The sequence below is a fragment of the Halomonas sp. NCCP-2165 genome (assembly GCF_023708045.1).
Classification (GTDB): Bacteria; Pseudomonadota; Gammaproteobacteria; order Pseudomonadales; family Halomonadaceae; genus Bisbaumannia; species Bisbaumannia pacifica.
In genome coordinates this window covers 1-57,232 of the sequence record NZ_BRCY01000020.1, presented here as the reverse complement: position 1 = coordinate 57,232, position 57,232 = coordinate 1, and the positions used below count along the sequence as shown (strand labels likewise).

51 protein-coding genes (1 of these 51 cut by a window edge) are annotated in these 57,232 nt (G+C 67.0%); 36 read left to right on the top strand and 15 right to left on the bottom strand.

Going from position 1 to position 57,232, the window contains the following annotated elements; all coding sequences use genetic code 11:
• From erpA to NFU04_RS11370, 25 genes are all read left to right on the top strand, one after another.
• Positions 1–291: the 3' portion of an iron-sulfur cluster insertion protein ErpA gene (gene erpA / locus NFU04_RS11490; RefSeq protein ID WP_285835148.1), read on the top strand. Its footprint begins 78 nt before the window's first position; the window shows 291 of its 369 coding nt (coding positions 79–369); its start codon lies off the left edge, out of view; it ends in the stop codon at positions 289–291.
• Between the two features lie 140 nt (positions 292–431).
• Positions 432–1,202, top strand: coding sequence for a transporter substrate-binding domain-containing protein (locus tag NFU04_RS11485; RefSeq protein ID WP_251309567.1), 771 nt, complete (start codon positions 432–434; stop codon positions 1,200–1,202).
• Between the two features lie 106 nt (positions 1,203–1,308).
• Positions 1,309–1,980: an amino acid ABC transporter permease gene (locus NFU04_RS11480; protein WP_251309566.1), complete on the top strand. Its 672-nt coding sequence runs from the start codon at positions 1,309–1,311 to the stop codon at positions 1,978–1,980.
• Positions 1,981–1,992: 12 nt separating this feature from the next.
• Positions 1,993–2,760: an amino acid ABC transporter ATP-binding protein gene (locus NFU04_RS11475; protein WP_285835147.1), complete on the top strand. Its 768-nt coding sequence runs from the start codon at positions 1,993–1,995 to the stop codon at positions 2,758–2,760.
• 542 nt (positions 2,761–3,302) lie between these two features.
• Positions 3,303–5,207, top strand: coding sequence for a tRNA uridine-5-carboxymethylaminomethyl(34) synthesis enzyme MnmG (gene mnmG / locus NFU04_RS11470; RefSeq protein ID WP_251309565.1), 1,905 nt, complete (start codon positions 3,303–3,305; stop codon positions 5,205–5,207).
• Positions 5,204–5,851 (top strand): 16S rRNA (guanine(527)-N(7))-methyltransferase RsmG, encoded by a 648-nt coding sequence (gene rsmG, locus NFU04_RS11465; protein WP_251309564.1) that lies wholly within the window; start codon positions 5,204–5,206, stop codon positions 5,849–5,851. Before mnmG ends, rsmG begins: the two co-directional genes overlap by 4 nt.
• Positions 5,852–5,892: 41 nt before the next feature.
• On the top strand, positions 5,893–6,663 hold the full coding sequence (locus tag NFU04_RS11460) for a ParA family protein (RefSeq protein ID WP_251309563.1): 771 nt from the start codon (positions 5,893–5,895) through the stop codon (positions 6,661–6,663).
• 10 nt (positions 6,664–6,673) lie between these two features.
• Complete coding sequence (locus NFU04_RS11455) at positions 6,674–7,585, top strand: ParB/RepB/Spo0J family partition protein (protein ID WP_251309562.1); 912 nt, start codon at positions 6,674–6,676, stop codon at positions 7,583–7,585.
• Positions 7,586–7,821: 236 nt separating this feature from the next.
• Entirely contained in the window at positions 7,822–8,181 is a 360-nt protein-coding gene (locus NFU04_RS11450) for an ATP synthase subunit I (protein ID WP_251309561.1), read from the top strand.
• 18 nt (positions 8,182–8,199) lie between these two features.
• The gene (gene atpB / locus NFU04_RS11445) at positions 8,200–9,027 is read left to right on the top strand and encodes a F0F1 ATP synthase subunit A (protein ID WP_146802444.1); all 828 of its coding nucleotides are present in this window, start codon (positions 8,200–8,202) and stop codon (positions 9,025–9,027) included.
• Positions 9,028–9,090: 63 nt separating this feature from the next.
• Entirely contained in the window at positions 9,091–9,318 is a 228-nt protein-coding gene (gene atpE, locus NFU04_RS11440) for a F0F1 ATP synthase subunit C (RefSeq protein WP_110284402.1), read from the top strand.
• A gap of 75 nt (positions 9,319–9,393) precedes the next feature.
• Positions 9,394–9,864 (top strand): F0F1 ATP synthase subunit B, encoded by a 471-nt coding sequence (locus NFU04_RS11435; RefSeq protein WP_198057896.1) that lies wholly within the window; start codon positions 9,394–9,396, stop codon positions 9,862–9,864.
• An 11-nt stretch (positions 9,865–9,875) separates the two neighbouring features.
• Positions 9,876–10,412, top strand: coding sequence for a F0F1 ATP synthase subunit delta (locus NFU04_RS11430; protein WP_251309560.1), 537 nt, complete (start codon positions 9,876–9,878; stop codon positions 10,410–10,412).
• 16 nt (positions 10,413–10,428) lie between these two features.
• The gene (gene atpA, locus NFU04_RS11425) at positions 10,429–11,973 is read left to right on the top strand and encodes a F0F1 ATP synthase subunit alpha (RefSeq protein WP_146802447.1); all 1,545 of its coding nucleotides are present in this window, start codon (positions 10,429–10,431) and stop codon (positions 11,971–11,973) included.
• Between the two features lie 74 nt (positions 11,974–12,047).
• Positions 12,048–12,926, top strand: coding sequence for a F0F1 ATP synthase subunit gamma (gene atpG / locus NFU04_RS11420; protein WP_146802448.1), 879 nt, complete (start codon positions 12,048–12,050; stop codon positions 12,924–12,926).
• Positions 12,927–13,003: 77 nt separating this feature from the next.
• Positions 13,004–14,374, top strand: a complete 1,371-nt coding sequence (gene atpD / locus NFU04_RS11415) for a F0F1 ATP synthase subunit beta (RefSeq protein WP_146802449.1) — start codon at positions 13,004–13,006, stop codon at positions 14,372–14,374.
• A gap of 27 nt (positions 14,375–14,401) precedes the next feature.
• Positions 14,402–14,830, top strand: a complete 429-nt coding sequence (locus NFU04_RS11410; protein ID WP_251309559.1) for a F0F1 ATP synthase subunit epsilon — start codon at positions 14,402–14,404, stop codon at positions 14,828–14,830.
• A 146-nt stretch (positions 14,831–14,976) separates the two neighbouring features.
• Complete coding sequence (gene mgtE, locus NFU04_RS11405) at positions 14,977–16,347, top strand: magnesium transporter (RefSeq protein WP_251309558.1); 1,371 nt, start codon at positions 14,977–14,979, stop codon at positions 16,345–16,347.
• A 131-nt stretch (positions 16,348–16,478) separates the two neighbouring features.
• Complete coding sequence (locus tag NFU04_RS11400) at positions 16,479–17,276, top strand: undecaprenyl-diphosphate phosphatase (protein WP_251309557.1); 798 nt, start codon at positions 16,479–16,481, stop codon at positions 17,274–17,276.
• A gap of 19 nt (positions 17,277–17,295) precedes the next feature.
• Positions 17,296–18,396, top strand: coding sequence for an FAD:protein FMN transferase (locus tag NFU04_RS11395; RefSeq protein ID WP_251309556.1), 1,101 nt, complete (start codon positions 17,296–17,298; stop codon positions 18,394–18,396).
• Positions 18,393–19,754 carry a bifunctional UDP-N-acetylglucosamine diphosphorylase/glucosamine-1-phosphate N-acetyltransferase GlmU gene (gene glmU / locus NFU04_RS11390; RefSeq protein ID WP_251309555.1) on the top strand — a complete coding sequence of 454 codons (1,362 nt, stop codon included), beginning with the start codon at positions 18,393–18,395 and terminating at the stop codon, positions 19,752–19,754. The genes NFU04_RS11395 and glmU overlap by 4 nt, the downstream gene beginning before the upstream one ends.
• A gap of 192 nt (positions 19,755–19,946) precedes the next feature.
• Positions 19,947–20,714: a DeoR/GlpR family DNA-binding transcription regulator gene (locus tag NFU04_RS11385; protein WP_251309554.1), complete on the top strand. Its 768-nt coding sequence runs from the start codon at positions 19,947–19,949 to the stop codon at positions 20,712–20,714.
• A 26-nt stretch (positions 20,715–20,740) separates the two neighbouring features.
• Positions 20,741–22,570 carry a glutamine--fructose-6-phosphate transaminase (isomerizing) gene (glmS, locus tag NFU04_RS11380; protein WP_251309553.1) on the top strand — a complete coding sequence of 610 codons (1,830 nt, stop codon included), beginning with the start codon at positions 20,741–20,743 and terminating at the stop codon, positions 22,568–22,570.
• Positions 22,571–22,648: 78 nt separating this feature from the next.
• A complete protein-coding gene (locus NFU04_RS11375; protein WP_251309552.1) occupies positions 22,649–23,506 on the top strand; it encodes a DUF72 domain-containing protein in 858 nt (285 codons plus the stop codon).
• Positions 23,507–23,853: 347 nt separating this feature from the next.
• The gene (locus tag NFU04_RS11370) at positions 23,854–25,194 is read left to right on the top strand and encodes a sodium-dependent transporter (protein ID WP_251309551.1); all 1,341 of its coding nucleotides are present in this window, start codon (positions 23,854–23,856) and stop codon (positions 25,192–25,194) included.
• A gap of 68 nt (positions 25,195–25,262) precedes the next feature.
• On the opposite strand, the gene NFU04_RS11365 is transcribed toward NFU04_RS11370, so the two are convergent.
• Positions 25,263–25,460 (bottom strand): PA3496 family putative envelope integrity protein, encoded by a 198-nt coding sequence (locus NFU04_RS11365; protein WP_146802459.1) that lies wholly within the window; start codon positions 25,458–25,460, stop codon positions 25,263–25,265.
• Positions 25,461–25,666: 206 nt separating this feature from the next.
• Here NFU04_RS11365 and hexR point away from each other — a divergent pair, with 206 nt between their 5' ends.
• From hexR to NFU04_RS11350, 3 genes are all read left to right on the top strand, one after another.
• On the top strand, positions 25,667–26,533 hold the full coding sequence (hexR, locus tag NFU04_RS11360; RefSeq protein ID WP_251309550.1) for a transcriptional regulator HexR: 867 nt from the start codon (positions 25,667–25,669) through the stop codon (positions 26,531–26,533).
• Between the two features lie 78 nt (positions 26,534–26,611).
• Complete coding sequence (uvrD, locus tag NFU04_RS11355; RefSeq protein WP_251309549.1) at positions 26,612–28,819, top strand: DNA helicase II; 2,208 nt, start codon at positions 26,612–26,614, stop codon at positions 28,817–28,819.
• A 144-nt stretch (positions 28,820–28,963) separates the two neighbouring features.
• A complete protein-coding gene (locus NFU04_RS11350; RefSeq protein ID WP_251309548.1) occupies positions 28,964–30,052 on the top strand; it encodes a TRAP transporter substrate-binding protein in 1,089 nt (362 codons plus the stop codon).
• A 69-nt stretch (positions 30,053–30,121) separates the two neighbouring features.
• Here NFU04_RS11350 and NFU04_RS11345 read toward each other — a convergent pair whose 3' ends face one another.
• Positions 30,122–30,526: an acyl-CoA thioesterase gene (locus tag NFU04_RS11345; RefSeq protein ID WP_251309547.1), complete on the bottom strand. Its 405-nt coding sequence runs from the start codon at positions 30,524–30,526 to the stop codon at positions 30,122–30,124.
• A 115-nt stretch (positions 30,527–30,641) separates the two neighbouring features.
• On the opposite strand from NFU04_RS11345, the gene NFU04_RS11340 reads away from it, so the two are divergent.
• Positions 30,642–31,514 (top strand): substrate-binding domain-containing protein, encoded by an 873-nt coding sequence (locus NFU04_RS11340; protein ID WP_251309546.1) that lies wholly within the window; start codon positions 30,642–30,644, stop codon positions 31,512–31,514.
• Positions 31,515–31,795: 281 nt separating this feature from the next.
• Here the strand turns inward: NFU04_RS11340 and ilvA are convergent, their stop codons facing one another.
• Entirely contained in the window at positions 31,796–33,424 is a 1,629-nt protein-coding gene (ilvA, locus tag NFU04_RS11335) for a threonine ammonia-lyase, biosynthetic (protein WP_285835146.1), read from the bottom strand.
• Positions 33,425–33,669: 245 nt separating this feature from the next.
• On the opposite strand from ilvA, the gene rpiA reads away from it, so the two are divergent.
• A complete protein-coding gene (gene rpiA, locus NFU04_RS11330; RefSeq protein ID WP_251309544.1) occupies positions 33,670–34,344 on the top strand; it encodes a ribose-5-phosphate isomerase RpiA in 675 nt (224 codons plus the stop codon).
• Between the two features lie 19 nt (positions 34,345–34,363).
• On the opposite strand, the gene waaA is transcribed toward rpiA, so the two are convergent.
• From waaA to NFU04_RS11315, 3 genes are read right to left on the bottom strand one after another with little or no spacing between them, the layout of a single operon-like run.
• On the bottom strand, positions 34,364–35,647 hold the full coding sequence (gene waaA / locus NFU04_RS11325; RefSeq protein ID WP_251309543.1) for a lipid IV(A) 3-deoxy-D-manno-octulosonic acid transferase: 1,284 nt from the start codon (positions 35,645–35,647) through the stop codon (positions 34,364–34,366).
• A gap of 30 nt (positions 35,648–35,677) precedes the next feature.
• Positions 35,678–37,108, bottom strand: a complete 1,431-nt coding sequence (hldE, locus tag NFU04_RS11320) for a bifunctional D-glycero-beta-D-manno-heptose-7-phosphate kinase/D-glycero-beta-D-manno-heptose 1-phosphate adenylyltransferase HldE (RefSeq protein WP_251309542.1) — start codon at positions 37,106–37,108, stop codon at positions 35,678–35,680.
• The gene (locus tag NFU04_RS11315) at positions 37,098–38,171 is read right to left on the bottom strand and encodes a glycosyltransferase family 9 protein (RefSeq protein WP_251309541.1); all 1,074 of its coding nucleotides are present in this window, start codon (positions 38,169–38,171) and stop codon (positions 37,098–37,100) included. The genes hldE and NFU04_RS11315 overlap by 11 nt, the downstream gene beginning before the upstream one ends.
• Here NFU04_RS11315 and NFU04_RS11310 point away from each other — a divergent pair.
• Positions 38,170–38,886 carry a 3-deoxy-D-manno-octulosonic acid kinase gene (locus tag NFU04_RS11310; RefSeq protein ID WP_251309540.1) on the top strand — a complete coding sequence of 239 codons (717 nt, stop codon included), beginning with the start codon at positions 38,170–38,172 and terminating at the stop codon, positions 38,884–38,886. The two genes, NFU04_RS11315 and NFU04_RS11310, sit on opposite strands and share 2 nt — an antisense overlap.
• On the opposite strand, the gene NFU04_RS11305 is transcribed toward NFU04_RS11310, so the two are convergent.
• Both NFU04_RS11305 and NFU04_RS11300 read right to left on the bottom strand, forming a co-directional pair.
• Complete coding sequence (locus NFU04_RS11305; RefSeq protein WP_251309539.1) at positions 38,874–39,881, bottom strand: glycosyltransferase family 9 protein; 1,008 nt, start codon at positions 39,879–39,881, stop codon at positions 38,874–38,876. The two genes, NFU04_RS11310 and NFU04_RS11305, sit on opposite strands and share 13 nt — an antisense overlap.
• On the bottom strand, positions 39,878–41,020 hold the full coding sequence (locus NFU04_RS11300; RefSeq protein ID WP_251309538.1) for a glycosyltransferase family 4 protein: 1,143 nt from the start codon (positions 41,018–41,020) through the stop codon (positions 39,878–39,880). Before NFU04_RS11300 ends, NFU04_RS11305 begins: the two co-directional genes overlap by 4 nt.
• Positions 41,021–41,061: 41 nt before the next feature.
• Between NFU04_RS11300 and NFU04_RS11295 the strand changes: the two genes are divergently transcribed.
• A complete protein-coding gene (locus NFU04_RS11295; protein WP_251309537.1) occupies positions 41,062–42,132 on the top strand; it encodes a glycosyltransferase family 9 protein in 1,071 nt (356 codons plus the stop codon).
• 135 nt (positions 42,133–42,267) lie between these two features.
• On the opposite strand, the gene NFU04_RS11290 is transcribed toward NFU04_RS11295, so the two are convergent.
• A complete protein-coding gene (locus NFU04_RS11290; RefSeq protein WP_251309536.1) occupies positions 42,268–43,050 on the bottom strand; it encodes a glycosyltransferase family 2 protein in 783 nt (260 codons plus the stop codon).
• Positions 43,051–43,220: 170 nt separating this feature from the next.
• On the opposite strand from NFU04_RS11290, the gene NFU04_RS11285 reads away from it, so the two are divergent.
• A complete protein-coding gene (locus NFU04_RS11285) occupies positions 43,221–44,909 on the top strand; it encodes a sulfatase-like hydrolase/transferase (RefSeq protein ID WP_251309535.1) in 1,689 nt (562 codons plus the stop codon).
• Here NFU04_RS11285 and waaF read toward each other — a convergent pair.
• Positions 44,906–45,949, bottom strand: coding sequence for a lipopolysaccharide heptosyltransferase II (waaF, locus tag NFU04_RS11280; RefSeq protein ID WP_251309534.1), 1,044 nt, complete (start codon positions 45,947–45,949; stop codon positions 44,906–44,908). The two genes, NFU04_RS11285 and waaF, sit on opposite strands and share 4 nt — an antisense overlap.
• Positions 45,942–46,898: an ADP-glyceromanno-heptose 6-epimerase gene (gene rfaD / locus NFU04_RS11275; protein WP_146803227.1), complete on the bottom strand. Its 957-nt coding sequence runs from the start codon at positions 46,896–46,898 to the stop codon at positions 45,942–45,944. Before rfaD ends, waaF begins: the two co-directional genes overlap by 8 nt.
• A gap of 124 nt (positions 46,899–47,022) precedes the next feature.
• On the opposite strand from rfaD, the gene glyQ reads away from it, so the two are divergent.
• The 3 genes from glyQ to gmhB all read left to right on the top strand — a co-directional run bounded on the left by glyQ (position 47,023) and on the right by gmhB (position 50,792).
• Positions 47,023–47,973 carry a glycine--tRNA ligase subunit alpha gene (glyQ, locus tag NFU04_RS11270; RefSeq protein ID WP_251309533.1) on the top strand — a complete coding sequence of 317 codons (951 nt, stop codon included), beginning with the start codon at positions 47,023–47,025 and terminating at the stop codon, positions 47,971–47,973.
• Between the two features lie 2 nt (positions 47,974–47,975).
• Positions 47,976–50,042, top strand: a complete 2,067-nt coding sequence (gene glyS, locus NFU04_RS11265) for a glycine--tRNA ligase subunit beta (protein WP_251309532.1) — start codon at positions 47,976–47,978, stop codon at positions 50,040–50,042.
• A 177-nt stretch (positions 50,043–50,219) separates the two neighbouring features.
• Positions 50,220–50,792, top strand: a complete 573-nt coding sequence (gene gmhB / locus NFU04_RS11260; RefSeq protein ID WP_251309580.1) for a D-glycero-beta-D-manno-heptose 1,7-bisphosphate 7-phosphatase — start codon at positions 50,220–50,222, stop codon at positions 50,790–50,792.
• Between the two features lie 116 nt (positions 50,793–50,908).
• Here gmhB and gyrB read toward each other — a convergent pair whose 3' ends face one another.
• The 4 genes from gyrB to dnaA all read right to left on the bottom strand — a co-directional run bounded on the left by gyrB (position 50,909) and on the right by dnaA (position 57,132).
• Positions 50,909–53,329 (bottom strand): DNA topoisomerase (ATP-hydrolyzing) subunit B, encoded by a 2,421-nt coding sequence (gene gyrB, locus NFU04_RS11255; RefSeq protein WP_251309531.1) that lies wholly within the window; start codon positions 53,327–53,329, stop codon positions 50,909–50,911.
• 26 nt (positions 53,330–53,355) lie between these two features.
• A complete protein-coding gene (gene recF, locus NFU04_RS11250; RefSeq protein ID WP_251309530.1) occupies positions 53,356–54,444 on the bottom strand; it encodes a DNA replication/repair protein RecF in 1,089 nt (362 codons plus the stop codon).
• Positions 54,445–54,500: 56 nt separating this feature from the next.
• On the bottom strand, positions 54,501–55,607 hold the full coding sequence (gene dnaN, locus NFU04_RS11245) for a DNA polymerase III subunit beta (RefSeq protein ID WP_251309529.1): 1,107 nt from the start codon (positions 55,605–55,607) through the stop codon (positions 54,501–54,503).
• 64 nt (positions 55,608–55,671) lie between these two features.
• Complete coding sequence (gene dnaA, locus NFU04_RS11240) at positions 55,672–57,132, bottom strand: chromosomal replication initiator protein DnaA (RefSeq protein ID WP_251309528.1); 1,461 nt, start codon at positions 57,130–57,132, stop codon at positions 55,672–55,674.
• Positions 57,133–57,232: the final 100 nt, after the last annotated feature.

Genomic DNA, 57,232 nt, shown 5'->3' with positions numbered 1-57,232 from the left:
CTGCGTGCCCTGATCGCCGAAGAGGACAACGACGCGCTCAAGCTGCGGGTCTATGTCACCGGCGGCGGCTGCTCGGGGTTCCAGTACGGCTTCGACTTCGCCGAAACGAGCGACGATGACGACACCCTGATCGACTTCGACGGCGTCAGCCTGGTGGTGGATCCCCTCTCCTACCAGTACCTGGTGGGCTCCACGGTGGACTACGAGGAGGGCCTGGCCGGCGCTCGCTTCGTGGTCAAGAACCCCAATGCCACCAGCACCTGCGGCTGCGGTGCCTCCTTTATGGTGTGAGTCCTCACCAACCGCGAGCCACGAAAAACCCTCCCGCGCCCCCGGCCGGGAGGTTTTTTTATGGCCGCTTGACGCCTTCCCGATATCTCGTCATGTTGAATGGGTGTGTTCCATCAATAACCGAAATAACGGGGAACCCGATGAACAAGCTGCAACGTGCCTCTCTCGCCGCCGCCCTGGGCGCCGGCCTCGCCTTCTCCACCAGCGCCTTCGCCGAGCTGCCACAGGTGCGGGTGGTCACCGACCCCAGCTTCGTCCCCTTCGAGATGATGGATACCGAAACCGGCGAAATGGTCGGCTTCGATATGGACATCATCAATGAGGTGGCCGAGCGGGCCGGCTTCGAGGTGGCGCTGACCACCATGGAATTCAACGGCATCATCCCGGCGGTACAGACCGGCAGTCAGGAGATCGCCATCGCCGGCGTGACGATCACCGAGGAACGCGCCGAGATCGTCGACTTCTCCGATCCCTACTACGATTCCGGCCTGCGCATCATGGTGCGTGCCGACAACGACGGCGTCGGGTCCCTCGAAGACCTGGCGGGCATGACCGTGGCCACCAAGATCGGCTCCACCAGCTATGACTTCCTCCAGGAGAACCTGGGCGAGGATACCGAGATCACCCCCTACCCGGGCACCTCGGACATGTACATGGCGCTGCTGGGGGGCAACGTGGACGCCGCCTTCTATGATGCGCCCAACGTGGGCTACTTCGCCCAGACCCGCGGCGAGGGCCGCACCAAGGTGGTGGGCCCCCTCTACGAGGGCCAGCAGTACGGCATCGTCTTCCACCAGGGCAGCCAGTGGGTCGAGCCGGTCAACCAGGCGCTGGCCGAGATGCGCGAAGACGGGACCTACGACGAGATCTACACCAAGTGGTTCGGCGAGGCGCCCAGCGCCGAGGAGTAAGGGCTCCTGATGCCGCCGCCGGCCCGAGTGCCGGCGGCTCAACCGGCGGGGCCGGGCGGCCATGCCTCCCGGCCCCGCGCCGTTTCCGTTAGTCGGAGAGACGCTTGTGGAAGTCAATTTTCAGTTCGACTGGTCAGCCGCCTTCGGATCGATCCCCCATCTACTGCCCGGGATCCCCTGGACCCTGATGATCTCCTTCGGCGGCCTGGCCATCGGTTTCGTGATCGGCATCGTCTTCGGCCTGATGCGCATCAGCTCCTCCCGCTGGATGCGCCTGCCCGCCGTCTTCTATATCGAGGTGTTCCGCGGCACCCCCATCCTGGTCCAGGTGCTGTTTATCTTCTATGGCCTGCCACAGCTGCTCGGCGGCCCCATCAACGCCCTGACCGCCGGGATCGCCGCCATCGCCGTCAACTCCGGGGCCTATATCTCCGAAGTGGTGCGCGGCGGGGTGCAGTCCATCGAGCGCGGCCAGCGCGAGGCCGCGCTGTCCCTGGGCCTGTCGCGTACCCAGGCGTTCCGCCATGTGATCTGGCCCCAGGCCTTCCGGCGCATGATCCCGCCGCTGGGCAACCAAGGCATCATCAGCATCAAGGATACCTCGCTGTTCTCGGTGATCGGTGTCGGCGAGCTGGTGCGCCAGGGGCAGATCTATATCGCCACGACCTTCACCGCCCTGGAGGTCTATCTGATGGTGGCCCTGCTCTACCTGGCCATCACCTGGAGCCTTTCCCTGCTGCTGCGCGTGCTGGAACGCCGCGGCCTGGTCGGACAATAAGGGACCCCATCCATGACAGAGAGCCAACACGAGTCCCAAGCCATCGTGCGCATGCGCAAGCTCAACAAGCATTTCGGCAGCCTGCATGTGCTCAAGAATATCGACCTGGAGGTCATGCCCGGCGAGGTGGTGGTGATCATCGGCGCCAGTGGCTCCGGCAAGTCGACCCTGATCCGCTGCATCAACGGCCTGGAGGAGTTCCAGGACGGTCATATCATGGTGGATGGCAAGGACCTGCTGCCCCACGGCAAAGGGGCCCAGGCCCTGCAGCGCATCCGCACCGAGGTGGGCATGGTCTTCCAGCAGTTCAACCTCTTTCCCCACCTCTCGGTGCGCGACAACGTCACCCTGGCGCCCCTCAAGGTACGCGGCGTCTCCGCCGCCCAGGCCGACGAGAGCGCCGAGCGCCTGCTCGACCGGGTGGGCATCCGCGATCAGGCCGACAAGTACCCCAGCCAGCTCTCCGGGGGCCAGCAACAGCGGGTCGCCCTGGCCCGCGCCCTGGCCATGGAACCCCGGCTAATGCTCTTCGACGAGCCCACTTCGGCCCTGGATCCGGAGATGATCGGCGAGGTACTGGATGCCATGCGCGAACTGGCCCGGGAGGGCATGACCATGATCATCGTCACCCACGAGATGGGCTTCGCCCGGGAGGTGGCCGATCGGGTCATCTATGTCCACAAGGGCGAGATCGCCGAGGAGGCGCCTCCCGAGCGCATCTTCGATTCGCCCCAGGATGAACGCACCCGCGGCTTCCTGGCTCGGGTGTTGAAGCACTAGGGCCGACCCTGCACGGCCATCATCGGTCACCTTCGACGGAAAAAAGGCCTGTCGGCTTATCGACAGGCCCTTTTTTTTCCTGTGGATAGAATTTTTCGACGAATGCCCCCAGGGCCCGCCATGCCGGGCCTGGCACGCGATTCGGCGACTGTTGACCACCGCGGGCGCAAGTCGGGTAGGCGGCGGTGGAAAAACGGTGCACCAGTCACGCTGTGCATAAGTGGGGCTTTCATCCACAGCCTCGAAGGGGCTTGTTCGCAGCCTCCCACGAGCTTCTCCCGAGAATCGTCAACACGGTAACCTGTTGATAAGAAAATTGTTTACTCGCTTATCCCCGGATTTTGTCCACACCAATAGACACAACAGCAACAGAACTTCTCTTTTATCTCTCTTCTTTAATAACTAGTTAGGGAGTGAGATCGGGAAAGGCCGACGAGGGTGTGCAAAACCCCTGACGGTTACCCACAGGGGGTTTATACTGTGCGGCTGATTTTCTGCTCCGAGCTCTACTGCGGCGCCGCCGGCGCCATTCGAGGTGCAACGTGGATTACCCCGACCGCTTTGACGTCATCGTCATCGGCGGTGGCCATGCGGGAACCGAAGCCGCCCTGGCCTCCGCCCGCATGGGCTGTCAGACCCTGCTGCTGACCCATAACATCGAGACCCTGGGTCAGATGTCCTGCAATCCCGCCATCGGCGGCATCGGCAAGAGTCATCTGGTCAAGGAGATCGATGCCCTGGGTGGGGCCATGGCCCTGGCCACGGACCTGGGTGGCATCCAGTTCCGGGTGCTCAACGCCCGCAAGGGCCCCGCGGTGCGGGCGACCCGGGCCCAGGCGGACCGGGTACGCTACAAGGCGGCGATCCGCGGCCTGCTCGAGAACCAGCCCAACCTGACGCTCTTCCAGCAGGCCGCCGGCGATCTGCTTGTGGATAACGACACCGTGCGTGGGGTGGTCACCGAGACCGGTATTCGCTTCCACGCCGAGAGCGTGGTGCTGTGTACCGGGACCTTCCTGGGCGGAGTGATCCATATCGGCCTCGACCAGAGTCGCGGTGGCCGCGCCGGGGATCCCCCCTCCAATGCCCTGGCCCAGCGCCTGCGCGCCCTGCCCTTCAACGTGGCGCGACTGAAGACCGGTACCCCGCCGCGCATCGATGCCAAGAGCGTCGACTTCTCGGTGCTCGAGGCCCAGCCCGGCGATACCCCGACCCCGGTGATGTCCTACCTGGGCAGCCGCGAGATGCATCCCCGCCAGGTGGATTGCCATATCGCCCATACCAACGAGCGCACCCACGAGATCATCCTCGCCAACCTGGATCGCTCGCCGATGTATTCCGGGGTGATCGAGGGCGTCGGACCGCGCTACTGCCCGTCCATCGAGGACAAGGTGCATCGCTTCGCCGACAAGGCGAGCCACCAGGTGTTCGTCGAGCCGGAGGGCCTGGATACCCACGAGCTCTACCCCAACGGCATCTCCACCTCGCTGCCCTTCGATGTGCAGCTGCAGGTGGTGCGCTCCATCAAGGGCCTGGAGAACGCCCATATCACCCGGCCCGGCTATGCCATCGAATACGACTTCTTCGATCCCCGGGACCTGAAGCACTCCCTGGAAACCCAATTTATCCACAACCTCTTCTTCGCCGGGCAGATCAACGGCACCACCGGCTACGAGGAGGCCGGCGCCCAGGGCCTGCTGGCGGGGCTCAATGCCGCCCGCCGCGCCAAGGGGCTCGAGGCCTGGTGGCCACGCCGCGACGAGGCCTACCTGGGGGTGCTGGTGGATGACCTGATCACCCTGGGCACCCAGGAGCCCTACCGGATGTTTACCTCCCGGGCCGAGTACCGGCTGCTGCTGCGGGAAGACAACGCCGACCTGCGACTCACCGAGACCGGCCGCGACCTGGGCCTGGTGGACGACGCCCGCTGGGCCGCCTTCGCCACCAAGCGCGAGGCGATCGAGCGCGAGAGCGCGCGCTTGCGCGCCAACTGGGTACAGCCGGGTAGCCCGGCCGGCGAACGCCTGGCGGAGAAGACCGGCAAGCCCCTGCCCCGGGAATACAACCTGATGGACCTGCTCAAGCGCCCGGAGCTGGAGTACGCCGACCTGGCCGGGCTGCCGGGCATCGAGGGCGAACCGGTGGCAGACTCCGCCGTGGCCGAGCAGGTGCAGATCCAGGCCAAGTACCAGGGCTATATCGATCGCCAGCAGGCCGAGATCGACAAGCTCAAGCGCTTCGAGGCCACCCGCCTGCCGGCGGATCTCGACTTCGACCGGGTCGAGGGGCTCTCCAACGAGATTCGCCAGAAGCTCGCCGCGGCGCGGCCGGCGACCCTGGCCCAGGCCGGGCGCATCTCCGGGGTGACCCCGGCGGCGGTCTCCATCCTGCTGATCCACCTCAAGAAGCATCGTCTGCTTCAGGAGAGCCAGGCGGTGAATCAATGAGTCAGACCCTGACACCGACCATCGAACGTCGCCTCGATGAGGGCCTCGCGCGGCTCGAACTCGCCGTCGAGCCGGCCCAGCGCGACCAACTGCTGGCCCTGCTGGCGCTGTTGCACAAGTGGAACCGCGCCTATAACCTCACCGCGGTGCGCGATCCGTTGGCCATGGTCTCCCGCCACCTGCTCGACAGCGCCGCGGTATTGCCCTGGGTGCGTGGGCCGCGGCTGCTCGATGTGGGCGCCGGCCCCGGCCTGCCCGGCCTGGTGCTGGCGATCCTGGCGCCGCAGCTCGAGGTGAGCCTGCTCGACAGCAACGGCAAGAAGGTGCGCTTTCAACGCCAGGCCGTGCTGGAATTGGGGCTGACCAATGTCACCCCGGTGCAGGCCCGGGTCGAGGCGCATCGGGACGCGCCCTTCGATCAGCTGATCTCCCGGGCCTTCGCCAGCCTGGCCGACTTCGTCACCCTCACCGAGGGGCTGCTGGCCGAGGGCGGCGAGTGGCTGGCCATGAAGGGCCCCGCCGCCGACGAGGAGCTGGAAGCGCTGCCTCCCGGCGTCCGCCTGAACGCGCGCCATGCGCTGGCGGTGCCCTTCGACGAGAGCCAGCGGCAGCTGCTGATCCTGCAGCGCCACCCGACCACCTAGGCCGCCTGTCGGGCGGGCCGTCAGACGCAAGGAAGTCGCTCGTGACCAAGATCATCGCCTTGACCAACCAGAAGGGCGGCGTGGGCAAGACCACCACGGCGGTCAACCTGGCCGCCAGCCTGGCCGCCCTGGATCGCCGGGTGCTGCTGGTCGATCTCGATCCCCAGGGCCATGCCACCATGGGCAGCGGCGTCGACAAGCATGAGCTGGAGGGAAGCGTCCTGGAGGTGCTGCTGGGGGACAAGGGCGCCGCCGAGGTGATTCTCGACTGTCCCGAGGCGGGCTACGGCCTGCTGCCCGGCAACGGCGACCTGACTGCCGCCGAGGTCGACCTGCTCGAGCGGGACGAGGGGCGCGAGCGCTGCCTGCTGGATGCCATCGCCCCGGTGGCCGGCGAATACGACGTGGTGCTGATCGACTGCCCGCCGTCGCTGAACATGCTCACCGTCAATGCCCTGACCGCCGCCGACGGCGTGATGATCCCGCTGCAGTGCGAGTTCTATGCCCTGGAGGGGCTCTCGGCGCTGCTCGATACCGTCGATCAGATCAAGGAGAGCGTCAATCCGAGCCTGGCGATCTTCGGCATCCTGCGCACCATGTACGATGCCCGCAACGGCCTGACCCGGGACGTCAGCAAGCAGCTGCTCGACTACTTCGGCGAGACCCTGCTCAAGACCACCATTCCGCGCAACGTGCGGGTGGCCGAGGCGCCCAGCCATGGCCTGCCGGTGACCAAGTATGCGCGTCTCTCCCGGGGCAGCCAGGCCTATCGGGTGCTGGCCAAGGAACTGATTCGTCGCCTGTCGCTGTGAGGAAACGCCGATGACCCGTAAACGTGCCCTGGGGCGCGGCCTGGATGCCCTGATCGGTGCCGGGGCCCGCCGCCGCGAACTGCTGGAAGAGAGCGCCGAGTCGATGGAGCTCAACGGCGTCGAGCCCGAGTTGGATGCCGCCGCCGGCGAGCGCCTCGAGCGGCTGCCCCTGGGGCAGCTGACGCGGGGCAAGTATCAGCCGCGTCGCGATATCCAGCCCGAGGCCCTGGAGGAACTGGCCGACTCGATTCGCGCCCAGGGGGTCATGCAGCCCATCGTGGTGCGCCCCATCGGCGACAAGCGTTACGAGATCATCGCCGGCGAACGGCGCTGGCGCGCCGCCCAGCTCGCCGAGCTGGACGTGATCCCCGCCGTGGTCCGGGAGGTCAGCGACCAGGTCGCCCTGGCCCTGGCGCTGATCGAGAATATCCAGCGCGAGAACCTCAACCCGGTGGAAGAGGCCCTGGCGCTGAAGCGGCTGCTCGACGAGTTCGAGCTGACCCAGCAGCAGGTTGCCGATGCGGTGGGCAAGTCCCGGGCCCAGGTGGCCAACCTGCTGCGCCTGCTGGCCCTGGACCCGGAGGTGCAGACGCTCCTGGAGCGGGGCGACCTGGACATGGGCCACGCCCGGGCCCTGCTGGCCCTCTCCGGTGCCAGGCAACGCCAGGCCGCCCACGAGGTGGTCAACAAGGACCTCACGGTGCGCGATACCGAGGCGCTGGTGAAGCGCCTGGTCAATGGCGAGCCGACCAAGCCCCAGCGCGAGGCGCCCTCCGCGGACGTGACGCGGCTGGAAACGCAGCTCGGCGAATTGCTCGGGGCCCCGGTGAAGATCCAGCATGGCCGCAGCGGCAAGGGACGCCTGACGATCCGCTACACCAGCCTCGATGAGCTGGACGGCATCCTGGCGCATATTCGCTAACCCATTAGCAGCCTACTTTTATCGAAAACTCGCCTTTTGGTCGTAAGCTGGCGCGAAAACGTGAAAAATCGCTCCGGCTTTGGTTGAAGCCGTCATGGCGCTTCCCTATAATCCGCGGTGGTTTGCCCGGCCACCGGGGAACGGGTCGAGGGCCGACGAATCGCTACCCTCGACGGCAGTCAATGTAAGGGCATGTCATGCATAGGGCCGCGCAGTCTCGGCGACGATCACTCCCCGTGGGCGGCCTGATAGGCGCCCAGCTACTGGTCGCCGCCGCCCTGGTAGTGGTCTCTGCCCTGCTGTCGGGAGGCGCCGCGGCGCTCTCCGCCCTGAGTGGCGCCACCATCTGTGTGGCAGGCAACGCCTATTTCCTGTGGCGAGCCTCGCGTATCCGCGGGGGTCGCCAACCGCGCCGCATGGTCAATAACTTCTATCGTGCGGCGGCGGGCAAGTTCGGTTTGACGGTGGCATTGTTCGTCGCTGCGTTCGTGCTAGTGCCCCCCTCAAACCCGGCTTTATTTTTTGGCGCATATGTGGCGACCCAATTCGCGCACTGGCTGGCCCCCTGGCTGCTGCGTAAACGGTCGACCCCCTGAACCTGAGGTAAGCAGCGTATGGCAGCAGGTAGCGAAGTCACTGCGACTTACTATATCCAGCACCACTTGCAGAACCTGACCTTCGGCAAGCACCCGGAGAACGGCTGGTCCCTGGCACACAGCTCCGAGGAAGCCATGGAGATGGGCTTCTGGGCGATCCACCTGGACACCATGGGCTGGTCCATCGCCATGGGGGCCCTGTTCATCTGGCTGTTCCGCAAGGCCGGCAAGCTGGCGACCACCGGGGTGCCCGGCACCCTGCAGAACATCATCGAAATGGTGGTGGAATTCGTCGAGAACACCGTGCGCGGCGCCTTCCACGGCAAGAACCCGGTGATCGCGCCCCTGGCCCTGACCCTGTTCGTCTGGATCTTCCTGATGAACCTGCTCAAGCTGATCCCGGTGGACTATGTCCCCGAGCTCTTCGCGCGGCTGGGCGTGGGTTACATGAAGATGGTGCCCACCACCGATCCCAACGCCACCCTGGGCATGGCCCTGGGCGTCTTCCTGCTGATCATCTACTACAGCCTGAAGGTCAAGGGCGTGGGCGGCTTCGCCAAGGAGCTCTCGCTGACCCCGTTCAACCACTGGCTGCTGATCCCCTTCAACCTGCTGCTGGAAATCATCGGCCTGCTGGTCAAGCCGCTGGGCCTCGGCCTGCGACTCTTCGGCAACATGTTCGCCGGTGAAGTGATCTTTATCCTGATTGCGCTGCTGCCCTTCTGGATCATGTGGACACTCAATGTGCCCTGGGCCATCTTCCACATTCTGGTCATCACCCTGCAGGCCTTTATCTTCACGGTGCTGTCGGTGGTGTACCTGAACGCGGCTCACGAGCATCACTGACTCGAATCGACCAAGTAACACCCTTAACCCCTTGTAACTCAACTTGAAACTAGGAGTACTACCATGGAACTCGTTTACATCGCTGCTTCTCTGATGATCGGTCTGGGCGCCCTGGGTACCGGCATCGGCTTCGCCCTGCTGGGTGGCAAGCTGCTCGAATCCACCGCTCGTCAGCCGGAGCTGGGCGACCAGCTGCAGACCAAGACCTTCCTGATGGCTGGCCTGCTGGACGCCGTGCCGATGATCGGTGTCGGTATCGCGATGTACCTGATCTTCGTTGTCGCCGGTTAACGATGTGCACACCGGGCGCCCTGCGCTCGGTTTGCTTGTTTCCGGTCGCCACGAATCAGTCAGAGGTACATCCCTGTGAATATCAACATGACGCTTATCGGGCAGACGATCGCCTTCGCGATCTTTGTCTGGTTTTGCATTAAGTATGTGTGGCCGCCGATCAGCAACGCGCTCCATGAGCGTCAGAAGAAGATCGCCGATGGCCTGGATGCCGCCAGCCGTGCCTCTCGTGACCTCGAGCTGGCCCAGGAGCAGGCCGCCGAAACCCTTCGCGAGAGCAAGCAGCAGGCTACCGAGATTCTCGAGCAGGCCAACAAGCGTGCCAATCAGATGATCGAAGAGGCCCGCGAGCAGGCCCGTGCCGAGGGCGAACGCCTGGTGGCCAGCGCCCGCAGCGAGATCGAGCAGGAAGTCCATCGCGCCAAGGACGAACTGCGTGCCCAGGTCTCTTCCCTGGCCCTGGTCGGTGCCGAGCGTGTCCTGGAAGCCTCCATCGACGAGAAGGCCCATCGCGAGATGCTCGACAAGCTCGCGGCCGAACTGTGAGGAGGTGATCCATGGCGGAAACGTCAACCGTCGCCCGGCCCTATGCCAAGGCGGCGTTCGAGTACGCACGTGATCATCAGGCGCTGTCTCCCTGGGCCGAGTGGCTCGCCAAGCTGGGTCAGGTCGTCGCTACCCGCGACGTCCAGAGCCTGCTGACCAGCCCCAGGCTCACCCCGAGCCGCAAGGTCGAGGTACTGCTCGAGCTGGCCGAGGTCGAGGCCGACGAGGGCCAGCGCAACCTGCTGGCCACCCTGGCCGATCAGGGGCGCCTGGCGATTCTCGGCGCCGTCGCCGAGCAGTTCGAGCGCCTGCGCGCCGACCAGGAGCAGCGCGTCGACGTGAGCGTGGTCTCGGCCTTCGAACTCGACGCCAAGCAGCAGGACAAGCTCGCCAAGGCACTCAAGAAGCGCCTGAATCGCGAAATCTCCATTACCACTCAGGTGGACTCATCGCTTCTCGGTGGCGTCATCCTGCGTGCCGGTGACACCGTGATCGACGGTTCCGCACGCGGTCGACTGAACCGCCTCCGTGAGACACTTTCCGCCTGAGTCTGAGGGACATGGCATGCAGCAACTGAATCCTTCCGAGATCAGCGACATCATCAAGCAGCGTATCGAAAAGCTGGATGTCGCATCCGAAGCCCGCAACGAGGGCACCATCGTCAGCGTCTCCGACGGCATCGTGAAGATCCACGGCCTGGCCGAGGCGATGTTCGGTGAGATGATCGAATTCCCCGGCGGCATCTACGGCATGGTGCTCAACCTGGAGCGCGACTCCGTGGGCGCCGTGGTGCTGGGCGACTACCTGCAGCTGGAAGAGGGCATGACCGCCCAGTGCACCGGCCGCATCCTCGAGGTGCCGGTGGGTCCCGAGCTGGTCGGCCGCGTGGTCGATCCGCTGGGTAACCCCATCGATGGCAAGGGCGAAGTGGGCGCCAAGCTCACCGACGCGGTGGAAAAGGTCGCCCCCGGCGTCATCACCCGTCAGTCCGTGGACCAGCCGATCCAGACCGGCCTCAAGTCCATCGACGCCATGGTGCCGATCGGCCGCGGCCAGCGCGAGCTGATCATCGGTGACCGCCAGATCGGTAAGTCGGCCATCGCCGTCGACACCATCATCAACCAGAAGGGCAAGGGCGTCACCTGTATCTACGTGGCCATCGGTCAGAAGCAGTCGACCATCGCCAACGTGGTGCGCAAGCTGGAAGAGCACGGTGCCATGGAGCACACCATCGTGGTCGCTTCCGGCGCCGCCGACCCGGCCCCGATGCAGTTCCTGGCGCCCTACGCCGGCTGCACCATGGGCGAGTACTTCCGCGACCGCGGCCAGGACGCCCTGATCGTCTATGACGACCTCACCAAGCAGGCCTGGGCCTACCGTCAGGTCTCCCTGCTGCTGCGTCGTCCGCCGGGCCGCGAAGCCTACCCGGGTGACGTCTTCTACCTCCACTCGCGTCTGCTCGAGCGCGCCGCGCGCGTCAACGCCGACTACGTCGAGAAGTTCACCAACGGCGAAGTGAAAGGCCAGACCGGTTCCCTGACCGCGCTGCCGATCATCGAGACCCAGGGTGGCGACGTCTCCGCCTTCGTTCCGACCAACGTGATCTCCATCACCGACGGTCAGATCTTCCTGGAGACCGACCTCTTCAACTCGGGTATCCGTCCGGCCATCAACGCCGGCCTGTCGGTCTCCCGTGTCGGTGGCTCCGCCCAGACCAAGATCATCAAGAAGCTCGGTGGCGGCGTGCGTCTGGCCCTGGCCCAGTACCGCGAGCTGGCGGCCTTCTCCCAGTTCGCTTCCGACCTGGACGAGGCCACCCGCAAGCAGCTGGAGCATGGTCAGCGCGTCACCGAGCTGATGAAGCAGCTGCAGTACTCGCCGATGTCCGTGGCCGAGATGGCGCTGACCCTGTATGCCGCCAACGAAGGCTTCCTGGACGACGTCGACGTCAGCAAGGTGCTGGACTTCGAGCGTGCCCTGCACGACTACATGAAGGCCGAACACGCCGAGCTGCTCGACAAGATCAACCAGACCGGCGGCTACGATGACGAGATCCAGAGCGGTTTGAAGGCGGGTCTCGAGAAGTTCAAGGCCACTCAGAGCTGGTAACGCCACTGGCCCATCCCGGCTTCCGGGGTGGGCCCTGGAGCTTTCTGAGGGCCACGAACGAAAGGTAGATCGCTATGGCAGCTGCAAAAGAGATTCGCACCCAGATCGGGAGCATCAAGAATACGCAGAAGATCACCAGCGCCATGGAAATGGTCGCTGCGTCGAAGATGCGTAAAGCGCAAGATCTGATGAAGGCCAGCCAGCCTTACGCCAAGCAGATCCGCAATGTCGTGAGCCATATCGCCGACGCCAACCCCGAGTACAAGCACGACTACATGGTCGAGCGCGAGGTGAAGCGGGTCGGTTATATCGTCGTCTCCACCGACCGCGGCCTGTGTGGCGGCCTGAACGTCAACCTGTTCAAGGCCGTGATCCAGGACGCCAAGGTGTGGCGCGAACAGGGCGCGGAGATCGATTTCTGCGCCCTGGGCTCCAAGGCCGGCAGCTTCTTCCGCAGCTACGGGGGCAACCTCGTGGCGGCGAAGAGCGGCCTGGGCGAGAAGCCCGAGGTCAAGGATCTGATCGGTAGCGTCAAGGTGATGCTGGAAGCCTATGACGAGGGGCGTCTCGACCGCCTCTGCGTGGTGTCCAACGAGTTCGTCAACACCATGACGCAGAAGCCGGTGGTGCGCCAGTTGCTGCCCCTCTCCCCGGATATCGGGAACGGGCACAACGCAGAACAGTCGCGTCCCGGAAGCTGGGACTACCTGTATGAGCCGGACCCCAAGGTGCTGTTGGATAGCCTGCTGACGCGGTTCATCGAATCGCAGGTCTATCAGGCGGTGGTGGAAAACGCGGCCTGTGAGCAGGCGGCGCGAATGATCGCCATGAAGAACGCCACCGACAATGCCGGCGGACTGATCGACGACCTGGAGATGGTCTACAACAAGGCCCGTCAGGCCGCCATCACCCAGGAGATCTCCGAGATCGTCGGCGGCGCCGCCGCCGTATAGCACCACGGAGGGTGAGCGGGCACGGGCCCCGCCCTCCGTCACCGGATTTCATTTACAGGGTTTTGAGAGGAACCAAGATGAGCGGACGTATCGTACAAATCATCGGCGCGGTGATTGACGTAGAGTTTCCGCGGGACGATGTGCCCAAGGTCTACGACGCGCTGAATGTCGCCAATTCCGAAACCGTGCTCGAAGTCCAGCAGCAGCTGGGCGACGGCGTGGTGCGGACCATCGCCATGGGCTCCACCGAGGGCCTCAAGCGGGGCATGGACGTCGAGAACACCGGCGCGGCCATCTCCGTGCCGGTGGGCAAGGAGACCCTGGGGCGCATCATGGATGTGCTGGGTCGCCCGATCGACGAAGCCGGCCCGATCGGCGAAGAAGCGCGCATGCCGATCCACCGCAAGGCCCCGAGCTACGCGGATCAGGCGGCTTCCAACGAGCTGCTGGAGACCGGCATCAAGGTCATCGACCTGGTCTGCCCGTTCGCCAAGGGCGGCAAGGTCGGCCTGTTCGGCGGCGCCGGCGTCGGCAAGACCGTCAACATGATGGAGCTGATCCGCAACATCGCCATCGAGCACAGCGGTTTCTCCGTGTTCGCCGGCGTGGGTGAGCGGACCCGTGAGGGTAACGACTTCTATCACGAGATGACCGACTCCAACGTTATCGACAAGGTATCGCTGGTCTACGGTCAGATGAACGAGCCGCCCGGGAACCGCCTGCGCGTGGCCCTGACCGGCCTGACCATCGCCGAGAAGTTCCGCGATGAAGGTCGCGACGTGCTGCTGTTCGTCGACAACATCTACCGCTACACCCTGGCCGGTACCGAGGTCTCCGCCCTGCTGGGCCGGATGCCCTCCGCGGTGGGTTACCAGCCGACCCTGGCCGAGGAGATGGGCGTCCTGCAGGAGCGCATCACCTCCACCAAGACCGGCTCCATCACCTCCGTGCAGGCGGTCTACGTGCCCGCGGACGACCTGACCGACCCGTCCCCGGCGACCACCTTCGCCCACCTGGACGCCACCGTGGTACTGTCCCGCTCCATCGCCGAGCTGGGTATCTACCCGGCCATCGATCCGCTGGACTCCACCTCCCGTCAGCTGGATCCGCTGGTCGTCGGCGACGAGCACTACGACACCGCTCGCCGCGTGCAGGGCGTGCTGCAGCGCTACAAGGAGCTCAAGGACATCATCGCCATCCTGGGCATGGACGAGCTGTCCGACGAGGACAAGCAGACCGTGGCCCGGGCGCGTAAGATCCAGCGCTTCCTGTCGCAGCCGTTCTTCGTCGCCGAGGTCTTCACCGGTGCGCCCGGCAAGTACGTATCGCTGAAGGAGACCATCCGTGGTTTCCAGGGCATCCTCAACGGCGACTACGACGAGCTGCCGGAGCAGGCCTTCTACATGGTTGGCACCATCGACGAGGCCGTCGAGAAAGCCAACAAGTAAAGGGCCGTCCACCAAGAGGACTAGACTATGGCGAACAGCTTCAAGTGCGAGATCGTCAGCGCCGAAGCCGCGGTGTTCTCCGGCCAGGTCGAGCAGATCATTGCGGCCGGCGTGATGGGTGACCTGGGCGTGCTGCCCGGTCACGCACCGCTGCTGACCGAGCTGCAGCCGGGTCCGGTTCGCGTCATTCATGACGGTGGCGACGAGGAAAACTTCTACATCTCCGGCGGCTTCCTGGAAGTGCAGCCGGATGTGGTGACCATCCTCGGCGATACCGCCGTGCGTGCCGACGACCTGGATGAGGCCGCCGCCGAAGAGGCGCGTCAGCAGGCGCTGAAGGCCTTCAACGAGCAGTCCGCGGAGCTGGATTACAGCCGTGCCGCGTCCGAGCTCGCCGAGGCCGTGGCCCAGCTGCGTACCATTCAGCAGTTGCGCAATAAACTCGGCCGAGGCTAACCCCTCCCGGGCCGTGGAAAACGCCTCTCGAACAGTGTTCGGGGGGCGTTTTCGTGTCTGCTATCATGACTCCCCTTGCCCGGATCGCCTCCGGAGATTCCGTCACCTGTCGCCGCGTGGATCGTGGAGGCATCAGGAGGATGCCCATGTCGCTGAACGAAACTCTCACCGAGCAGAAGAGCGTCCTGCTGGCGGCCCTGGCCCAGGATGACGCCGAGTGCCTGGATGCCCTGCTGCCGGAGCTGCGTGCCGCCGATATCGGCGAGATCCTCGAGGATATCGCCGAACAGGAGGAGGGCCTGGCCTGCTTCCAGGCGCTGATGGAGCGCCTGCCCATCGAGCGTCGCGCCAATGTGCTGGGCTATCTGCCCGGTGAACTGCAGCTGGCCTGGGCCGCCGAGATCGCCGACGAGGCCCTGCTGCTGGTGCTCGAGGAGATGAGCTCCGACGAGCGTGCCGACCTCTTCAATCTCTTCGACGAGGATCGTCGCGAGGCGCTGTTGCGACGCATGGCTCGCCAGGAGCGGGAAGAGCTCAAGCGCCTGGCCAGCTACGAGGAGGGCACCGCCGGGGCCATCATGACCTCGGACTATGTGGCCATTCCCAGTGGCATGACCGTCTCCCAGGCGATGATGCGGGTACGCCAGACGGCACCGGACGCCGAGACCGTCTACCAGATCTATATCGTCGATCCCGAGGGCCGCCTGGTGGGGACCCTGTCGCTGCGTCAGCTGATGGTGGCGCGGCCCGGGGCCCGGGTCGATGACCTGATGATCAAGGACGTGATCGGCGTGGCGGTGGACGAGGAACAGGAGGAGGTAGCCCGCCTGGTGGCCCGCTACGACCTGCTGGCGATCCCGGTGATCGATGCCGAGGAGCGCCTGGTGGGCATCGTCACCCACGATGACGCCATGGACGTGGCCGAGTCCGAGGCCACCGAGGATATCCACAAGGGGATGTCCATCGGCGCCCTGGAGGACGGCGTCAGCCGGGTGCCGCTGTGGAGCCTCTACCGCAAGCGGGTCTTCTGGCTGGTGCTGCTGGTCTTCGCCAACCTCTTCTCCGGCGCCGGCATCGCCTACTTCGAGGAGACCATCGCCGCCCAGGTGGCGCTGGTGTTCTTCCTGCCGCTGCTGATCGGCAGCGGCGGTAACGCCGGGGCCCAGGCCGCCACCCTGACGGTGCGCGGCATGGCCACCGGCGACGTGGGGGTCAAGGACTGGGGCAAGCTGCTGGGGCGCGAGCTGCTGGTGGCCGGCTCCCTGGGGCTGACCATGGCGGTGGCGGTGACGCCCATCGGCATCATGCGCGGCGGCGAGACCGTGGCCCTGGTGGTGGCCTTCAGCATGGTCACCATCGTGCTCTTCGGCAGCCTGCTGGGCATGTGCCTGCCCTTCGTGCTCAACCGCATCGGCTGGGACCCGGCCACCGCCTCGGCGCCCCTGGTGACCACCCTGATCGACGCCTCCGGGGTGTTGATCTATTTCAGCATCGCCACCGCCCTGTTGACCGGTTAGGCATCGCGCCTCGTGGTAGAGAGGCGCCTGCCTCAGGCGCGCGGGCGGACAAGGCAGGGTGTGATGTGTATGCTCTGCCAGGTTTCGAAACGGCCCGCGTGGCCTCACCCCTGATAGCAAGCGAGTGATCCATGGATTGGCTGCAGGTCCTGGTGCTTTCCATCCTGCAGGGACTCACCGAGTTCCTGCCCATCTCCAGCTCGGCGCATCTGATCCTGGCGCCGGAGCTGACCGCCTGGCCCGATCAGGGCCTGGCCTTCGACGTGGCCCTGCATATCGGCAGCCTGGCGGCGGTGGTGATCTACTTCCGTCGCGACCTGGGACGCATGCTGGTCAGCTGGTGGGCCTCCCTGAGGGGCCGCGGCACCGATGCCGACGGTCGCCTGGCCTGGTGGGTGCTGCTGGGCACCGTGCCGGTGGCGGTGGTGGGCTGGGCCTGCCACGACCTGATCCAGGACGCCATGCGCTCGCCCTTGATCGTCGCCGCGGGGCTGATCGGCTTCGGGGTGCTGCTGGGCTACGCCGACTGGCGCGGCCGCGGACGCCTGAGCGAGTACCAGCTGACCTGGAAGCAGGCGCTGGGGATCGGCGCCGCCCAGGCCCTGGCGCTGATTCCCGGCACCTCCCGCTCGGGTATCACCATCACCGCGGCGCTGCTGCTGGGGCTGAGCCGTGAGGGGGCGGCACGCTTCTCCTTCCTGCTGTCGATCCCGGTGATCGTGCTGGCCGGGGGGATGGAGACCCTGACCCTGATCCGCACGCCCCAGGCCATCGACTGGTCGGTGCTGATGATCGGGGCCCTGCTCTCCGGCATCAGCGCCTACGTGTGCATCCACTACTTCCTGGCCTTTATCCAGCGCATCGGCATGCAGCCCTTCGTGGCTTACCGGCTGCTGCTGGGGGCCTGGCTACTATGGGTCTTCTGGTGATTTTTCGAGGAGTGATGTGATGAGCCCTCCCTCCCGTCTCCTGCGCTGGGCGCTGATGGTGCTGCTGGCGGTGGCGCTGAGCGCCTGCGATAACGGCGATCGTCCGCTGGAGTCGCCGGTCACCCTGGACGGGGAGATCTTCGGCACCTTCTATCAGGTGACCATCGCCGATCCCCTGACCCGGCAAGGCGCCGAGGCGCTGGAGGCGGGTTTCCTGGAGGCACTCGAGGCGGTGGATGCCTCCATGTCCACCTATCGGGACGACGCCGAGCTGGTGGCCTTCAATCGGGCGCCGGTGGGCGAGTGGCAGCCCCTCTCCGCGCCCCTGATGGAGGTGCTGGCCATCGGCCAGGCGGTGGCCGAAGCCAGCGGTGGTGCCTTCGACATGACGGTCGGCGGCCTGGTCAACCTGTGGAGCTTCGGGCCCGAGGCGCGCCCCCGGGAGGTGCCCGATGCCGACGAGCTGGCGAGCCGCCTGGCCGAGATCGGCCCCGACAAGCTGGAACTCGATCCGGCAACGAACCAGGCGCGGCGCCTGGCGGATGTCTTCGTCGACCTCTCCGGGGTGGCCAAGGGGTATGCCACCGACCGGGTCGCCGCCTACCTGGAGGCCCAGGGCATCGACCACTATCTGGTCAACCTGGGGGGCGACCTGGCCGTCCAGGGGTTCCGGGATCGCCAGGCGCAGCCCTGGCGGATCGGCGTCGAGCTGCCGGACAGCTCGCGGCGGGTGGCCCGCCATGTGCTGCCCCTGCATGACGGCAGCGTGGCCACCTCCGGTGACTACCGCAACTACTTTGAAGAGGATGGCCGGCGCTTCTCCCATACTCTCGATCCGCGCAGCGGCTATCCGGTGACCCATACCCTGGCCTCGGTATCGGTCTTTCACCCCTCCAATGCCTGGGCCGATGCCTGGGCCACCGCACTCAGCGTGGTGGGGCCGGAGGAGGCCCTGACCCTGGCCGAGCGCGAGGGGCTCGAGGTGCTGCTGCTGGTGCGCGACGGCGAGGGCTGGGCGAGCCTGGCCAGTCGCGCCTTCGGCGAACGCCTGGGCGAGGCCCGCCTCGCCGAACTGGGGATCGAGGTGCCGGCATGGAACCACAATCAGGAGGAAGAATGAGTCTCGACGTCGTGATTCTCGCCGCCGGGCAGGGCTCCCGGATGCGCTCGACCCGGCCCAAGGTGCTGCATCGCCTGGCCGGCAAGCCCATGGTGCGCCATGTGATCGATACCGCCACCCGGCTCGGCGCCGGCAAGCTGCATGTGGTGATCGGCCACGGCGCCGACCAGGTGCGCAGCGAGCTGGGCGACTGCCCGGTGCACTTCGCCCTGCAGGCGGAGCAGAAGGGCACCGGTCATGCGGTGGCCCAGGCCCTCGAGGGGCTGGAGCATGACAAGGTGCTGGTGCTCTATGGCGACGTGCCGCTGATTCGCGCCGAGACCCTGGCGGGGCTGCTGGACGGAGTCGACGAGTCGCACCTGGGGCTGCTCACCGTGACCCTGGCGGAGCCCGACGGTTATGGGCGCATCCTGCGCAATGCCGAGGGGCAGGCGGTGGCCATCGTCGAGCACAAGGACGCCTCCGAGAGCGAGCGGGCGGTCAAGGAGTGCAATACCGGCATCATGGCCATGACCCGGGCCCAGCTGAAGCGCTGGCTGCCCCAGCTCTCCGCCGATAACGCCCAGGGCGAGTACTACCTCACCGATATCATCGCCCTGGCCGCCGCCGAGGGGGTGAAGATCGTCACCGCCCAGCCGGAGGATCCCCTGGAGGTGGAGGGGGTCAATAACCGCGCCCAACTGGCGCGCCTGGAGCGAGCCCATCAGGCGCGGATCGCCGAGGCGCTGATGACCGAGGGGGTGGCCCTGCTCGATCCGGCACGCCTCGACGTGCGCGGTCGCCTGCGCTGCGGCCATGACGTGGAGATCGACGTGGGCTGCGTCTTCGAGGGCGAGGTGGAGCTGGGCGAGGGGGTGCGCATCGGCCCCTACTGCGTGATCCGCGACAGCCATATCGGCGCCGGCAGCGTGATCGAGGCCCACAGCATCGTCGAGCAGAGCGTGGCGGCGGGACATAACCGCATCGGGCCCTTCGCCCGGCTGCGTCCCGGCACCCACCTGGCGGTGCAGGCCAAGGTGGGTAACTTCGTCGAGACCAAGAATGCCCAGGTGGGCGAGGGCAGCAAGATCAACCACCTGAGCTATGTGGGCGATGCCACCCTGGGGCGCGGCGTCAACGTGGGGGCCGGCACCATCACCTGCAACTACGATGGCGTCAACAAGTCCCGCACCGAGATCGGCGACGACGCCTTTATCGGCTCCAATACCGCCCTGGTGGCCCCGGTCAGCGTCGGCGCCCGCGCCACCATCGGCGCCGGTTCCACCATCAGCAAGGACGTGGCCGACGGCGCCCTGGCGGTGGCCCGGGGCCGCCAGCTCACCAAGGCGGACTGGCCGCGGCCCAGCAAGCGCAAGTAAGGGTGGGCCAGTAGCGCTCGAGGTCCGGGGCTATCCTGGGGGCAGGCACTTCGCAAAGACGCTTTTGCTCCGGCCTGCCCCCAGCGCCCCTTAGCGATTCCCGCACGAACCCTGCTCGGGTAGCCCCCGGGCTTGACCCGGGGCGCCGGCTGCGGTTTTATCTCTCCTTTCGAATCGAAACCAAGAGCTTTCATGTCGAAGCGCAATACCGCCCAGCGTCGCCACGCCATCCTCGCCTTCGTCAACGAACGGGGCGAGACCGGCGTGGACACCCTGGCCGAGCACTTCGCCATCTCCGAGGTGACGGTGCGCAAGGACCTGGCGACCCTGGAGAAGAGCGGCCTGCTGCTGCGCCGCTACGGCGGGGCCGCGCCCCTGCCCCAGGAACTGCTGGGGGAGCCGCGCCTCTCTCCGGCCAAGCGGGCCATCGCCCGGGCCGCCTGCGCGCGTATTCGCGAGCATCAGCGCATCATTATCGACAGCGGCAGCACCACCTCGGCGATGATCCCCGGCCTGGCGGGCAAGGCGGGCCTGGTGGTGATGACCAATGCCCTGGCGGTGGCCAATGCCCTGCGCGAGCTGGAGGAGGAGCCGATGCTGCTGATGACCGGCGGCACCTGGGACCCCCACTCCGAGTCCTTCCAGGGCCAGGTGGCGGAGCAGGTGCTGCGCCAGTACGACTTCGATCAGCTATTTATCGGCGCCGATGGCATCGATCCGGCCCGGGGCACCACTACCTTCAACGAACTGCTGGGCCTCTCCCGGGTCATGGCCGAGGTCTCCCGGGAGGTCGTGGTGCTGGCGGAGTCCGCCAAGGTAGGCCGGCGCATCCCCAATCTGGAGCTGCCCTGGAAGGTTATCCACACCCTGATCACCGACGAAGGGCTTGGGGGTAAGTCATTGGCCGCCATCGAGGCCCGGGGGATCGAAGTGATCCGGGCCGCCGTCGACGCCGACTAGTCGCATTATTTCTAGGAGAATCAGTCATGTGTGGAATCGTCGCCGCGGTCGCCGGCCGCAACGTCCAGGGTATCCTGCTGGAGGGCCTCAAGCGCCTGGAGTATCGGGGCTACGACTCCGCGGGCATGGCGGTGCTCGATAGCGCCGGGATCCTGGGGCGGCGCCGCGCCCTGGGCAAGGTGGCGGCCCTGGAGGCGCGCCTCGCCGAGTCGCCCCTGGGCGGCCACAGCGGCATCGCCCATACCCGCTGGGCCACCCATGGCAAGCCCAGCGAGGCCAATGCTCACCCCCATCAGTCCGGCGATGACCTGGCGGTGGTGCATAACGGCATCATCGAGAATTTCGAGGCGCTGCGTCGCGAGCTGCGGGGCGAGGGCTTCGTCTTTACCTCCGAGACCGATACCGAAGTGGTGGCTCATCTGCTGGCACGCCAGCTGCGCGATGGCCAGGACCTGCTGGCGGCGGTACAGGCGGTGGCCGGGGGACTCGACGGCGCCTATGCCCTGGGGGTGATCAGCCCCTCGGAGCCCGGGGTGGTGATCGGCGCCCGCCAGGGCAGTCCCCTGGTGGTGGGCGTGGGCATCGAGGAGGCCTTCCTCGCCTCGGATCCCCTGGCGTTGCTGCAGGTCACCGACCGTTTTATCTACCTGGAGGAGGGCGACGTGGTGCGCCTGGCCCCGGGGGGCGCGATCGCCATCTTCGACGCCCGGGGACAGGCGGTGGAGCGTCCGGTGCGGGTCTTCGAGCACGGCGACGGCGCCGCCAGCAAGGGCGACTATCGTCACTTCATGCTCAAGGAGATCCACGAGCAGCCGGCGGTGATCGCCGCCACCCTGGAGGGGCGCCTGGGCGCCGAGGGGGTGCTGGTCAACGGCTTCGGCAGCGAGGCCCAGGCGCTCTTCCAGCGGGTACGCCAGGTGCATATCGTCGCCTGTGGCACCAGCTATCACGCCGGCCTGGTGGCCCGCTACTGGCTGGAGCGCTATGCCGGGCTGCCGACCCAGGTGGAGGTCGCCTCGGAGTATCGCTACCGTCGGGTGGTGGTTCCGGAGAATACCCTCTTCGTGACCCTCTCCCAGTCCGGCGAGACCGCCGATACCCTGGCCGCCCTGCGCTTCGCCAAGGACAATGGCTACCTGGCCAGCCTGGCGATCTGCAACGTGCCGGGCAGCTCATTGGTGCGGGAGTCGGACCTGACCCTGCTTACCCAGGCCGGCCCGGAGATCGGCGTGGCCTCCACCAAGGCCTTTACCACCCAGCTCGCCGCCCTGCTGCTGCTGACCCTGGCCCTGCAGCGCGTCCAGGGGGACGAGGCACCGGCGGGGCTGATCGAGGCCCTGCGAGGCCTGCCCGAGGCGGTGACCCGGGTACTGGCCCTGGACGACGAGATCGAATCCCTGGCCGAGGCCTTCGCCGAGAAGCACCATGCCCTCTTCCTGGGGCGCGGCGCCCATTTCCCCATCGCCCTGGAGGGGGCCCTGAAGCTCAAGGAGATCTCCTATATCCATGCCGAGGCCTATCCCGCCGGGGAGCTCAAGCATGGTCCCCTGGCCCTGGTCGACAGCGAGATGCCGGTGATCTCGGTCGCCCCCAATGACGAGCTGCTCGACAAGCTCAAGTCCAACCTCCAGGAGGTGCGGGCCCGGGGTGGCGAGCTCTTCGTCTTCGCCGATGAGAGCGTGGCCCTGGAGGCCGGGGAAGGCGTGCGGGTGCTGCGCCTGCCGGCGGTGCACGAGGCCCTGGCGCCGATCCTCTATACCCTGCCGCTGCAGCTGCTCTCCTACCATGTGGCGGTACTCAAGGGCACCGATGTGGATCAACCACGGAACCTCGCCAAATCGGTGACGGTGGAATAACAAGGTAAGGGTCGGGCACCGATAGGGATCGCCCGGCTTTCCATCACCCCGGCCGAGTCGAGAGCCATCGAGTAGACCATGGGGAAACTTCACCTGGGCCTGGCCATGTGGGCCAATGGCGACTGGCGGGGCTCGCTGCTGGCCCCCCATGGCGGCAATGCCGGCATGCTGGCGGAATATGCCGCGGTCTTCGATGCCGTGGAGGGCAATACCACCTTCTATAGTGGTGCCCCGCGGCCCGAGACGGTGGCGGCCTGGGCGCAACAGGCGCCCTGCCACTTTCGCTTCTGCTTCAAGCTGCCCGCCGAGCTGACCCATCGCCGGCGTCTGGTGGGTATCGAGGCGGAGCTCGCGGCCTTTATCGAGGCCTTGGCGCCCCTGGGTGATCGCCTGGGACCGCTGATGATCCAGCTGCCCAGGGACTTCGGTGGCCAGGAGCTGCCGCGGTTGGCGGCCCTGCTCGAGGCCTGGCCGGCGGATCTGCCGGCGGCGGTGGAGGGGCGGCATCCCGACTTTTTCCACAAGGGGGAGGCCGAGCGGGACTTCAACCGCCTGTTGATAAGTCATGGGGTGGAGCGGGTGATGCTGGATGTTCGCCCGCTCTTCGCCACGCCCGCCGGCGAGGATCCCGGCCTGCTCAAGGCCCAGGGCGAAAAGCCGAGAGTCCCGCTACATGTGATCTCCACGGCATCCTCGCCCCTGGTGCGCTTTATCGGTCACTTCGACCCGGCGATCAATCGGCAGCACTTCGCCCCCTGGGCGGAGCGCCTGGCCTTGTGGATAAAACAGGGGAAAACCCCTTTCCTCTTTGTGCATACCCCGGATAACCGGGAGGCGCCGGCCCTGGCCCGCGACCTCTACGCCGAGGTGGCCCGTCGCGTCCCCTTGCCGTCACTGGCGGCCTTTCCCGGCGAGCAGCAAGTCAGTCTTTTCTAATCTATCGAACCGGGCCGCGGTTGGGGCAGGTGATACAAGCGAGCCTGGCCATCGAGCGTATGATCGGATAGTTTTATCGTCCTGAGCGCTGTTTATCCAAAGATCTTTCCGGGTTTTGCGTGAATCCTGCGTGGATTCGGTAAGGTTTCGGCGCTTGGCACCCTTCCGCCTGGGCACCGACCAGGGGCCATGGCGGCAGGGGGCGTGACTTGGCGGTGATCCTGCCTGGATCCTGTCATGCCCTTGGAGCGCCGTGTGACCCATGGCGCCCTGGACGTGGCAACAATAAGCACAAGCCGTTATCGCATCCGACCGATCGATAACGACACGCACAATCAGGGTGAATCATGTCCAACAAGCTACATGCGCAATGGTCCTCGCGACTGGCCTTTATCCTGGCCGCCACCGGCTCCGCCGTCGGCCTGGGCAATATCTGGAAGTTTCCTTATATGGTGGGCGAAAGCGGCGGCGCCGCCTTCGTTCTGGTGTATCTGTTATGTATCGCCCTGATTGGCCTGCCGATCCTGGTGGCCGAATGGCTGGTGGGGCGGCGTGGCCAGGAGAACCCGGCGAATGCCATGGCCGATGTGGCCGAGCGGGCGGGACGCCCCCGAATCTGGTGGCTGGTGGGCGCCAGCGGCATCATCGGTGCCTTCCTGATCCTCTCCTTCTACAGCGTGATCGGCGGCTGGTCGCTCTACTACACCCTGGGCTCGGTGACTGGCGCCTTCAGTGGCCAGGATGCGGACGGCATCGGCGAGCTGTTCGGTAATATGCTGGCCAGCCCCGGCCTGCTGCTGGCCGGTCACTCGGTCTTTATGCTGCTGGTGATCGGTATCGTGGCACGCGGGGTCAGCAAGGGGCTGGAGGGCGCGGTACGCACCCTGATGCCGGCGCTGGCGCTGCTGCTGCTGGTACTGGTGGGCTACGGCATGACCACCGGCCACTTCGGCCAGGCGGTGAGCTATCTGTTCAATCCGGACTGGAGCGCCCTGAGCGGGGATACCGTGCTGGCGGCCCTGGGCCACGCCTTCTTCACCCTGTCGCTGGGCATGGGCATCATGATGGCCTATGGCTCTTACCTGGGCGAAGAGGTGAACCTGCTCAAGACGGCGCGTACCGTGGTGATCCTGGATACGGTGATCGCCCTGGCGGCGGGCCTGGCGATCTTCCCGATCGTCTTCTCCAACGGTCTCGATCTCGATTCCGGTCCCGGCCTGATCTTCGTCACCCTGCCGCTGGCCTTCGGCAATATGGGCGGTGGCCTGATCCTCGGCCTGATGTTCTTCCTGCTGCTGACCTTCGCCGCCCTGACCTCGGCCATCTCGCTGCTGGAGCCGGTGGTGGAGTTCGTGGAGGAGCGCACCCCGCTGACCCGGGGCATGTCCACCCTGGTGGCCGGCGTCGGCGCCTGGGCGCTGGGTATCGCCGCCCTGCTGTCGTTCAATGTGTGGAGTGACCCGGTGCTGTTCGGCCTGGGCGTCTTCGACCTGCTCGACAAGCTGACCAGCAAGTTCATGCTGCCGCTGACCGGCCTGGGGGCCATCATCTTCGTGGGCTGGTTCCTGGAGCGTCGCGGCGTCGAGCAGGAGCTGGGCCTGAGCGGTGGCATGGCCAGCCTCTGGCACCTGGTGTCGCGTTATGTGGCACCGATCGGCGTGATCGTGGTGTTCATCGCTAGCCTCTAGGCTCGCGACGGGACGCTGTCGCCGTTCTCCCCGGTAGCCCCGCCTCGGCGGGGCTACCGCGTTCTTGTCTATTGGAGGGCGTCGTCGAGGTCGCTGATCTCCTTCTCGAGACGCTTGAATTCGCCATGCAGCTCGATGCCGCGACGGGCTCGCAGATGGCGCACGGCGGCGCTCTTCTGGCGTTGCTGGTGTTCGTCGTTCTCCATGCTCATGAAGATATCGAGGAGCTCGTTACGAAGCGTGGATAGCCGTTCCATATCGCGCATGAGTCGGTTCTCCTGCAGAGGACGCAAGCAACAAAAGTGTCGACACTGCTTCTCTTACTATAACCTACTTGACAATTTGATGACCCAGGCCGGCCGTTGATGTCAAGCGCCGCCATCCCGGTGCTGACAGCGCGGCCTCGAGCTGGGCATACTGAAGGCGCGCCCGTCGGGCCCCGAGACGATAACGAAAGAACGAGGAGCGAAACGTGAGCCGCGCCCTATTCGATGAACTCAGAGGTCGCATGGAGCACTTTCGTCGCTCCGAGCAGAAAGTGGCCCGCTTTGTGCTGCGCAATCCCGAGGAAGTGATTCATATGCGCATCGTCGACCTGGCGACCGAGGCCAAGGTCAGCGAACCCACTGTGGTGCGCTTCTGCCGCGCCCTGGGCTGCAACGGCTTCCAGGACTTCAAGCTCAAGCTGGCCCAGATGCTGGCCACCGGCAGTCAGTTCGCCCAGTTCTCCATGAACGACAGCGACAGCGTCGCCGAATTTTCCCATAACATCTTCGACTCCACCGTGGGCACCCTGCTCTCGGTGCGCGACCGCCTGGATATCGAGGCCCTCAACCAGGCCATCAATGCCCTGGCCATGGCCAACCGGGTGGAGTTCTACGGTTTCGGTGCCTCGGGGGCGGTGGCCTTCGATGCCCAGCACAAGTTCTTCCGCCTGCAGATCTCCACCTCGGCCTACACCGACCCGCATATGCAGAACATGTCGGCGGTGACCCTGGGCAAGGGCGACGTGGTGGTGGCCATCTCCCAGACCGGCCGCACCCGTGCCCTGGTGGCCAGCGTGCGCCTGGCCCGCGAGGCCGGCGCCACCGTGATCGGCCTGTGCCCCAGTGGCTCGCCGCTGGCCGAGGAGGTGAGCCTGCCGCTCTATATCGATGTCCACGAGGACACCGAGATCTATACCCCCATGAGCTCGCGGATCGCCCACCTGGTGCTGGTCGACGTGCTGGCGGTGGGGGTGGCCAAGACCCGTGGCCCCCGGCTCGCCGAACAGCTCAAGTCGGTGAAGAAGAGCCTGGTGCCGCTGCGCTATCCGGAAGACGACGAAGCGGGGGCCTGAAGCCGCGAGTGGCCAGCTTCCATCCGGGGCTTATGCTAAGCTGGTCGCCCATTTTTCGACCAGCAAGTGCCTGCCCCTATGGACGACGTCACGGCGATTCTCGACCACCTCAACCCCGCCCAGCGCGAGGCCGTCAGCGCCCCCCAGGGCAATATGCTGGTGCTGGCCGGGGCCGGTTCCGGCAAGACCCGGGTGCTGGTGCATCGCATCGCCTGGCTGCTGCAGACCGAGGGGCTCTCCCCCTATGCCATCCTGGCGGTGACCTTCACCAACAAGGCGGCCCGGGAGATGCGTACCCGCCTGGAGGCCCTGCTGGGCCTGTCGCTGCGCCATATGTGGGTGGGTACCTTCCACTCCATCGCCCACCGCCTGCTGCGTACCCACTGGCAGGACGCCCGCCTGCCCCAGCACTTCCAGATCATCGACGGCGATGATCAGTTGCGCCTGATCAAGCGCCTGCTCAAGGATCACCGGATCGACGACGAGCGCTTCCCGCCCCGCCAGGTGCAGTACTTTATCTCCGGGTGCAAGGAGGAGGGGTTGCGGCCCCATCAGGTGGATGCCCATGGCGACGCCTACATGAGCCAGATGGTGGAGCTCTACGAACGCTATCAGCTGACCTGCGAGCGGGGCGGCCTGGTGGACTTCGGCGAGCTGCTGCTGCGCAGCCTGGAGCTGTTGCGCGATACCCCGGCGCTGCTGGCCCACTATCAGGCGCGCTTCGCCCATGTGCTGGTGGACGAGTTCCAGGACACCAATACCCTGCAGTACGCCTGGCTCAAGCTGCTCAGCGGCCAGCGCACGCCGATGACGGTGGTGGGCGACGACGACCAGTCGATCTACGGCTGGCGCGGCGCTCGGGTCGAGAATATCCGCCGCTTCGAGACCGAGTTCACCGACACCAGGACGGTGCGCCTGGAGCAGAACTATCGCTCCACCAGCGCCATCCTGGATGCCGCCAATGCGCTGATCAGCAACAACAGCGGGCGCATGGGCAAGGAGCTGTGGACCGACGGCGCCGAGGGCGAGCCGATCTCCGTCTATGCCGGCTTCAATGACCTGGACGAGGCGCGTTTCATCGTCGACACCATCAAGGAGAAGGTGGACGAGGGCATCAATCGCCGCGATATCGCCATCCTCTACCGCTCCAATGCCCAGTCCCGGGTGCTGGAGGAGGCGTTGATTCGCCAGGGCATGCCTTACCGCATCTACGGCGGCCACCGCTTCTACGAGCGCCTGGAGATCAAGAACGCCCTGGCCTATCTGCGCTTGCTGCTCAACCGCGATGACGACGCCTCCCTCGAGCGAGTCATCAATGTGCCCGCAAGGGGCATCGGCACCCGTACCGTGGAGGTGATCCGCGAGCGGGCCCGGGAGGCCACTATCTCCCTGTGGCAGGCGCTTCACGACTGCCTGGCGCAGGGTCGGCTCAAGGGGCGTGCCGCCAAGGCGGTGGAGGCCTTCGCCGAGCTGGTCGAGCGCCTCGATCACGACACCGCGGCGCTGATGCTCCACGAGATCGTCGATCATGTGGTGAGCCAGTCGGGGCTGCTGGAGCATCACCGCAACGAGAAGGGCGAGAAGGGCCAGGCCCGGGTCGAGAACCTGGAGGAGCTGGTCACCGCCGCCCGCGCCTTTACCCAGGCCACGCCCCTGGCCGAGGTGGAGGTGGGCGAGGGCGCCGCGGCCCTGGAGCCCTTCCTGGCCGAGGCGGCCCTGGATGCCGGCGACCACGAGGCGGACGAGTTCGAGGATTGCGTCCAGTTGATGACCCTGCACTCCGCCAAGGGGCTGGAGTTTCCGGTGGTCTTCGTCGCCGGGGTCGAGGAGGGGCTCTTCCCCCACAAGATGTCCCTCGAGGAGCCGGGGCGCCTGGAGGAGGAGCGGCGCCTCTGCTACGTGGGCCTGACCCGGGCCATGCACAAGCTCTACCTCACCTATGCGGAGCTGCGCCGCCTGCACGGCAAGGAGACCTTCCAGCGCCCCTCCCGTTTCCTGCGCGAGCTGCCCGAGGCGCTACTGGAGGAGGTGCGCCTGCGCGGCCAGATCTCGCGGCCGGTCACCGCCGGCCGGCCGCTGCCCGCGGCGGCTCGCCAGGAGGGCGTCAACGGCGGCGATACGCTGCCCAGCCTCTCCCTGGGGCAAAGGGTCAGCCATCCGTTGTTCGGCGAGGGGGTGATCATCAACGCCGAGGGCGAGGGGCAACGGGCCCGGGTGCAGGTGAGCTTCGAGGGCGAGGGCGACAAGTGGCTGGTGCTGGGCTTCGCCAAGCTGACCCCGCTATAAATGCCACTTGACGCTCACGTCAATGGCGTTGGCGGTGGAACTTGCCGAATATATGCGCGCTAAGCATACTGCGTGACGGACACTTTTCCGCCGGGCGAGCCCCGCGGCGGAAAAACAATAACGCTCAATGGAGTCATGCCCGTCATGCAACGACGTCAATTCCTCGGCGCCCTGGGCGCCGGCGCCGCGGGAGCCGTGGCCGCCCCCTTCGTCTCCACCGCCAGCGCCCAGGAGACCATCACCTGGCGCATGGTCACCTCCTGGCCGAAGAATTTCCCGGCCCTGGGTACCGGTGCCAACGACTTCGCCCAGCGCATCGAGACGCTCTCCGGGGGCCGCATGCGGGTCGAGGTCTATGGGGCCGGCGAGCTGGTCCCGGCCCTGGAGGTCTTCGATGCGGTGGCCGCCGGCACCGCCGAGATGGGCCACTCCGCCGCCTACTACTGGCGGGGCAAGGTCGCCGCTTCCCAGTTCTTCACCGCCGTGCCCTTCGGCATGAATACCACCGAGACCAATGCCTGGCTCTACCATGGCGGCGGCCAGGAGCTGTGGGACGAGATCTACGCCCAGCACAACCTCAAGCCCTTCGCGGTGGGCAATACCGGCACCCAGATGGCCGGCTGGTTCAAGCGGGAGATCAACTCCCTGGAGGACATGCGCGGCCTGCGTATCCGCCTGCCGGGACTGGCCGGCGAGGCCATGAACGGCATCGGCGCCACCGCCGTCAATATGCCGGGCTCGGAGATCTTCACGTCCATGCAGACCGGGGTGCTGGACGCCGCCGACTGGGTGGGCCCCTATAACGACATGGCCTTCGGCCTCTATCAGGTGGCCGATTACTACTACACCTCGGTGTGGAACGAGCCCAGCGCGGTGCTCGAGGGCACCATCAACCTGGATGCCTGGAACGCCCTGCCCGACGACCTCAAGGCGGTGGTGGTGGAGGCGGCCCGCTCCGCCAACCTGGCGATGATCGACGAGTTCACCTTCCGCAATGCCCAGGCCCTGCAGACCCTGGTGGACGAGCATGGGGTGCAGCTGCGTACCTTCCCGGACGAGGTGATGGCGGCGCTCCACGAGTCGTCCCGTGACGTACTGGCACGGCAGGCGGAGTCCGACCCCGAGTCGGCGCGGGTCTACGAGTCCTATCAGGCCTTCCAGCGCCTGGTGCGGGGCTTTACCGACGTGGGGGAGTTCGCCTACCTGAAGAGCCGCGACGCGGTAACGTCCTGAACCAGCGGTGGCGCCAGGGGGATGCCACCATTAGAGCCACTGGGCGCCCTGCGGGCGCCCAGTGGCGTCTCAGGCCTCGGGGACGGCGCGAATCCGCCCGTTCTCGTCCAGGGCCACCATCACGAAACGCGCCTCGGTGACCTTGTGCAGCTCGTCCGGGTCGCGCTCCTGGGGCGGGCGGCTCCAGACCTCCACGTCGATCTTGAGGGAGCTGCGGCCGATCTCCCGCACCTCGGTGAAGATATTGACCACCGAACCGATCCGTACCGGGCACAGGAAATCCATGGCCTCGATGGCCACGGTGGCGGTGCGGCCATGGGCCACCCGGCCGGCGGCCAGCTCGGCGGCCTGATCCATATGACTGACCAGCCAGCCACCGGGAATATCGCCATAGAGGTTGGTATCCTGGCGCGAGGCCAGCAGCTTGAGAGTCAACTGCCCCTGGGGGGCGGGGATATCATCGAGATCGGTCATGGGGCGGGCATCGCTACAATTGTTGTTCGAGAGTGACGAAACAGGCATCTTAAACGCCTGTCCGCCCCTTAACCACCATCCGTGACAGGGCGTCGCGGCGTTCAGGAACCTTGCCATGCCACTCCCTCGACGACGGCTTCGCCACCTGCCATGGATCGCCCTGCTGCTGATCGGCTGGATCGCCGGGCCGCTGCAGGCCGCCCCGCCCATCGCCGGTACCCTCCACTCCATCGGCTCCGAGACCCTGGCCAGCCTGATGCTGCGCTGGGGCGAGACCCTGGAGGCGCGACACCCCGGGGTGCGTCTGCAACTGCAGGCCAGCGGCTCCTCGACGGCGCCGCCGGCACTGGTATCGGGCGGCACCCGCCTGGGGCCCATGTCGCGGCCCATGTCCGAGTCGGAGCGCGCGGCCTTCGAGGCGGCCCACGGCTATCCGCCCCTGGCCGTGCCGGTGGCCCTGGATGCCCTGGCGTTCTTCGTGCACCGGGACAACCCCGTCGCGGCCCTGAGCCTGGCGCAACTGGATGCCATCTTCTCCGATACCCGGCGCTGCGGGGCCGCCGCCCCCCTGGAGCGCTGGGACGCGCTGCGCCCGACCCTGTCGGGTGATATCAGTCGCTATGGCCGTAACAGCGCCTCCGGCAGCCATGGGGTGGTGCGCCGCCTGGCCCTGTGCGGCGGCGACTTCCGCCTCGACGTGGGAGAACTCATGGGATCGGCGGCGGTGGTGGCGGCGGTCGGCAGCGATCCCCGGGGCATCGGCTATGCCGGCCTGGGTTACCTGAGGGCGGGGGTGCGGGCCCTGGGCCTGGTGCCCCAAGCCCCAAGCCCCAAGCCCATGGGGACGTCCCGCTCTCTCCTGCGACAGCGACAGGGATGCCCAGAGACGAAAAAACCGGCAGCCTGGGGCTGCCGGTTCCATGGGACTCTTCTGGTCATGGCACTGGTGCGTGCCTGGGGTCAACTGCCGACCAGGGCTTGGGCATAGCCGGTGGCGACGACGCCAATGCCAAAGGCCAGTACCAGTGCCATGACCAGATCGGGCTTGCGCTTCATACCTACTCCATGGATTCGATGGTCGTTGAGTGCTGCAAATTGTTATCGGTCACCCCTGCGGGCGACAGCCACGACTATAGGCCCATGGGAGCCGGATAACAACCGGGCAAAGCGTCAAAAAATGTAAGGAAACGCTGTTCTTTCAAGGCCTGAGGGGTGAGTTAGCGCTCACCCCTCGAGCCTTCGGCATCGAAGCTTCGCCCGCCCGGGCGATTACGCCATAAAGAGGCGGTAGGCGGGGTTCTCCGACTCCTTCCAGTAGCGGTAACCGATGGCGTCGAAATACTCCTCCACATGGGTGCGATCGCCGTTGGGCACCTGCATGCCCACCAGCACCCGACCATAGGCGGCGCCATGGTTACGGTAGTGGAACAGGGAGATGTTCCAGTCGTGGGGCAGGTGGGTCAGAAAGTTCACCAGGGCGCCGGGGCGCTCGGGGAATTCGAAGCGATAGACCTCTTCCTCGAAGTGCTCCCTGGGCCGCCCACCGCCCAGGTGGCGAATATGCAGCTTGGCCAGCTCGTTGTCGGTGAGATCCTCCACCGGGTAGCCCGCCTCGCGCAGCCTGTCGATCACCGCCTGACGATCCTCGCCGCCGGGCTTGACCTGCACACCGACGAAGATATGCGCCTGCTCCGGGTCCGCATAGCGGTAGCTGAACTCGGTGACCATGCGCTTGCCGATGGTCTTGCAGAACTTCTTGAAGCTGCCGGGCTTCTCGGGGATGGTCACGGCGAGGATCGCCTCGCGCTGCTCGCCCAGTTCGGTGCGCTCGGCGATATGCTGCAGGCGATCGAAATTGGTGTTGGCCCCGGAGTTGATGCACAGCAGGGTCTCGCCCTCTGCACCGGTCTGCTGGATATACTTCTTGAGGCCGGCCAGCGACAGGGCCCCGGAGGTCTCGGAGACGGCCCGGGTATCCTCGAAGATGTCCTTGACCGCGGCGCACATCTCGTCGGCGTTGACGGTGATCACCTCGTCCACCAGGTCGCGGACGATGGAGAAGGGCACCTCGCCGATCTCGGCCACGGCGACCCCCTCGGCGAAGACGCCCACCTGGTCCAGCACCACCCGCTCGCCGGCCTCCAGGGCCGCCTTGAGGCAGGCGCTGTCCTCGGACTCCACGCCGATGATCTTGATCTCGGGACGCAGGTACTTCACATAGGCCGCCACGCCGGCGATCAGGCCGCCGCCGCCCACCGGCACGAAGATGGCGTCCAGCGGGCCGCTGTGCTGATGGAGGATCTCCATGCCGATGGTGCCCTGACCGGCCACCACGTCGATATCATCGAAGGGAGGAATATAGGTGTAGCCGTGCTCCTCGATCAGCGCCTGGGCATGCTCGGCGGCGGCGGCGAAGGCATCGCCCTTGAGCACCACCTTGGCGCCCCGGGCGCGCACCGCGGCCACCTTGATCTCCGGGGTGATCCGCGGCATCACGATCACCGCCTTGACCCCCATCAGCCGGGCGGCCAGGGCCAGGCCCTGGGCATGGTTGCCCGCCGAGGCGGCGATCACGCCCTTGGCCTTCTGCTCGTCGCTGAGCCGGGCCATCTTGTTGTAGGCGCCGCGAATCTTGAAGGAGTAGACCGGCTGCAGGTCCTCCCGCTTGATCAGGATCTGGTTGTTGAGCCGCCGCGAGAGGAAGGATGCCGGAGAGATCGGCGTTTCCCGGGCCGCCTCGTAGACCCGGGCCTGGAGAATCTTCTTGACTGTATCTTCGAGCATCCTGATATCCCAAGACGCGCGGCCTGATTGCCGCACGGAGTGAAGCGAGAGAGGAAAAGGGACTATTGGTAGCAGACCCTTGGGCACCGCGTCCAGCCCGAGCCATAACGCCATGGCCATTACCGTGGGATAACCAAGGGGCGCCGGGGACGGGTCGGAGCAACACGCCTTTATCATGGACGCTGAAGTCGAGCGCCCAGGGAGGGGGGCACCACGTCTTTGCGAAGGCCTGTCGCCAGGATAGCCCCGGAGCCCCTGACCGTAGATGGAGGATAACCGCGATAGCTCTGCATCCAAAGCCGGGGCCCACTGCCCTATAATGGGCTCCACACTCATCCAGCCCCCATGGACCCGCTCCCATGACCCAAGACGAACTCAAGGCCGCCGTGGCCACCGCCGCCATCGACGAGATCCGCCCCCACCTGCACCGCGATACCGTGCTGGGTATCGGCACCGGCTCCACCGCCAACCTCTTTATCGATCAACTGGCCCGGCTACGCGACGACTTCGCCGGTGCCGTGGCCAGCTCCGAGGCCAGCGCCGAGCGACTGAAAGGGCATGGCATCGAGGTCTTCGAGCTCAATTCGACCGGCGGCGTGCCCTTCTATATCGACGGCGCCGACGAAGTGAACGCTCACCTTCATATGATCAAGGGGGGCGGCGCGGCCCTGACCCGGGAGAAGATCGTCGCCGCCTGCGCCGAGAGGTTCATCTGCATCGCCGACGCCTCCAAGCGGGTCACCACCCTGGGCGAGTTCCCGCTGCCCGTGGAGGTGATTCCCATGGCCCGCTCCTATGTGGCCCGGGAACTGGTCAAGCTGGGCGCCGACCCGGTCTATCGGGAGGGGGTGATCACCGATAACGGCAACCAGATCATCGACTGCTACGACTTCATGATCGAGGACCCGCTGGCCATGGAGGCCCGCCTCAATGCCATCGTCGGGGTGGTCACCAATGGTCTCTTCGCGGCCCGCGGCGCGGATGTGCTATTGCTCGGCACCGAGACCGGCGTGGAGCGGCATACCCCGGCCTGATTTCCCCGAGAGCAAGCGCCTACTGACTCTGGAAGGGCGGCTTTGATAACCCTTCCAGGGTCCGCGCCAGGGCGCCACGGTTGGCGGCCACCACGCGACGCCCCGCTTCGCCGAGGCGCTGACGCCTCGGTTCGTCGGCGAAGAGCGCCGTCAATCGCTCGGCCAGGGCCGGGCCATCCGCCACTTCCTCCAGGGCCTCGGCCTCGCGCAGCACCTCGGCGACCTCCTCGAAGTTGGCCAGGGCCGGGCCGCTCAGCACCGGCACCCCCAGGGCCGCCGGCTCCAGCAGGTTGTGACCGCCCACCGGCACCAGGCTGCCCCCCACGAAGGCCAGGTCTCCCGCCCCGTAGAGGGTCATCAGCTCGCCCAGGGTATCGCCCAGGTAGACCGCCGTCTGGCCATCCACCGCCGCCTCCCGGGAGCGCCTGGCGGTCGGCAGGCCCCGACGCTCGCAGAGCTCGGCCACGGCGTCGAAGCGCTGGGGATGGCGGGGCACCAGGATCAGCAGCGCCTGGGGATAGTGCTCGCGCAGCCGGGCATGGGCGTCCAGCAGCTGCTCGTCCTCCCCCTCATGGGTGGAGCCGGCCACCCAGACCGGGCGCTCGCCCAGCCGGGTACGTAAGCGCCGACTCGCCTCGCGTTGGGCCTCATCCGGACGGATATCGAACTTCAGGGAGCCGACGATGCGGGTTCGCTCGGCGACCATGCCGAGGGCCCGGAAGCGCTCGGCGTCCGCCGCCGACTTGGCGGCCAGCCAGTCGACGCTACCCAGGGCCTCATGCATCAAGGGGCGCAGGCGCCGATAGCCGTGGAAGGCCCGGGGGGAGAGGCGACCATTGAGTACCGCCACCGGCACCCCGCGGCGACGACAGGTAGCCAGGAGGTTGGGCCACAGCTCGGTCTCGAAGAACAGGGCCCGTGACGGGCGCAGCCGCGACACGAAACGCCGCGCCGCGCCGGGAAAGTCCAGGGGCAGGAAGACGTGACTCACCCGGCCCCGTCCCGCCACGGTGAGTTCCTCGGCCAGGGCCAGGGCGCGCTGGGCCCCGGTGGCGGTCATGGTGGTGATCACCAGGCGCTCGCCGGGGCGGGCCAGGGCCTCGATCAGCGGGCGGGCGGCGACCACCTCGCCCAGGGAGGCGCAGTGCAGCCAGGTGACCCGCTCGCCGGGAGGCGACGGGGGAATCCACCCCAGGCGCTGGCGACGCGGGTGAGTGGGCAGTGACTCACGCCAGACTCGGCGCCAGATCAGCGGCGCCAGGCCATAGAGGGCCGCCGAATAGAGCCAGCGTGGCCAGCCCATCAGCGCTTCCCGGGCTCGGTCGGCATCCGCCTAGTCCTCGCGATCGAGGATGGTGGAGATCATCGCGGTGGTGGAGACCCCGTCCTCGAAGCCCAGCACCTTGACCTCGCCGCCATGGGCGATCACCGCCTCGCCGCCGGCGATCTCCTCGGGACGGTAGTCGCCGCCCTTGACCAGCACGTCCGGCAGCACCCGACCGATCAGCTCGGCGGGGGTGTCCTCGGCGAAGGGCACCACCCAGTCCACGGCGCCCAGGCCGGCCAGGACCTGCATGCGCCGCACCAGCGGATTGATGGGCCGCTTGGGGCCCTTGAGGCGGGCGATGGAGGCGTCGTCGTTGACCGCCACGATCAGGCGGTCGCCCAGCTTGCGGGCCTGCTCCAGGTAGGCCACATGGCCGGCATGCAGGATATCGAAGCAGCCGTTGGTCATCACCACCCGCTCGCCGCGGGCCTGGGCGGCGCGCACCGCCTCCGTCAGGGCCGGCGCCTCGATCACGCCGAACTCGGCCAGCTTGTCGCCGTGCAAGGCGGTGTAGAGCTCGGCGATGGAGAGGGTGGCGGTGCCCGGCTTGGCCACCACCAGGCCGGCGGCCAGGTTGGCCAGGGTCATGGCCTCGGGGAAGCCGTGGCCGGCGGCCAGCGCCAGGCCCAGCACGCCGATCACGGTATCGCCGGCGCCGGTGACATCGAACACCTCCCGGGCCCGGGTGGGCAGGTGCAGGGGCTCGTGGTCGGCGCGGATCAGGGTCATGCCCTTCTCGCTGCGGGTGATCAGCAGCGCCTCGAGATCGAGCTCCCGGCGCAGCGCCTCGCCCTTGGCGGCTAGCTCGGCGTCGTCGCGGCAGGGTCCCACCACCGCCTCGAATTCGGTGAGGTTGGGGGTGATGACGCTGGCCCCACGATACTTGCGGAAGTCGCTACCCTTGGGGTCGACCAGTACCCGCTTGCCGGCGGCGCGCACCGCATCGATCAGCGCCTCGACCCGGTTGAGGGTGCCCTTGCCGTAGTCGGAGAGGATCACCAGGTCCACCTCCGCCAGGCGCTCGGCGACCCGTTCGCCCAGCTCGCCGGTATCCACCTCGCAGAGCCCCTCCTCGAAGTCGAGGCGAATCAGCTGCTGGTTGCGGCTCATTACCCGCAGCTTGGTGATGGTGGGAATCTCGGCGCTGCGCTGAAAGTGAACGCTCACTCCGGCGTCTTCCAGGCGCTCGCTCAGCAGGCCGGCGTTATGGTCGTCGCCCACTAGGCCGGCCAGTTCGGCCTGGGCCCCCAGGGAGGCGATATTCAGCGCCACGTTGGCGGCGCCGCCGGGGCGATCCTCGCTCTCGCCCACCTTGACCACCGGCACCGGGGCCTCGGGGGAGATACGCGAGGTGCCGCCGTGCCAGTAGCGATCCAGCATGACATCGCCCACCACCAGCAGGCGGGCCTGTTCCAGGGCGGTCAGATCAAGCTTCATTCCTTGGCTCCGATAGCAGGGCGTCGAGGCGCGCGATCACGTCCTCGGCACGAATCAGGGACATGGCGTCCGGGTGGCGCACCCGCTGGCCCCATTCCAGCGCCTCGGGGTCCTTGTGCAGGTAGCTGCGCACCGCCTCGGGGTAGCGATTCACCACCGAGTCACGCCACAGGTAGGGGCCGGCCCGCTCCGGGTTCGTGGTAGCGAAGAGCCCCACCACCGGCGTCGCGAGGGCATTGGCCATATGTACCGGCCCGGAATCGGGGGCGACCACCACCCGCGCCCGGTCGATCAGCGCCAGGAGTCCCTTGAGGGAGGTGGCACCGATGGCGTCGATCAGCACCTCGTCCTGGCACAGCCGGCGAATCTGCTCGGCCATCTCCCGCTCCTGGGGCGTGTCGCTGCCGGTGAGCACCGTCTTCAGGCCATATTGACGCCAGGCGTGATCGATCACCGCGGCGAAGCCTTCCGCCGACCAGTTGCGGAAGTTACGCAGCCGCGCGCTGCTGCAGGGGCTGATCAGCAGATAGGGCGCCTCGCCGGTGAGCCGACGAGCCTCGCCCACGGCGCCCTCGGGAATCGGCAGGTCCCAGGTCAGGGAGGTGTCCTGCACGCCCAGCAGGCGGGCGAAGTCCATAAAGGAGTCGAGCACATGGGCGCGGGGGTGGGGCGCCAGGTGACGCTGCACGAACCAGTGCTGCTTGTCCTTGGCGCGGGCCGGGTCGTAGCCGATGCGTACCCGAGCCTTGAGGCCGAGGGAGAGCACGCTGGCACGCACCGCCTGCTGCATGTGCAGCAGGGCATCGAAGCGGGTCTCGCGCAGCTGGCGCCAGATGGCGCGCATGCCGGCCAGGCCGGTGGCCTTGTCATAGACCACGAACTCGACCCCGGAGAGGCCGGCCAGTAGACTGTGCTCGCCCTTGCCGATGATCCAGGTGATGCGCACGCCGGGCCACTGGCGTTGCAAGGCACGCACCGTCGGCACCAGGTTGCAGACATCGCCCAGGGCGGAGAGCCGCAGCACGCAAAGGTGCTCGGGGTGGGCGGGCAGAGGATGCTTCATGCGGTTGGCTATATCCCGAACGGAAAAGGCGGTCATTCTATATGATGCCGACAGTTTAAGTGACGCCGCCCCCGGGCCACAAATCGGCCCCGGCGGCGCGCCGACGCCTGCCTGGTTCCGGGGCGACTTCTGGGAGGCCCGCCAGGCGGTGGTCGGCCAGGCCCCGGGGCGGGGCGCTAGCCTGTTTCTCGAGGCGGGCCCCGAGGAGTGGGTGCTGCGCCCCTATCGCCGCGGCGGCCTGATCGCCCGGCTCAGCGAGGCGCGCTACCTGTGGACCGGCGAGGCGCGCAGTCGCGCCTTCCGCGAACTGCGCCTGACGGCGGCACTCCATGAGCGGGGCCTGCCGGTACCGCGACCGGTGGCCGCCTGCCTCTGGCGCCATGGCCTGACCTACGAGGCGGCGCTGATTACGGTGCGCCTGCCCGGCGCCAAGGCCCTGGCCGAACGCCTGACCCGCGCCGACGCCACCCTGCTGGCGCGGGTCGGCCGCACCATCCGCCAGTTTCATCGGGCGGGGCTGGATCACGTCGACCTCAATGCCCGCAACCTGCTGGTGGACGAGACCGACCAGGTGTGGCTGATCGATCTCGACCGCTGCCGCCTGCGCGCCCCCGGCCCCTGGCGCGAACGCAACCTGCAACGCCTGGAACGCTCGCTGAAGAAGTTCGGCGTCCCCGAGGCCATGGCCGCCATTCGCCGCGGTTACGCGGAGTAGAGGCGCGACAACAGGGCCTCCTGCGCGCCCAGGATATCGCTCGTCTCGGGCACCCGACCGTCACGATGGAAGACCGCCTCGTGGCACGCCTCGTAGTGGGGCCAGTAGCGGAAGGGTACCGTCATGTAGAAGATCCCCAGCGTCGGCGTATGAGTGGCCAGGGCCAGGTTCCTGACCCCGGTGTCCCCGGAGACCAGCAGCGCGCTCTCGGCGAGGAAGGGCGCCAGGGCATCCAGGTCGAGGCGCCGTTGCACCGAGACATTGTCGTGCCGCCCGGCGATATCCATCAGGAAGTCACCGCTCTCTTCCGCCTTGTTCCCTTCCAGCAGCACATGCTGATAGCCGGGGAAACGAATGGCGGCCTGATCGATCAACGCCGCCCAGGATTCTCGAGAGAGGGACTTGCGGCTCACCGCCGCATAGGGGAAATAGACGATGCGGCGGTGAGCCTCCCCCGGCCGATGGCGAGGCAGGGAGAACTCCAGCGGATACTGCGGCTTGTGCCCCATGACCTTGAGGAAATCGAGCAGGATCTCCGCCTCATAGTGGAAGTCGGAACGCAGGATCCCCACATCGAAGAGCAGCCGATTGAAGACCTGGCGATAGGGAAAGCCGAGCTTGACCCGCGCCGGGGTCACCAGGCTGAGCAGCCGGGAGCGGGAGGTGTCGGCCAGGTCGAAGAGCACGTCATAGCGCCCCGGCTCGCGCAGCGAGCGCCATTGCTCGGCCAGGGAGCCCTCGCCATCCAGCACATGCACCGCGTCGATCAGGTCCCTCGGCAGCGCGTACTGATAGCGGCTGACCGTGCTCAGGGTGATATGGGCCCGCGGGAAGAAACGACGCAGCTCCACCAGGAAGGGACGCGCCGCCATCATGTCACCGAAGGCGCACTGGCGGATCACCAGGATTCGGCGCACCTCCTGCGGATCCAGTGCCGATAGCCAGCGCCGCCCGCGCTCATTCAGATACCCGCCTTTCTCCACCCAGGCCTTCATGGTGCCTTCTCCGTTTCTAGGTCCCGATAAATCGCCGTCAGGGCGGCGATATGTGCACTGATCTCGAACTCCTGGGCGACCCGCTCCGCGGCGGCTTCCCCCAGGGCCCGGCGCAGGCCGGCATCCTCGGCCAGCTCGTGCAGGGCCTCGGCCCAGGCCAGGGGCGAATCCGGTGGCGCCAGGCGCCCGCACGTCGGCGGCAGCAGCTCGGGGATGGCGCCGCTATCGGCACCGATCACCGCCTTGCCGGCGGCCATCGCCTCGATCACGGTGAGGCCGAAGGCCTCGTTCACCGAGGGCACACAGACCAGGTCCAGGGCCTCCATCAGCCGCGGCAGGTCGCGACGAAAGCCGGTCAGGGTGATGCGCTCGCCCAGAGCCAGCTCGGCGATACGCGAGCGCAGCCGCGCCACATAGGCTTCGTCGCTGCCCTCGCTGGCCTCGAGACCGCCGATCAGCACGCCCTGGAAGCGTAGCGCCGGCGCCAGCCGCGCCAGTTCCGCCAGGGCCTCCAGCCACAGCTCCTGCCCCTTGCCCGGCGTCAGCCGCCCCGGCAGGCCGATGGCGATGGCGCCGTCGGCAATGCCCAGCTCGCCGCGCAGGGTGGCGCATTCTCGCGCCGTCAGCCGCGGCCGATAGGGCGTGGTGTCGATGCCCAGGTAGAGGCGTTGAATGCGTTCCGGGGGCAGCGCGAAGGCCTTGAGGTTACGGGCCCGGGTCGCCTCGCTGATGGAGAGCAGCCGGCTCAGCTTGCCGTAGGCCCAGCGATGGTAGGGCCCCTTCTTGGGCCGGGTCACGCCCATGTGCTCGGTGAATACCAGGCGCAGGGCGGGCCAGAGAGTGGCCAGCAGGGCGGCCAGGCGCAGGTCGCTGGACTTGTGACAATGCACCACGCGGATATCATGGTGCTTCAGATAGCGCAGGATCCGCGGCGCCGCCAGCAGGGCGCGACCCCGGGAGGGCACCGTCAAGGGCGTGATGCCGGCCTCCTCGAGGCTGGCCGCCACTCGAGACCCCGCCAACGCCAGGCCGTGGGCCTGCCAGCCCTGGCGTTCGAGCTCGGGTATCATCCGTGCCGGGTACATTTCCAGTCCACCCCACCCTTCAGAGAGGCAGATATGCATTACCTTGTGGGACAAGGTCGTCTCCTTCGTTGCCAAGCCGGGATCCGGGCCCGCCGATGACCGATGCCACCGCCTCCCCGCAGCGCATCCTGGTGGTGCGCAACGACAAGCTGGGCGATTTCATGCTCGCCTGGCCGGCCCTGGCGAGCCTTAAACGGGCCAGTGGCGCTAACCATATCACCGTCCTGGTGCCCGGCTATACCGCGGCCCTGGCGCGAGCCTGCCCCTGGGTGGACGAGGTGCTGGTGGATCCCGGCGATCAGGCCGAGCGTCGCGCCCAGCGCGAGCTGCTGGACACCCTGCGCCGGGGGCGCTTCGATGCCCTGCTGACCCTCTTCTCCACGCCACGTATCGGCTGGCTGGGCTGGCGGGCGGGCATTCCCCTGCGCCTGGCGCCGGCCACCAAGTGGGCGCAGGTATTCTACAACCGCCGGATCACCCAGCGTCGTTCGCGTTCCGAGAAGCCGGAATACGTCTACAACCTGGAGCTCGCCCGCGCCCTGCAGCGCGAGCTGGGGCAGGTCACACCGGAGGTGGCGCCCCCCTACTGGCCGCTGCCTGCCGCGGAGCGCCAGGCCCAGCGCCAACGGCTCGGTGACGAGCTGGGCCTGGCCTCCGAGCGCCCCTGGCTCTTCCTCCACCCGGGCAGCGGCGGCTCGGCGGTCAACCTGACGGCGGCACAGTATCGCGACCTGGCGGTCGGCGTCTCCGCCCGCCTGACCCGCCCGCCCCTCTGGCTGCTTACCGCCGGCCCCGGCGAGGAGGCCACCGCCGATAAGCTGGCCCAGAGTCTGGGTGACGCGGGCCTCGAGGCCCATCGGGTGCCCCCGCGCCCCGACCTGGCCGCCTTCGCCAGGACCCTGATGGCGGCGGACCTGTTTATCGCCGGCTCCACCGGCCCGCTGCATATCGCCGCCTGCCTGGATCGTCCCACGGCGGGGTTCTATCCCGCCAAGCGCTCGGCGACGCCGCTACGCTGGCAGACCTGCAACCGGGCGGAGCAGCGGCTGGCCTTCAGCCCGCCGGCCCTGCCGGGTCAGGAGACCGATATGGCGCGGATCGACCTGCAAGCGGCCGCAGAGGCCATCGCCGAGCGGATCCACCAGCAAGACAAAAGCGAAGAATAATTAACTATCGGAGCTCGGCGGTGACCCTGGAGAGCGGCTATCGGCGGTATCGCCGGACGGCGGGCCGGTACGGGTTCGTACCCAGAGGTCGGCGGTGACCTTGGAGAGCGGCGAAGGACCTTCGCCCTCCGGCCGTTAGTGGCTATCGGAGGTATCGCCGGGCGGCGGGCCGGTGCGGGTCCGTACCCAGAGGTCCGCATACTTAGCAAAGGTGGAGTGCGCCGAGAGCAGCGCCAGCAGCAGCCCCTGGCGACCGTCCAGGAAGCCCGCCTTGAGCAGGTACATGCGCAGGAAACAGCCGATGCCGTGCACCACCCCCGCCCCCAGGCTGCCGCGCTTGCCCCGGGCGGCTCGCTGCTCCGCCCAGGCCTGGGCGTAGTGGGCCGACTTCTCCAGGTAGTGGCGCAGGTCGCGGTAGGTGAAGTGGAGCAGGTCTCCGGCGAGCGCCTTGACCGGCAACCCTTCGGGATTCTCCAGCTTCTCGTGCACCAGGGCGTCGTTATAACCGGCGCGGCCCCGGGGATAGAGGCGCGCCACCCGGTCCGGGTACCAGCCGGAGTGGCGAATGAAATCGCCGAAACACCAGGAGAGCCGCGCCAGGGTGTAGATCGCCGGGGTCGTCTCGGCCAGGGCGGCCTGGAGGCTCCGGCGCAGCTCCGGCGTGACCCTTTCGTCGGCATCCACCATCAGGATCCAGTCGCTCTCCACCAGGGCCTCGGCCCGGCGACGCTGGATCCCGAAGCCCTGCCAGTCCGCCGCCACCGCCACCTTGTCGGTATAGCGGGCGGCGATCTCGCGAGTGGCATCCTGGCTGCCGGCATCCAGCACCACGATCTCGTCGACCCAGGTCAGGGTATCGAGACAGGCGGCGAGGTGCTCGGCCTCGTTCTTGACGATGAGTACGGCGGCCAGCGACATAAGGCGATCCTGCGCTAAGGGAAGTGGGCGCCAGTGTAAGGGGGCCCCGGCCCCATCGCAACGCGCCCTCTCCAGCCCGGTAGCGAAGCTTGTTAGGCTAGGAGGTTGCCGAATGCGCTAATGGCGTCGGCAGTCCTCCAGGTCCCCCCTCAACCGCCAGAGAAACCGCCTTGAAACCGAGCCTCCCCCTGCCGAGCCATCCCCTTCGCGCCCCCCGCTGGTGGGCCCTGGGCGTCCTGGGCCTCTGCCTGGGACATGCCCTGAGCGTGCTGCTGCCGATTCCCTGGTTCAGCCTGCTGCCCATCGCCGGCCTGTGGCTGGGCCTGGCCGCCAGGCTGGGCTGGGGGGCGCCGCGGCATGCCCGCTATCGACGCGTCTGGCCCTGGTCGCTGCTGCCCCTGGCCCTGTGGTGGGTCTACCTCTACCTCTCCCATGGCTTCGGCATCGTCGACCTGGGGGCGGTCTTCTTCCATCTGCAGGCGGGCATCTCCGAGCACGGCGGGGCCGGGCGCATCACCGCGGCCATCCTCTATACCCTGGCGGGCCTGCTGAGCCTGGTGGCCTTCACCTGGTTGATTCGCACCGACAGGCGCTGGCGACTCTGGGAGAAGGTGCTGATGCTGGCCCTGGTGGCCGGCAACCCCCTGCTCTTCGGCCTGGGGCAGCGCGGCGCGGCCATCGTGGTGGAGGACGACGGGGCCTGGCTCGACCGCCGCTATCAGCAGCCCGTGCTCCAGGACCGCCCGGCCTCGCCCCCCAATCTGCTGGTGATCTACCTGGAGAGCCTCGAGCGCACCTACGCCGACCGGGAGCGCTTCGGCGATGCCTATGCCGACCTGGACCGAGTCGGCGCGCGGGGCAGCGTCTTCGCGGGGGTGCGCCAGCTCGACAATACCGGCTGGACCATGGCCGGGATGATCGCCAGCCAGTGCGGGGTACCGCTGATGCCCGCCGGCCTACTGCACGACCGCCAGTTCGAACCCCTGGAGGCGGTGGCCCCCGGGGTCGACTGCCTGGGCGACCTGCTGAGCGAGGAGGGCTATCGCCTCACCTACCTGGGCGGCGCCAGCACCGACTTCGCCGGCAAGGGGCTGTTCTACGAGGGGCATGGCTTCGATCGGGTGCTGGGCCGCGAAGCGCTGACCCCGCGCCTGGCCGACCCGGATTACCTCAACAGCTGGGGGCTCTACGACGACACCCTCTTCGACATCGCCATGCAGGAGATCGACGCCCTGGAAGCCGAACCCGGCCCCTGGGGCCTGGTCATGCTGACCCTGGGCAGCCATGCCCCCCATGGCTACCCGTCCCGGCGCTGCCGGGAGCGCCAGGGCGAATTCGATGGCGTGGATATCCTCTACTCGGTGGAGTGCACCGCCTGGCTGACCCGCGACTTCCTGGAACGCCTGGAGGCCAGGGGCCTGCTGGACGACACCCTGGTGATGATCGCCAGCGATCACCTCAGCATGCGGGTCTCGGCCTGGGACCAGTTGGTCCTCGGCGAGCGGGACAACACCTTCATGCTGTTGGGGCCGGGCGTCGAGCCGACCCACATCGAGCGACAGGCCTCGACCCTGGACCTCTACCCCACCCTGCTGGAGGCCATGGGTTACGACCTGCCCCAGCACCGGGCCGGCCTGGGAGTCTCCCTGCTGGCGCCCACCCTCAACCTGGTGGAACGCCACGGGGTCGAAGAGATCAACCGGCGCCTGACCCAGGAGCGTGCCCTGCAGCAGCGTCTCTGGGAGGGGTTGGCCCCGCAGCCCAGGACCCAGGGCGACGAGGACGCCGCCCCGGATGGCGTGGAGCAGGTCACGGAAATGCCCCGGGACAGGCCCGCGGGAGAGGTGCCACCGCTTTAACCCTGGATGCCGGCGGGCTCGGCGAGCAGGGCCGTCAGCAGGCGCTCGGGGGTCATTTGGGTCAGGCAGTGGGTATGCCCCAGGGGACAGGTGCGCTGGAAGCAGGGCGAACACTCCAGCGACAGGGTATGGATCTCGGCGTTGCCGGTCAGCGGCGGCGTATAGGCCGGCGAGGAGGAGCCGTAGAGGGCATGCACCCGGGTCCCCACCGCCGCCGCCACATGCATCAGGCCGGAGTCGTTGGTCACCACCTGGCGGCAATCGGCGAGCAGGTCCACCGCATCCGCCAGCCGGGTCTTGCCGCACAGGTTATGGGCATGCTCGAGCCCGGCGCTGATCGTGTCCCCGGCCTCCACGTCCTTGGGACCACCCAGCACCCGCACCTCGAAGCCTCGTTCCACCAGGGCCTCGGCCAGGGCCCGGAAGTGCGCCAGGGGCCACTGCTTGGCGGGCCCATACTCGGCCCCCGGCATCATGCCGATGGCGGGCCGCGACGACAGGCCCCGGGCCAGGCGCAGCTCCACCAGGTTATCGGCATCCACCTCAAGCCGCGGCCGCGGAATCGGGAAGTCGCCGGCGGCGGCCGCCTCGGCGGGCAGCCCCAGGGCCACGAAGCGTTTCACGGTCTGGTCGAGTACCGCCTTGTCGAGGCGCCGACGATCATTGAGCAGGCCATAGCGCTGCTCGCCGGTGAAGCCGGTGCGCCGGGGAATGCGCGCCAGGAAGGGTACCAGGGCCGACTTCAGGGAGCGCGGCAGGACGATGGCCCAGTCATAGCGCCCTTTCAACTGGGCGGCCAGGGCCCGGCGCACGCCCCAGCCGAACTGACCATGCCCCACCTCCAGGCCATGGGCCTCGTCCACCTCGGCCATGCGCTCGAGGATCGGCAGCGACCAGGGCGGCGCCACCACGCCGATACGGCAACCGGGGTGGCGCGCCTTGAGGGTCATGAACAGGCTCTGGGCCATCACCATGTCGCCGACCCAGGAGGGGCCGACCACCAGGATGCGGGGCCCCTCGGTGGCCTCGGCGCTAGCCATTCAGCCACTCCAGGTAGGCGCGCACGCCCTGGGCCACGCTCTTGAACTCGGCGTCATAGCCGGCCTCCCGCAGCCGCGAGATATCGGCGCGGGTGTAGCTCTGGTAGCGCCCCTTGAGCTCCTCGGGGAAGTCGATGTACTCGATCTTGCCGCGGCCGTAGTAGTCGATCACCGCCTCGCCGATGGCCTTGAAGGGCTCGGCGCGGCCGCTGCCCAGGTTGAAGATGCCGGAGCGCTCCGGGTGGTCGAGGAACCACAGGTTGACGTCGACCACGTCGCCCACATAGACGAAGTCGCGGCTCTGCATGCCCGCCTCATAGCCGTCCCAGGCGCCGAACAGCTTGAGGTCCTGGCCGGCGCTCACCTGGGTATGGTGGTGATAGGCGACGCTGGCCATCTTGCCCTTGTGCTGCTCCCGGGGGCCATAGACATTGAAGTAGCGGAAACCCACCACCTGACTGGTGAACTGATCCCAGCGGGCGCGCACGTACTGATCGAAGAGCAGCTTGGAGTAGCCGTAGACGTTGAGGGGCTTCTCGTGCTCCGGCGCCTCCACGAACACCTCGCTGCCGCCATAGGTGGCCGCCGAGGAGGCGTAGAGGAAGGGGATGCCGCGCTGCTGACAGAAGTGCAGCAGCACCTTGGAGTACTCGAAGTTGTTGTCGAGCATGAAGCGGCCGTCCCACTCGGTGGTGTCGGAGCAGGCCCCCTCGTGGAAGATCGCCTCGATGGTCGGCAGGGTCGCCGGCCCCCCGGCGAGCTCCGCCTCGGCGCGGCGCCGGAAGTCATCCTTGTCCAGGTAGTCACCGAGGGTGCAGTCGGCCAGGTTGACGAACTTGGTGCCGTCGGAGAGGTCGTCCACCACCATCACGTCCTGATGGCCGCGGGCATTCAGGGCCTTGACCAGATTCGAGCCGATAAAGCCGGCCCCGCCTGTTACTACGATCATCGCTTGAGTCCTCTATCGTCCGGGCCGGCGCCGCGGACCGACTTGCCCGGGTGCCTATAACCGATTCCCCACTGATTGTATACTTGACGCCTTGTGAATTCATGGGCCAACCGGTGCTTCACCAATGACAGAGTCGACGCCTGACGCGAAAACCTTCCAGGGCCTGATCCTCGCCCTGCAGCAATACTGGGCCGAACAGGGCTGTGTGGTCATGCAGCCGCTGGATATGGAAGTCGGTGCCGGCACCTTTCACCCGGCCACCTTCCTGCGCTCCATCGGCCCCGAGACCTGGAACGCCGCCTATGTGCAGCCGTCCCGCCGCCCCACCGACGGCCGCTACGGCGAGAACCCCAACCGCCTGCAGCACTACTACCAGTTCCAGGTGGTGATGAAGCCCTCGCCCAAGGACCTCCAGGACCTCTACCTGGGGTCCCTGAAGCGCCTGGGCATCGATCCCCTGGTGCATGATATCCGCTTCGTCGAGGACAACTGGGAATCGCCGACCCTGGGCGCCTGGGGCCTGGGCTGGGAGGTGTGGCTCAACGGCATGGAGGTGACCCAGTTCACCTACTTCCAGCAGGCCGGCGGCATCGAGTGCTTCCCGGTCACCGGCGAGCTCACCTATGGCCTCGAGCGAATCGCCATGTACCTGCAGGACGTGGACAGCGTCTACGACCTGGTCTGGACCATCGCCCCGGACGGCACTCAAGTCACCTACGGCGACGTCTACCTGCAGAACGAGCGCGAGCAGTCCGCCTACAACTTCGAGCACGCCGATGTGCCGGCGCTGTTCAATGCCTTCGACCACCAGGAGAAGGAGTGCGCCAAGCTGCTCGAGGCCGGCCTGCCGCTGCCCGCCTACGAGCAGGTGCTGAAGGCCTCCCACACCTTCAACCTGCTGGACGCCCGCCACGCCATCTCGGTCACCGAACGCCAGCGCTATATCCTGCGGGTGCGCACCATGGCCCGGGACGTGGCCCACGCCTACTACGACTCACGCAAGGCCGCCGGCTTCCCCATGGCCCCCGAGGCCCTGCGCCGTGAACTGCTGGCCGACGAACAGGGAGACGCTTGAGCATGGCATCCTCTACTTTCTTGCTGGAACTCGGTGTCGAGGAACTGCCTCCCGGTGCCATCGATAGCCTCGCCGACGCCCTGGCCGAGGGCCTGCGTCGCGGCCTGAGCGACGCCGAGATCGACTTCGGCGCCATCCGCGCCCACGCCACCCCCCGCCGCCTGGCGGTGGAGATTGTCGAGCTCGCCGACAAGCAGCCGGACCGCGAAGTCGAACGCCGCGGCCCGGCCCTGGCCGCCGCCTTCAAGGACGGCCAGCCCACCAAGGCCGCCGAAGGCTTCGCCCGCTCCTGTGGCGTCGGCGTCGACGAGTTGATCCACCTGGAGACCGACAAGGGCACCTGGCTCGGCTACCGGGAACAGCAGCAGGGCGAAGCCACCACCGCCCTGCTGCCGGCCATCGCCGACAAGGCCATCGCCGCCCTGCCGGTGCCCAAGAACATGCGCTGGGGCGCCTCGCGCATCGAGTTCTCGCGCCCGGTGCACTGGCTGGTGATGCTCTATGGAGATCGCGTGGTGGAAGCCGAGATCCTCGGCCTCACCGCCTCCCGCACCACCTATGGCCACCGCTTCCATGCCCCCGAGGCCATCGAGCTGGCCCGGGCCGACGGCTACCTGGCGACCCTGGAAGAGGCCTATGTGCTGGCCGATCGCCACAAGCGTCGCGAGCGGATCCGCGAGCAGGTGCTGGCCGAGGCGGAGTGCCAGGAGGCCGAGGCGGTGATCGACGAGGCGCTGCTCGACGAGGTCAGCGGCCTGGTGGAGTGGCCGGTGGCCCTGACCGGCAGCTTCGACGAGCGCTTCCTGGAGGTGCCGCCGGAGTGCCTGATCTCCTCCATGAAGGCCAACCAGAAGTACTTCCACCTGCTGGACAGCGACGGCAAGCTCAAGCCGCTGTTTATCACCGTGTCCAATATCGAGAGCCGGGATCCCCAGCAGGTGATCGAAGGCAACGAGCGGGTGATCCGCCCGCGCCTGGCCGACGCCGCCTTCTTCTACGACACCGACCGCAAGACGCCGCTGGCCGAGCGCCGCGACGGCCTGGCCAGCGTGGTCTTCCAGCAGCAGTTGGGCACCCTGGCCGACAAGGCCGACCGCTCCGCGGTGGTGGCTCGGTATATCGCCGAGCGCATCGGCGGCGACCCCCTGCATGCCGAGCGGGCCGCCCAGTTGGCCAAGTGCGACCTGGTCACCGAGATGGTGCTGGAGTTCCCCGAACTGCAGGGCATCATGGGCTGCTACTACGCGCGCCAGGATGGCGAGCCAGAGGCCGTGGCCCGGGCCCTCTACGAGCAGTACCTGCCGCGCAATGCCGGCGACGAGATCCCCCAGAGCCAGACCGGCCAGGCCGTGGCCCTGGCCGACCGCCTGGACACCCTGACCGGCATCTTCGGCATCGGTCAGCGCCCCACCGGCACCAAGGACCCCTTCGCCCTGCGCCGCGCCGCCATCGCCGTGCTCAATATCCTGGTCAAGGGCGAGCTGGATCTCGACCTGCGTGAGCTGCTGAGCCTGGCGGTGGAGCAGCACCGCGACCTGCCCAAGGCCGAGGGGCTGGTGGACCTGGTGTTCGACTATATGCTCGAGCGTTTCCGCGCCTGGGCCCAGGACGAGGGCATGGCGGTGGAGAGCTATCTGGCGGTGCGTGCCCGCCCGGTCACCAAGCCCCTGGACTTCGCCCGCCGCATGCGCGCCGTGCACGGCTTCGCCGCCCGCGACGAGGCCACGGCCCTGGCCGCCGCCAACAAGCGGGTCTCCAATATCCTCGCCAAGCAGGAGCATGACGGCAGCACCCGGGTGAACCCCGAGCTGTTGCAGGAAAATGCCGAGCAGGTGCTGCATCAGGCCCTGGCGGCACGCCGCGAGGAGGTGGCCCCGCTGTTCCAGGCCGCCGACTACAGCGCCGCCCTGGACCGCCTGGCCGCCCTGCGCGAGCCCGTCGATACCTTCTTCGACGAGGTGATGGTGATGGCCGAGGAACCGGCGGTGCGCGCCAATCGCCTGGCCCTGCTCGCCGACCTCCAGGCGCTGTTCCTGGAAGTGGCGGATATCGCCGAACTCCAGCAGTAAGCAGCGTTCCCGCAAGACCAAGGGCCGGCGAGTCAGACTCGCCGGCCCTTTTCTATTCACTCCGCCCAGCCGGACGTTTCACGTGAAACACCGCCGGCGCCAGAGCCGACTTGGCAGCCGATGTTCCACGTGAAACACTCCCCACCACCTAACGACAGCCACGAGGACGCGATGCCCATGCCCTCCCCCGACCGTCTGGTCATTCTCGATCGCGATGGCGTGATCAACCAGGACTCCGATGCCTACGTGAAGTCTCTGGAGGAGTTCCTCCCCTACCCCAGCGCCATCGCCGCCATCGGCCGCCTCTGCCAGGCGGGGTGGACGGTGGCGGTGGCCACCAACCAGTCGGGCATCGCCCGGGGCTACTATAGCGAGGCCACCCTGGGAGAGATGCATGCGGAGCTGCGGCGCCGGGTCGCCGCGGCCGGCGGCGAGCTGGCGCATATCGCCTACTGCCCCCATGGCCCCGACGACGACTGCGACTGTCGCAAGCCGCTGCCCGGCCTGCTCAAGCAGATCCGCGATGCCCTGGGTCTGGACAGCCTGGCGGGGAGCTGGATGGTGGGCGATAGCCTGCGCGATCTGCAGGCCGGTGAGACGCAAGGATGTCACGGCGTGCTGGTCAGGACCGGCAAGGGCGAACGCACCCTGGCCAAGCATCCGGAGCTCGCCGCCCGCGGCAGCGAGACCCGTACCTTCGATGACCTGGCCGCCTTCGTCGACTGGCTGCTGGCCGAACAGGCGAAATAAGCTGGAAAGCAGCTTAATATGAATCGCCCCCATGGCAAGGCCATGGGGGCGATGTTTCTTCCAGCTTAAAGCTTATGGCTTACAGCTACCGGCGCAGCCGGGGGGGTGAAGCCCCGTTAAACGTCGAGGTTGGCGACCAGGGCATTGCGCTCGATAAAGTCGCGACGCGGCTCCACCTCGTCGCCCATCAGGGTGTTGAACATCATATCGGCGGCCACCGCATCCTCGATGGAGACCCGCAACATGCGCCGGGTGTCCGGGTTCATGGTGGTCTCCCACAGCTGATCGGGGTTCATCTCCCCCAGCCCCTTGTAGCGCTGGATGGAGAAGCCGCGCTGGGCCTCCTTCATCAGCCACTCCAGGGCCTCGTAGAAGGTCGCCACCGACCGCTGGCGCTCGCCGCGGGCCACGTAGGCCCCCTCCTCCAGCAGGCCATCCAGGGTCTCGCCCAGGCCGGCCATGGCGCGGTAATCGGCGCTGCCGAAGAAGTCGTTGCCCCAGACGTAGTCGCTGGTCACCCCGTGGGCGATCAGCGACACCTTGGGCAGGTAGAAGCCCCGCTCGCTGTCCTCATGGAGCTGGAAGACATAACGGGGCCCGCCCTCGTAGGCCACCATGGCATCCATCTCCGCCTGCAGGCCATCGATCCACTGCTGCATGGTGCCACGATCGCGAAGGCTCTCATCGCCGTTCAGGGCCGCGGCATGCACCATCTTGCGCAGCACCTCGATGGGATAGACCCGGGACAGGCGATCGATGCGATTCATCACATCGCGGTACTGCTTGACCAGCGCCTCGAGCTGCTCGCCGGCGATGCCCGGGGCATCGGCATTGACGCAGAGGCGGGCACCGTCCAGGGCGGTCGCGGTCAGGTAGTCGGTGAGCGCCTGCTCGTCCTTGAGGTAGGTCTCCTGCTTGCCGCGCTTGATCTTGTAGAGCGGCGGCTGGGCGATAAACACATGGCCCCGCTCGATCAGCTGCGACATCTGACGGAAGAAGAAGGTCAGCAGCAGGGTACGGATATGCGAGCCGTCCACGTCCGCATCGGTCATGATGATGATGGAGTGGTAGCGCAGCTTGTCCGGGTTGAACTCCTCCCGGCCGATGCCGCAGCCCAGGGCGGTGATCAGGGTGCCCACCTCCGCCGAGGAGAGCATCTTGTCGAAGCGCGCCTTCTCCACGTTGAGGATCTTGCCCTTGAGGGGCAGGATCGCCTGGGTACGGCGATCGCGCCCCTGCTTGGCGCTGCCACCGGCGGAGTCACCCTCCACCAGGTAGAGTTCGGAGAGGCTCGGATCCTTCTCCTGGCAGTCCGCCAGCTTGCCGGGCAGGCCGGCGATATCCAGGGCGCCCTTGCGGCGGGTCATGTCGCGGGCCTTGCGCGCCGCCTCCCGGGCCCGGGCGGCGTCGAGCATCTTGTTGACCACCGCCTTGGCCTCGTTGGGATGCTCGATCAGGTACTCGGAGAAGAGCCGCCCCATCTCCTGCTCCACCGCGGTCTTCACCTCGGAGGAGACCAGTTTCTCCTTGGTCTGGGAGGAGAACTTCGGATCCGGCACCTTGACCGAGATGATCGCCGTCAGGCCCTCCCGGGCGTCGTCGCCGGAGGTATTTACCTTGGCCTTCTTGAGCAGTCCCTCGGCCTCGATGTAGCCATTGAGGGTACGGGTCAGCGCCGCGCGGAAGCCCGCCAGGTGGGTGCCGCCGTCGCGCTGGGGAATGTTGTTGGTATAACAGAAGATATTCTCGGCGAAGGTGTCGTTCCACTGCATCGCCACCTCGACACCGACGCCGTCCTCGCGCTCCACGTTGAAGTGGAAGACCGAATTGAGCGTGCTCTTGTTGGTATTGAGGTGATTGACGAAGGCCTTGAGGCCCCCCTCGTAGTGGAACAGCTCTTCCTTGCCGCTACGCTCGTCGATCAGGCGAATCGCCACCCCCGAGTTGAGGAAGGAGAGCTCGCGCAGGCGCTTGGCCAGGATATCGTAGTGGAACTCGATATTGGCGAAGGTCTCCGGCGAGGGGCGGAAATGGACCCGGGTACCGCTCTGCTCGGTCTTGCCCACCACGCTCAGGGGCGCCTCGGGCACGCCATGGTGATAGATCTGTTCATGGACCTGGCCGGCACGCCAGACGGTCAGCTTGAGCTCCTCGGAGAGGGCATTGACCACCGAGACCCCCACGCCGTGCAGGCCGCCGGAGACCTTGTAGGAGTTGTCATCGAACTTGCCGCCGGCGTGGAGCACCGTCATGATCACTTCCGCCGCCGAGACCCCCTCCTCCTCGTGGATATCGGTGGGGATACCGCGACCATTATCACTGACGGTGATCGATTCGTCCGGATGGATCACCACCCGGATCTCGCTGCAGTGTCCCGCCAGTGCCTCATCGATGGAGTTGTCCACTAGCTCGAAGACCATGTGGTGCAGGCCCGTGCCATCGTCGGTGTCGCCGATATACATGCCGGGGCGCTTGCGTACCGCATCCAGGCCCTTGAGGACCTTGATGCTCGATGAGTCGTAAGCCTGTTCGCTCATTGACTACTCCATCATGTGAAGTCTTTTCATTCCGTCGCCTGGAACTCTAGCCGGCCCTGTTTCACGTGAAACATGGCAACCGGGGTCTCCGGTCGCCAGCGTCCGGCGAGTGCCTGGGGTTCGACACTGGTGATGAATGCTTGACAGTCCAGACACGACAGCCAGTGGCAGAACATCTCGCGATGACCCGCATCCAGCTCCGCGGGTAGATCGTCGATCAAATAGAGGCAGGTGCGGCCGGTCATCGCCTCCAGCACCCGTCCCTGGGCCAGTTTCATGGCACTGACCACCAGCTTCTGCTGGCCGCGGGAGAGTACCTCCACCGCCGGGCGCCGCTTGAGACGGATGCGCAGGTCGGCGCGCTGGGGACCCTGCTGGGTAAAGCCCATCTGGCGATCGGTGTCTCGCCCCTGGTGCAGCAGCTCGGCCAACGGCCGGCGCTTGTCCCAACCGCGGGAATAACGCAGCTCGAGACCCGGTAGCGGCAGCAGCTCCTTGAGGGTCTCGTCGAAGACCGGCAGGAAGTCGTCCATATAGGCTCGGCGCAACTCGTCCAGGCACTCGCTCCAGCGCACCAGCTCATGCTCCCAACTATCGAGGGAGCGTCGATCGATTCTATCATGCCTGAGCAGGGCATTCCGATGTTTCAGGGCCCGCCGCACGCCCTTCCACACCTCCATGAAGCCATGTTTCACGTGAAACACGCCCCAATCGAGAAACTCTCGACGCGCCGCCGGCCCTCCCTCCAGCAGGCGGAAGGCATCGGGATTGATCAGCTGCAAGGGCAGGGCCTCGGCCAGCTGTGCCAGGCGGGCGACCCGTTCGCCGCCCAGGCGAAATTCCAGCTCGCTGGCATCGCGCTGGCGACGCACGCCCAGGGCGAGATCGCCCGACAGGCGGGCATGCAGGGTCAGGGTGGGCTGGTCATGGGCGATGGCGTGGCGCAGTTGCTGAGTGCGAAAGGAGCGCCCCATGCCCAGCACATGGATACCCTCCAGCAGGCTGGTCTTGCCGCTGCCGTTGGGGCCGAGGATCAGGTTGATCCCCGGCTGCGGACGCATCTCGAGGGGCTCGAGGTTACGCAGGCCGCTGAAGGCGAGACGCTCGATGGCCATCGTCAGGGCTCGCCGCCTCTCGTCGAGGCGACGAAAAGCCTTGAAATATCAGTTAATTAAAGCCGCATCGGCATGACCACATACATGGCATCACCGCCCCCGGGCTGCTCCAGCAGGGCGCTGCTGTTGGGGTCGGAGAGGGTCATCTGCACCCGTTCGTCGTCGACGGTGTTGAGCACGTCGATCAGGTAACCGACGTTGAAGCCGATCTCCAGGGTATTGCCGCTATATTCCACGGCCACATTCTCTTCGGCCTCTTCCTGCTCGGGGTTATTGGCCATGACCCGCAGATTGCCCTCCTCCAGCAGCAGGCGTACGCCGCGATACTTCTCGTTGGAGAGGATGGAGGTACGCGACAGGACCTGGCGCAGCTCGGCGCGGTCGGCCAGGAACACCTTGTCACCCCCCCGGGGCACCACCCGCTCGTAATCCGGGAACTTGCCGTCCACCAGCTTGGAGGTAAAGGTGAAATCGCCGGTATGGGCGCGCACATGGCTGGCCCCCAGGGTCAGGGTCACCGGCTCGTCGCTGCCGTCCAGCAGGCGCGCCAGCTCCAGCACCCCCTTGCGCGGCACGATCAGCTTCTGGGCCGGAGCGACCTGGATATCGGCGGGCCGCGAGCAGACCGCCAGGCGGTGACCATCGGTGGCCACGGTGCGCACCAGGTTGTCCTTCAGCTCCAGCAGCATGCCGTTGAGGTAGTAACGCACGTCCTGCTGGGCCATGGCGAAGGCGGTGGCATCGATCAACTGCTTGAGGGTGCCCCGCGGCAGGCTCAGCTCGGTACTGCCCTGTCCTTCCTCGATGCTCGGGAATTCCGCCACCGGCAGGGTCGAGAGGGTGAAGCGGGAGCGCCCGCTGCGCAGTACCGCACGCCCTTCCTCCAGGGCGAAGTGCAGCTCGGCCTGGTCCGGCAGCGACTTGCAGATGTCCATCAGCTTGCGGGCCGGCACGGTGACCGCCCCGGAGGTCTCCACCTGGGAGGCGGCGGTACGCCCGATCAGCTCGACCTCAAGGTCGGTGCCGGTCAGGGCCACTTGCTGGGCCTCGTCCACCTGGATCAGCACATTGGACAGCACCGGCAGGGTCTGGCGCCGCTCCACGACGCCAGCGACCAGGGCCAGCGGACGCAGCAGGGCTTCGCGGGAGATGGAAAATTTCATGGGGGCTCCACTTGTCCTGGAATGGGATGACGGCCAATCATCGCGCCTTGCCTGGCGCCTGGCCTCAACTGGTCAGCAAACGCAGTAGGTTCTTGTAGTCCTCGCGGATATCCGCGCTCTCTTCCTGCAATGACTGCACCTTGCGGCAGGCATGCAGCACCGTGGTGTGATCGCGGCCGCCGAAGGCATCACCGATCTCCGGCAGGCTATGGTTGGTCAGCTCCTTGGCCAGCGCCATGGCGATCTGCCGAGGCCGAGCCACCGAGCGGGAGCGACGCTTGGAGAGCAGGTCGGCCAGCTTGATCTTGTAGTACTCCGCCACGGTGCGCTGGATATTGTCGACCCCCACCTGCTTGTCCTGCAGGGCCAGCAGGTCCTTGAGGGATTCGCGGATAAAGTCCTGGGTGATCGGCTTGCCCATGAAGTGGGAGTCGGCGATCACCTTCTTCAGCGCCCCTTCCAGCTCGCGCACGTTGGAGCGGATCTTCTGGGCGATAAAGAAGGCCGCGTCGTGGGGCAGATCGACCTTGGCCTGATCGGCCTTCTTCATCAGGATCGCCACCCGCGTCTCCAGCTCCGGCGGTTCGATGGCCACCGTCAGCCCCCAGCCGAAGCGCGACTTGAGGCGCTCCTCCACCCCGCTGATCTCCTTGGGATAGCGATCCGAGGTGAGGATCATCTGCTGGCCGCCCTCGAGCAGGGCATTGAAGGTGTGGAAGAACTCCTCCTGGGATCGCTCCTTGCCGGCGAAGAACTGGATATCATCGATCAGCAGGGCGTCGACGCTGCGGTAGAAGCGCTTGAAGTCGTTGATGGCATTGAGCTGCAACGCCTTGACCATATCGGCCACGAAGCGCTCGGAATGCAGGTAGACCACCTTGGCGTTCTCGCGACGCCCGGCCAGGGCATTGCCCACCGCATGCATCAGGTGGGTCTTGCCCAGGCCCACGCCGCCATACAGGAACAGCGGGTTGTAGGCCCCACCGGGGTTCTCGGAGACCTGGCGGGAGGCGGCTCGAGCCAGCTGGTTCGACTTGCCCTCGACGAAGGTCTCGAAGGTGAAATTGGGATTGAGGCCGCTGGAGTGCTTGAGGCTACCCTCCACCTGCACCTGCCGCTCGCCGCGACGCGGGGTCTTCTCCTCGAGGGCCTCGATCTCCCGCTCGTCGGCATAGTCGTCGCCGCGGGGCGGTGTCTTCACCGCCGGGGCACTGGGGCGGCGAGGCGTCGCCGAGACCGGGGCCCCCAGGTTGCGGGGCTGCGGGCTGGGCACGCTGCCGCGACTGCCCACCGTGAGGCTCACCTTGGGCGGCTTGCCCGAGGCCAGCTCACGCAGCAGTTCATTGATGCGCTTGATGTACTTGTCGCTGACCCAATCGCGCACGAAGCGGTTGGGAGCCAGCAGGCGCAGCTCATTGGACTCGCCTTCCTCCGCCTGCAGGGGACGAATCCAGGTATTGAACTGCTGCGAGTTCAGCTCGTCCTGCAGGTAATCCAGACACTGTTGCCAAAGAGCGACGGACACGCGACCTCACCATGCAGTTGTCGAATGACCGGCCATTGTATCGTCACAGGCTCGGGTTATCCACACGAGAGGCGGCCCCGGCGGCGCTGTGGACAACTTG

Coding starts and splice junctions, on each gene's coding strand:
- NFU04_RS11485 (WP_251309567.1), top strand. CDS start 432: ATGAACAAGCTGCAACGTGCCTCTCTCGCCGCCGCCCTGGGCGCCGGC.
- NFU04_RS11475 (WP_285835147.1), top strand. CDS start 1,993: ATGACAGAGAGCCAACACGAGTCCCAAGCCATCGTGCGCATGCGCAAG.
- rsmG (WP_251309564.1), top strand. CDS start 5,204: ATGAGTCAGACCCTGACACCGACCATCGAACGTCGCCTCGATGAGGGC.
- NFU04_RS11455 (WP_251309562.1), top strand. CDS start 6,674: ATGACCCGTAAACGTGCCCTGGGGCGCGGCCTGGATGCCCTGATCGGT.
- atpB (WP_146802444.1), top strand. CDS start 8,200: ATGGCAGCAGGTAGCGAAGTCACTGCGACTTACTATATCCAGCACCAC.
- atpE (WP_110284402.1), top strand. CDS start 9,091: ATGGAACTCGTTTACATCGCTGCTTCTCTGATGATCGGTCTGGGCGCC.
- NFU04_RS11430 (WP_251309560.1), top strand. CDS start 9,876: ATGGCGGAAACGTCAACCGTCGCCCGGCCCTATGCCAAGGCGGCGTTC.
- atpA (WP_146802447.1), top strand. CDS start 10,429: ATGCAGCAACTGAATCCTTCCGAGATCAGCGACATCATCAAGCAGCGT.
- atpG (WP_146802448.1), top strand. CDS start 12,048: ATGGCAGCTGCAAAAGAGATTCGCACCCAGATCGGGAGCATCAAGAAT.
- atpD (WP_146802449.1), top strand. CDS start 13,004: ATGAGCGGACGTATCGTACAAATCATCGGCGCGGTGATTGACGTAGAG.
- NFU04_RS11410 (WP_251309559.1), top strand. CDS start 14,402: ATGGCGAACAGCTTCAAGTGCGAGATCGTCAGCGCCGAAGCCGCGGTG.
- mgtE (WP_251309558.1), top strand. CDS start 14,977: ATGTCGCTGAACGAAACTCTCACCGAGCAGAAGAGCGTCCTGCTGGCG.
- NFU04_RS11400 (WP_251309557.1), top strand. CDS start 16,479: ATGGATTGGCTGCAGGTCCTGGTGCTTTCCATCCTGCAGGGACTCACC.
- NFU04_RS11395 (WP_251309556.1), top strand. CDS start 17,296: ATGAGCCCTCCCTCCCGTCTCCTGCGCTGGGCGCTGATGGTGCTGCTG.
- glmU (WP_251309555.1), top strand. CDS start 18,393: ATGAGTCTCGACGTCGTGATTCTCGCCGCCGGGCAGGGCTCCCGGATG.
- NFU04_RS11385 (WP_251309554.1), top strand. CDS start 19,947: ATGTCGAAGCGCAATACCGCCCAGCGTCGCCACGCCATCCTCGCCTTC.
- glmS (WP_251309553.1), top strand. CDS start 20,741: ATGTGTGGAATCGTCGCCGCGGTCGCCGGCCGCAACGTCCAGGGTATC.
- NFU04_RS11375 (WP_251309552.1), top strand. CDS start 22,649: ATGGGGAAACTTCACCTGGGCCTGGCCATGTGGGCCAATGGCGACTGG.
- NFU04_RS11370 (WP_251309551.1), top strand. CDS start 23,854: ATGTCCAACAAGCTACATGCGCAATGGTCCTCGCGACTGGCCTTTATC.
- NFU04_RS11365 (WP_146802459.1), bottom strand. CDS start 25,460: ATGCGCGATATGGAACGGCTATCCACGCTTCGTAACGAGCTCCTCGAT.
- uvrD (WP_251309549.1), top strand. CDS start 26,612: ATGGACGACGTCACGGCGATTCTCGACCACCTCAACCCCGCCCAGCGC.
- NFU04_RS11350 (WP_251309548.1), top strand. CDS start 28,964: ATGCAACGACGTCAATTCCTCGGCGCCCTGGGCGCCGGCGCCGCGGGA.
- NFU04_RS11345 (WP_251309547.1), bottom strand. CDS start 30,526: ATGACCGATCTCGATGATATCCCCGCCCCCCAGGGGCAGTTGACTCTC.
- NFU04_RS11340 (WP_251309546.1), top strand. CDS start 30,642: ATGCCACTCCCTCGACGACGGCTTCGCCACCTGCCATGGATCGCCCTG.
- ilvA (WP_285835146.1), bottom strand. CDS start 33,424: ATGGCGTTATGGCTCGGGCTGGACGCGGTGCCCAAGGGTCTGCTACCA.
- rpiA (WP_251309544.1), top strand. CDS start 33,670: ATGACCCAAGACGAACTCAAGGCCGCCGTGGCCACCGCCGCCATCGAC.
- waaA (WP_251309543.1), bottom strand. CDS start 35,647: ATGGGCTGGCCACGCTGGCTCTATTCGGCGGCCCTCTATGGCCTGGCG.
- hldE (WP_251309542.1), bottom strand. CDS start 37,108: ATGAAGCTTGATCTGACCGCCCTGGAACAGGCCCGCCTGCTGGTGGTG.
- NFU04_RS11310 (WP_251309540.1), top strand. CDS start 38,170: ATGCGGTTGGCTATATCCCGAACGGAAAAGGCGGTCATTCTATATGAT.
- NFU04_RS11315 (WP_251309541.1), bottom strand. CDS start 38,171: ATGAAGCATCCTCTGCCCGCCCACCCCGAGCACCTTTGCGTGCTGCGG.
- NFU04_RS11305 (WP_251309539.1), bottom strand. CDS start 39,881: ATGAAGGCCTGGGTGGAGAAAGGCGGGTATCTGAATGAGCGCGGGCGG.
- NFU04_RS11295 (WP_251309537.1), top strand. CDS start 41,062: ATGACCGATGCCACCGCCTCCCCGCAGCGCATCCTGGTGGTGCGCAAC.
- NFU04_RS11290 (WP_251309536.1), bottom strand. CDS start 43,050: ATGTCGCTGGCCGCCGTACTCATCGTCAAGAACGAGGCCGAGCACCTC.
- waaF (WP_251309534.1), bottom strand. CDS start 45,949: ATGGCTAGCGCCGAGGCCACCGAGGGGCCCCGCATCCTGGTGGTCGGC.
- rfaD (WP_146803227.1), bottom strand. CDS start 46,898: ATGATCGTAGTAACAGGCGGGGCCGGCTTTATCGGCTCGAATCTGGTC.
- glyQ (WP_251309533.1), top strand. CDS start 47,023: ATGACAGAGTCGACGCCTGACGCGAAAACCTTCCAGGGCCTGATCCTC.
- glyS (WP_251309532.1), top strand. CDS start 47,976: ATGGCATCCTCTACTTTCTTGCTGGAACTCGGTGTCGAGGAACTGCCT.
- gmhB (WP_251309580.1), top strand. CDS start 50,220: ATGCCCTCCCCCGACCGTCTGGTCATTCTCGATCGCGATGGCGTGATC.
- gyrB (WP_251309531.1), bottom strand. CDS start 53,329: ATGAGCGAACAGGCTTACGACTCATCGAGCATCAAGGTCCTCAAGGGC.
- recF (WP_251309530.1), bottom strand. CDS start 54,444: ATGGCCATCGAGCGTCTCGCCTTCAGCGGCCTGCGTAACCTCGAGCCC.
- dnaN (WP_251309529.1), bottom strand. CDS start 55,607: ATGAAATTTTCCATCTCCCGCGAAGCCCTGCTGCGTCCGCTGGCCCTG.